Source organism: Salinibacter grassmerensis, assembly GCF_947077765.1.
Lineage (GTDB): Bacteria > Bacteroidota > Rhodothermia > Rhodothermales > Salinibacteraceae > Salinibacter > Salinibacter grassmerensis.
The window spans coordinates 1-57671 of sequence record NZ_CAMTTF010000009.1; the positions used below are offsets into that span (position 1 = coordinate 1).

The window sequence follows — 57671 nt, forward strand, 5'->3', positions numbered from 1 at the left end:
CCCCCGCCCCCTTCCGACGGCGACACGGACGAGGCCCGCACGTCCGCCGCCCCTGCCGGCTCCACCCAAGACGGAGGGCGGGGCGAACCGGACGAGTAGCGGGGAGGCCGGCCCGCCGCCCCTCTGCTTTTCGCAAAATATTGCTGGCAGGCCGCCGCCGCAGCCCGTTGCTTGAAAGGGTGCATCAGGTCGTTCACTTTTCCTCAACTCCCCCAACATCCTATGAAAGTTACAGTTATCGGTGCCGGCAATGTGGGTGCCACCGTAGCCGAGTGTGTGGCCCGACAGGACGTGGCGAAAGAGGTCGTCATGGTCGACATCAAGGACGGCGTGCCGCAGGGCAAGGCCCTGGACATGCGCGAGTCGAGCCCCATCCACGGCTTCGACACCCGCGTGACGGGCACGAACGACTACGGCCCCACGGAGGACTCGGACGTGTGCATCATTACGGCGGGTCTGCCCCGGAGTCCCGGCATGAGCCGCGACGACCTGCTGGCGAAGAACACGGAGATTGTGGGCGGGGTCACGGAGCAGTTCGTGGAGGGCAGCCCGGACAGCACCATCATCGTGGTGGCGAACCCGCTCGACGTGATGACCTACGTCGCCTACGAGGCAAGCGGCTTCCCCACGAACCGCGTGATGGGCATGGCCGGCGTGCTCGACACGGGCCGCTTCCGCTCGTTCATCGCCGAGGAACTCGACGTGTCGGTCCGCGACGTGCAGGCGCTCTTGATGGGCGGCCACGGCGACACGATGGTGCCACTGCCCCGCTACACCACGGTCGGCGGCATCCCGGTTCCTCAGCTGATCGACGACGACCGCATCGAGGAGATCGTGGAGCGCACGAAGGGCGCCGGCGGAGAGATTGTGGACCTGATGGGCACCTCTGCCTGGTACGCTCCGGGCGCCGCGGCGGCCGAGATGACGGAGGCCATCCTCAAGGACAACAAGCGCATCCTGCCCTGCGCGGCCTACTGCGACGGCGAGTACGGCCTGGAGGACCTCTTTATCGGCGTGCCGGTGAAGCTCGGGTCCGGAGGCGTAGAGGAGATCATTGAGGTCGACCTCGACGCCGACGAGAAGGCCAAGCTCAAGACGTCCGCCGGGCACGTGCACAGCAACCTGGACGACCTCCAGCGCCTCCGCGACGAGGGCAAGATTGGGTAGGTCGGCGCGGGACCTGCGACAGCGGTCGTGCCCGGTCTATCTCAGCACCTCCCCGAGCGGATCCGTCGGCTCGCGGTGCTCATCGGGATGAGCCTCGTCGTGCCGACGGGGCTCGAGATGCGCGGTGACGTGCACGTCCTCGTCCGGAAAGAGGGTGTCGACCCGGTCCTCGACCTCGTGGGACCGGGCGTGCGCCTCGTGGATCGGCATGTCGCCTGGAAACATGAGGTGGTACTCGATCCACACCTGGTCGCCGGATCGGCGGTGACGCACCTGGTGGAAACTGGCGATAAGCCCCTCCTCCACCGCCGTGCCCATCTCGTCGAGCAGGGCAGCGGTGGCCTCCCGGTCCGCCTCGTCCATCAGGCCGTAGACGGACCGGCGAAGCAGCCCGGTGGCCGTCCACACGATATTGGCCGCGACCAGCAGACCCACTGCCGGGTCGAGCCAACGGATGCCCGTGGTCCACACGAGCCCAACCCCGACGATGACACCCAGGCTCGTCCACATGTCGGTCAACACGTGCTGCCCGTTCGATACGAGGACGAGGCTGTTGGTGCGCCGCCCCACGCGGACGAGGTATTTTCCGAGCGCAAAGTTGACGGCGGTGAGCCCCCCGATGAGGTAGAGGCCCACGTCGAGCTGTCGGAGGTCGGCGCCCGTCACGAGGTCCTGCACGGCCATCCACCCGATGCCGACGGCGGCCGCGAGAATAAGGGTGCCCTCCACCGCCGACGCGAAGTAGGCCACCTTGCCGTGGCCGTAGGGATGCTTTACGTCCGGGGGCGTGGACGCGTACCACAGGCTAAAGCCCGCGAACCCGGTCGCGAAGAGGTGGATGACGGACTCCGCGGCGTCGGAGAGGATCGCGGTGCTGCCGGTAAGGGACGCCGCCGTCAGCTTTCCGACGAGCATCAGGAACGACACCAGCAGGCTCGCCGTCATGGCCCGCCGCTGTGCGCGCTCTGCCTCGGCTGGAGACTCATCGTGTGGGGACGGGGGATCGGACATGACAATGCCCGTACCCGAACGGGCGTTCTCAGGTTCACCATTTTCCTTCTTTTCGCACCGCGACGGTGCTCCGCGCTCGCCCGCAGCACCCGAACCTCCCGCCATGGCTCACCTCGACCACATCGGCATCGCCGTCGACGACGCCGCGGCCGTCGTCGAACGGTTCCGTGCCCTGCTCGGCATCGCGCCCTACAAGACGGAGGCGGTGCGCGGCCAGCAGGTCCGGACGCACTTTCTGGACGCCGGCTCCGCCAAGCTTGAACTGCTGGAGGCCCTCGCCGACGACTCTCCGGTTCGGCGCTTCCTCGACCGCCACGGAGAGGGGCTGCACCACGTGGCGTTCGAAGTTGACGACCTGCCGGCCACGATGAAGCGCCTCCGCGACGCCGGGTTCGAGCTGCTGAGCGAGACGCCCCAGGCCGGGGCGGACGACAAGCAGATCGCGTTCGTGCACCCGAAGCAGACCCACGGGGTACTCACCGAGTTTTGCGAATCTAGCGAGCCCGACTGGTCCCCCCGGACCGTGCCCCGCCACGACGGGCACCTGTCCGTCTTTGAGCGGGGGACACGGGACCGCCCCTCCCTCCTCGTCCTGCACGGCGCCGCGGGCACGACGCGGCACGACGCGGCCCCCTTGATTCGGCGACTGGAGTCGTCCTTCCACGTCGTCGGCGTCGACCTGAGCGGGCACGGCGCCTCGGCCCTGCCCGCCGACGCCGCAAACGCGCCCCTTTCGCTCGATCTGTTCGCGGAGGACGCACGGGCCGTCCTGGACGCGCTCGAGCTGCCCTCGGCACACGTCGTTGGCTTTTCGCTCGGGGGCGGCGCGGCGCTCCGCCTCGCCCACATGCATCCCGGCCGTGTCGGCCGCCTCGCTGTCCTGCAGACGAACGCCCACTGGACGGCCTCCCATGCTCGTCGCATGCAGGCCCGGCTCGACCTCGACGGCCTGGCGGCCCGGGCCCCAGGCCGCGCAGAGCGCCTCCGGGCCCGCCACGACGCCCCCGACCGCCTCGTACGGGCCCTCCGGAAATTCGTCACCACCCTGCCGGACGCGTCCGACACGCTTGTCCAAACCCTGCCGGATCTTGACGCCCCGACCCTCGTGGCCGGTCTGGACCAGGACCCTCTCTTCGGACGGGCCTCCGCCCGGTCCCTCCACGACGCTTTGCCGAACGCGCGCCTGGCCGTCCTTCCCGGCGACACCCACAGCCTGTCGCGCGCCCCCACGGACCTCCTTGCCCCCCTCCTCACGAATCATTTTTTGGGGGCGTAGGCCGCCCTCCTCGTCCCTCTTCTCCCAAAGTCGCACCCCGACCATGTCCCTTCCCTCCTACCGTTATCTCGGCGACACCGGCGTCAAGGTATCGCCCCTCTGCATGGGCACCATGTCCTTCGGCGGGGCGGCGGACCGCGAGACGTCCGCCGCGATGTTTCGGCGCTGCCGCGAGGCCGGGATCAACGTGTTCGACTGCGCCAACGTGTACGAGAACGGCCGCTCCGAGGAGATACTGGGAGAGCTGGTGGCCGACTGCCGGGACGAGGTGGTCCTTACCACCAAGGCCTACTTTCCGATGGGCGACGCCCCCAACGCCCGCGGCGCGAGTCGCCACCACCTCGTCCGGGCCGTCGAGCAGAGCCTGCGTCGCCTCGACACGGACCGCATCGACGTCTTCTTTATCCACCGCTTCGACGAGCAGACGCGGCTCGACGAAACCCTTCGCGCCCTGGAGACGCTCGTGCAACAGGGCAAGGTGCTCTACCTCGGTGCCTCCAACTTTGCCGCCTGGCAGGTGATGAAGGCCCTCGGCCGACAACGCGCCGAGGGATGGACGCCCTTCCACGTCCTCCAGCCGATGTACAACCTCGCGAAGCGACAGGCCGAGGTGGAGCTGTTGCCGATGGCCCGGAGCGAAGGCCTCGGCGTGCTGTCGTACAGCCCCCTCGGCGGCGGCCTGCTGACCGGGAAGTACGGGACCGACCGGCGGCCCGAGGACGGCCGGCTCGTGGAGAACCCTATGTACCAGACCCGCTACGGGGCCGACGTGCACTACGAGGTGGCCGAGCGCTTCACGAGCTTCGCGGAGACGCACGGCTACAATCCCGTTTCGCTGGCCGTCGCCTGGGTGGCGCACCACCCGGCCGTGACGGCCCCCATCATCGGCGCCCGCACGCTGGACCAGCTGGAGGGCTCGCTCGGAGCGCTCGACATCGACATGTCCGACGACCTGCGGCCCGAGATTAGCGCCCTGGCCCCGACGCCGCCGCCCGCCACCGACCGCGTGGAAGAGCGCTCGGAGCACACATACGGCGACCGTTAACTTAAACGTCTCCCCTACCATGCCTCATTACGTTCCCCAAGCTGACGAGTGGGCAGAAGCCTCGTCCCCGCCAAATCCGCCGTACCTTACGGTGGACCCCGAGACCGCGACCCTACGCTTCGTGGGCGGCCCAGAAGCGGCGGTTCCGGTTCCGGGCGCTCCCGTCGACCCCGCGGCCGGCACGGTTCATACTGTTGTGACGGTGGACCCGTCCCTTCGGACGAGCGCACCGCTGTGTGCCCTCTACGTGCGAGAGGATAATATCGACGTGGAGGACCGGCGATCCCCGGACGCGCCTCAGGCCCACGCGGACGCCCTGGATCAACTGCGGTCTGCGCTCGACGAGATCCTCATTCCCGTCTACATCGACGACGCGATCGAGGAACTGGACAACACCGTCGACGGACTTCTCGTGCTCCACACCGTCCAGCACGACGACGGCCGGGACGCCCCGCCCACCTACTTCCGAGCGGCACTCTTCCGGGATGGACATCTCGTGTTGGAAACGGAGCACGGTGCCCTTTGACCCCCAACGCATCCGTTTCTTCCGCTCCGCGCCGGACCGAACAACAAAGAAGCGCCGAACGGCCAAAGCCACTCGACACTTCCTAGGAAACGATCGGCCCGATCGACGTATCTCAGTGCTATCGGAGAACGCGGTCGATGGCGTGGACGATTCCATTCTCGGCTTCCAGGTTCGTCTGCTTGATGGTGGCGTCGCCGATCTGGACCTGCTCACCGTTGGTCTGAATAAGGAAGTGCTCGCCTCCCATCGAGGATATGGACGACTGATTCGCTACGTCCTTGGCCATGCGGCGGCCCTGGCAGACGTGGTTTTTGAGAAGGTTCTGAAGCTGGGACTTGTTCTCCGGCTTCATGAGGTCCTCGAGGGTGTTTTCGGGAAGGTTTTCAAACGCCGCGTTGGTCGGCGCAAATACTGTGAACGGGCCCTTGCCTTTGAGCGTATCTACAAGGTCGGCGGCCTGAAGGGCACTGACAAGAGTCGAGAAGTTCTTGTCGCTTGTTGCGATGTCAACGACGGACGGAGCCTTTCTTTGAACGGTAGACATAGTGTCGATCCTTGTATGATTGTGGGAAAGAAATCCGCCCGAAACATTTCGATTGTAATACCTTGCTTTATACATATCACCTGCGTTACCAAAATTTGTTCCTCCCGCCGTAAAAGTATTTTCGTTTTTTCTGATCTGGCACAACCATCTTTTCCTTATACTTCGACCAAGAGTCGAGACTAGCAAGAAGCAGCGCCTCACTGAATAAAAATCGCCGTCGGCAGACTCCCCTCCGTGCATTCCGAAACGACCGACAAGAGCTTGTAATTGCCCGCCGCGTAACGGAACGCGGCTGGATTCAACACCTTACCTGCTGCTGCAGGACAGTCTTTCTTGATTCACGCTCATTCTTTCGTCGAACGTTCGCGCCCATCATGGTCCGCTCCTTTCGCTCCCTGTGGCTAATCGGGGGACTGTTCCTCGTCACGCTCATCGGCGGATTTTACGTGTCGGTCTCGGGGTCCGACGCGACGAAGCCCTCGGCCACGCCCGCCCCAACAATCTCGCAGGCCGTGGCAGACACGGCCACCTTCGCCGGTGGGTGCTTCTGGTGCATGGAGCCGCCCTACGACAAGATCGACGGCGTCGCGTCGACGACCTCCGGCTTCGCTGGGGGCGACGAGGTGGACCCGTCCTACCGCGAGGTGGCCAGTGGCGCCACGCGCCACACGGAGGTCGTCCAGGTCGTCTACGACTCCACGACGGTCTCCTACGATCGCCTCCTGCGGGTGTACTGGCACAACGTGGATCCCTTCGACGGCACTGGGCAGTTTTGCGACCGCGGCTCGCAGTACCGGCCTGCCATCTTTGCCCACGACGCCCAGCAGCGACGGAGCGCCAAGCAATCGAAAGAAACGGTCGCGGCACAGTTCAGCCGAGAGATTGCCGTTCAGGTGCAGTCGCTCGACGCCTTTTACGCCGCGGAGCAGTACCACCAGAACTACTACAAGAAAAACCCCGCGGACTACAAGCGGTACCGGCAGGGCTGCGGCCGGGACGCGCGGCTGCGAGAGATCTGGGGCGACACGGCAATGTCGGATGCTCCTCTCGATGAAACAACGTGATCTCCCGGCGCCTTCTGCCTTGCTGGCGCCGTCCCAGTTGCAAACGCGTTGATTCCCTTCGGGGGACGACTATACCTTTGTTGACGAATGACTCGTCCCTCGTCAACAGGCACCGTGCAATGTCACGTCGACACCCTCCTGCACTCCATTTCATATTCCTCCGCCGGGTCCCGGCCGTACTCTTCTTCGGGGTTCTTCTGCTCGGCGCGCCCCTGCTCAGCGCTTCGCCCGCCGGGGCCCAGCCGACGTTCACCAATGCCGTCCTCCCCAGCGGCGTGCCTGCTGGGGCCAGTGGGTCAAACGTCGTGACGTCCACCCCCCAATTCTTCGACCCGGCCAGCGGGGATTACCGCCCGGACAAGCCCGCCAGAAGCCCGCTCGTGGACCTTGCTGGCGGAGATACTCCCCGCGATGGACGCCTCCTGAACGGCCAGACGCAAACCGAGAGCGGCTGGGACGCCGGGGCACTGGAGTCGAACGGCTCGGCCCTGCCGGTCGACCTGATCGGACTGGAGGCTACTTTGAGCGAGGGGCGTGGCGGCCAGCAAACCGTCCGCCTCACCTGGACCACCGCTTCGGAGACCCGGAACGCCGGCTTCCGCGTGCAGCGCCGCGTCGACGACGCAAGTGCTCTTGGGGCGCGGCAGGCCGCCAAGGGCCCTCAGGATGGAGGGAGTTCTCAAGACGCCGTGGGCGCGGAGTGGACAACCCTCGGCTACGTGGAAGGGGCCGGGACGACCTCTCGCCAACGGTCCTACCGGTTTGTCGACGAAGAGCCACCCTTCGCCGCCGGGCGGCTGCGCTACCGCCTCGTGCAGGAAGACATCAGGGGCGGGACGGAAGCGAGCGACCCGGTCGTGCTGGAGCGGCCGGCCCCGAGCCGCCTGACGATGCGCCCGCCCGCCCCGAACCCGGCCCGGAGCGAGACCACCGTCGAGCTTGCCTTTCCCGACGCCCAACCCGCCACGGAGGCGCGCCTGGCGGTCTTTGACGTCCTGGGGCGAGAGGTGGCGCGCCGCGTGCTCGAAGCGCGCAGCGGATACCGCCGGGCCGTTCGCTTCGGCGTCGCCGAGTGGCCGAGCGGGCTCTACTTTGTGCGCCTAACGGTGGGGCAGACGACCCGCACCGAGCGGCTGACCGTGGTGCGGTAGTCTCTCTTCAGGCGGTAGCCGCCGCGCAAGCGGGAGCTTTTTCCAGCGAGAGCCTCTGCACTGCTCTCCTGTCCGGCCCCACGTGGGCCCGCCTCCCTTCGCGCTTCGCCTTCGGTTCGCGCTTTGCCTCGATCTCAATCCGGCCTTTGCCCGACCCATGCGAGATACGTTCCTGCTTGCCGCCCTTCTTCTGCTCGGGGGGACGCTTTCTCCCGCCGCGGCCCACGTGGCCAGCGATACCATCTACGTCGACACCGATGCCAGTGGGGCGGAGGACGGAAGCTCGTGGACGGACGCCTACACGTCTTTGCAGGACGGCCTGAATGCGGCCCGTTCCAACAGCGAGGAGGATGACGTCTGGGTTGCAGGAGGGACGTACTACCCCGATGAGGGCGCTTCCGTCCAGCCCGATGACCGAGCCGAATCCTTCCGCGTGGAAAGCGGCATCGACCTACGTGGCCACTTCAGCGGGGATGAGGAGAGCTTGTCAGGCCGCACACTCGCCCGAGGCGGCCCCAAGACCATTCTCAGCGGGGAGATCCAGCAGGACGGCAGTGCCTCGAACAACGCCTACACCGTGCTCCGCCTCACAGGCGGGTCCGCCGGAGAGGTTCACATCGAAAATGGGTCGGCCACCGGCAGCGGCGCGCAGTCTCGGGGCGGCGGAGCGCACGTAAGTGGAGGCACGCTCCACCACGCCGTGCTGACCGGCAACCGGGCGGGGCGTGGTGCCGCCCTACTCGTCACCGGAAGTCCGAGCCTGGACGTCCTCCAGGTGACGGGCAACCACGCGACCGGGTCCGGGGCGCTGTACTTCAACGGCGACGCGAGCACGGTGGAGCACCTCACGGTCGCGGACAACACCGCCGACAGCGGCCCGACCGGCCTCTACTTCATCGATAGCGACGCCGCCTTGGAGGACGTGGCCGCCGGCTCAAATGCAAGCAGCGCCGTCGCGGAGCGCATTCCCATCACGTTCACCACGAAAACCGTCGGCGACACCCTCTACACAAACGGGTACGGCGAAACACTCACCTACCAAGTAAGCACCGACGACACCACGTTCACCGCCACCGGTGGCGAAAGCGCAAACGTCCCGATCAAAGACGGAGACAACCTCGAAATCAGTTCCTCAGACTCAGCGTACCTCAGCACTATCGCCGGTAACAATACAGACGGCGAGCCAAAACCATTCAACGTCAGCGGCTTCCCAGACGAACCGGACTACCAGAACACCACGATCAGCGTCCCCAAAGCAAGCGTCACCAACCAGTACCAAATCGTCGGCTTCCCAGACACTAGCCCAGACGGACGAGACGTCGGCAACATCTACGTACCATTCGTCAACGAAGCCACACGGTACACGGAACGACAAGCAGGCAACGAAACACTAGACCAAGTCCCGATATGGATATTCAACGAAAATGATAGTTTCGTCAACAAAGCACAGAATGCGGTCGACGCTGTGAGAGATGTACTTCCGTATTCCACTGAAGGACCATATGTTATATCAGGCACAAACGCATTGATCGACTCTGCCGAAGCAAGAAACGAATTCAACTACCACTACGTAGAAGGTGGATCCAATGGAAATAATCAGTTTTACGACTCAGGCTACATTGAGTCAGGTAGTAACCGCTTTAGCGGTGCTGCGGTTAAGAGAACACGCATTTCCGAAACATATAGTGGACTTGTTGACATGGAGCAGCAAAACGGGACTGAAATAAACGTGTACGTCTTCGACAGCGATGGATCATTTGACGAGAACGAAGCTGCCTTCCCGGTGAACATGGAATATAACTCGAAACCAGGATCCATTCTACAGCCCTAATAAGATTAACCGTAAATCTTGACGTTCCCGTCTTTATACCAGTAGTCAGTCACGCCATTCTTCGGCACGTAACAACACGCCTGGCTCCCCTCAGGCCTTGTAGTCTCATTCAAGTCCTCGTTTAACCTATTGACTTGACTGTTACAAGCGTTTGAAGAACCATCCGAGGTACTGTTCAACCAGGCAGACTCATTACTATTAATATCGTAGTAACAGGGTCCACTGGTACCACATTGATCAGTACTATCACAGAACCATCCATTAACTACGTCATAATTTGCAACTTCTCCCTTTGGACAGCAAACACCAGTGCCATTTTGCGGTGCGTTATCGTACCCGGTGTTTTGTGGGTCGTCGTACTCACCGAAGTTACAGTGGTAGCTGTTTTTCTTAGCACTCGGATAGTTTGTGTCGCATAGTTCTTGGTTGTTGAGGCATTCGATGGTGCGCTGCCGGTTCTGACACTCTGGGTTGGTGAAGCTGCTGACCTCTGTCGAGGTTAATTCGCGGCTGTAAATCCGGACTTCGTCTAGGCGTCCGTCGTAGTTTGACGCTGTACCGGTGCCGAGGGTGATACCAGAAGCACTGTCTGGGATAGTGCCGGATGGGGTCAGGGAGTCCGTTGCCGTCCCGTCAGCGTAGCCGGTAGCACTATTTGCAGACGAGTTATACGTTGCGGTGAGGTGTGTCCACGTCCCACTTGGCACGGGTCCGAGGTCAAGGGTGTTCGAACTCGATGTTTGGAATTCGAAGTAAGCCCGTCCACCACTCAAGTAGAGACGGTAAGCAGAGCCTTTCTGGAGGATTGTCCCGTCGCCGACCGCGTCAGGGTTGATGAACGCGCCCACCGTGATCCCGTCCTCTGGGTCGAGGGTTTGGTCGAACGACATGTCGTCCAGGATGGTGGCACTGTCTCCCGGGTCGAATTTGAGTGACTGGCCGAGCTTCCCTCGGATTTGATTCGATGTGTACGTCACGCCACTCGTCGTGGAAATATCGTTTTCATTTGTCGTGCTGTCATTCGTGCTGTTCTCGAACTGGTAGTAGGCTTCGAGGCCGACGTGCACGGTTTGCGGGCAGCTCGACGGCGGGTGGCAGACTTGCGGGCCGTCATTCTCTGAGAACGGGTCGGTCGTGCTGTTACCCGCGGCGCCGTTACACTCTGGGTCAGCGCAGTCCACTAATCCATCCCCGTCGTTGTCTTTCCCGTCGTAACAGAGTTCTTTAACGGAGCAGCACAGGGTGCCTTTGTAACTTGTCGGATCCGGTAACTTGTCCTGATCGCAGTCCGCGATATGAGCGTTTTGGTCACCGCTCATCGTGAACGCGCAGATATCACTGTCAGCACTACAATCTCCTGGTGTGCCCCCGGTCTCGTAGTCACAACTCACAACCTCCCGTCCGAGCTTCGCATCGTTCGGGAACGTGTTGTAATCCGGGTCTTGGACACGGCCGGATTGATCGATTTTTCAATTGCAATAACGGAATTTAGAACGATAGCATGACGTTGCGTCCGCCGGCCGTCGTTTGTGGGATCAGCACCGGAGCCCCCTTCCGTTCGCCTTGCCACAACGACTCGTCCTCTATGTCCGACGCCCCGGCCCCCACCGACGCGTCCTGCGCTGGGCCGGGGGCGTCCCCCTCGCGTCCATTCTCGGCGACGTGGTCCTGGCCGTGCCGGAGGACCTCGGAATCGGGAGCATCATCGTCCTTGTGTTGCCCTACTCGATCGCCCTCGGGATGGTGAGCATGATCGTTTTCTTGGTCTGAGTCCTGCTGGGCCTGCCGCTCGGGCCGGGCGGGGAGCTGAACTACGTGGGATAGCGGGCAGGTCCAACCCTCAGTCTCGTCGCTGGTCGAGAATTGTGAGAAGCTCCGGAGGGGTGTAGATCGGCAGAGCGGCAGCGCTAAAATCCGCCGTATTGCGGGTCACGATTCCGTCGGCCCCTGCCCTACGGGCGGCGCTGTGGAGGACCGCGTCCTCGTAGTCGGCAAACCCGGACTCGGCCGCCTGCATCAGAACCTGATGGTTCACCCCCGCGACGTCGAAGAGGCGGAGGAGCGCTTCCACCTTCTCGTGGGTAACGGCACTTCCGCGGTTGCTGTCGAGAAGATAATAGATCGTCGTGACGGTGGTCGCCCCGAGCATGCCCCCTAAATTCCCGTGGGCATTCGCGTCGAAAAGATGCGCGGCGGACTCGACGAACGGTTCTCGATTCAGAAAAACGTCGAGGACCACGTTGGTATCGAAAAGAATCCTCATGTCGACTCGTCCAGGTGTTTCTCTTCGAGGTGCCGTTTGTAGTCGTCCTCGTCGGCCTCTTCCAGGATCCCGATAAATTGACGGGTGGTGTCGGAAGGCGAGGTCTGGTTCTCGTCCCCATTCTTCTTCGTCACGGCGGCGAAATACGTCTCCACAAGCCGCGACACCGACGTGTCTCGGTCGGCCGCGTAGGCCTTGGCCCGCTCAATCACGTCCTCGTCGAGCCGCAGCGTGAGTTTCTTGGACATGGCAGGCGATAATCTTTGTTGGGTAGACGTACATTGTCATAAATTCTGTACGTCCCCCACAGCCCCAGGTTCGACCGAATCACGCCCCCTCCTCCATCGTTTTTACGGTGCGTAGCTTTAGTCTCGACCCTCCCGCCCATGAGCGATCTTCTTGACGACAAGCCGGAGGCCCTCGTCCAGAAGCTGGACGCCCTCCCCACCGACCCGGGCGTCTACAAATTTCTGGACGACGAGGAGTCGGTCCTGTACGTGGGCAAGGCCAAGAACCTGCGCAACCGGGTGCGCACCTACTTCCAGCAGAGCCGCCAGCGCGACGGGCGGATCGAGGTGATGGTGCAGAAGGCCGCCGACCTCGACATCATCGTGACGGACACGGAGGCGGAGGCCCTCATCCTGGAGAACAACCAGATCAAGGAGCTCCAGCCCCGCTACAACGTCAACCTGCGGGACGACAAGACCTACCCCTACATCTGCATCAAGGACGAGCGCTTCCCCCGCGTCTTCAAGACGCGCACCGTGAAGCAGGACGGGTCCGAGTACTTCGGCCCGTACGCGGACGTGTCCAAGATGAACGCGATGATGGACGCGATCCGGTCGGTCTTTCAGCTGCGCACCTGCTCGCTCGACCTTACCGAGGACAAGATTGAGGCCGGGAAGTACGACGTGTGCCTCCAGCATCACATCGACAACTGTAAGGCCCCGTGCGTGGGCAAGCAGTCCGAGGCGGACTACATGGAGACGATCGAGCAGGTCAAGAAGCTGCTCAACGGGCAGACCCAGGAGCTCATGGACCTGCTCAAGGACGAGATGCGGCGACAGTCCGACGCGCGCAATTTCGAGGAGGCCGCCCGCCTGCGCGATCAGGTCAAGGCCCTGAAGGACTACTCCCAGCAGCAGAAGGTCGTCAGCCAGGACTTTGCCGACCGCGACGTGTTTGCCCTCCACGTCGAGCGGGACGAGGACATCGGCTGCGGCGTGCTCTTTCAGGTGCGGGAGGGCAAGATGATCGGCAAGCGGCACAAGTTTCTGCGCTCGGTGGAGGAGCGGACGGACGCGGAGCTGATCCTGTCGCTGGTGGAGAACTACTACGCCGAGGCGAACTTCTACCCGGAGGAGGTCCTCCTCTCCCACGACCCGAATGACCACCCGGCACAGGACACCCACGCTCTCGAAGAGCTGCTCCGGCGGGAGCAGGAGCGCAAGGTGCCGATCAAGGTGCCGCAGCAGGGCGAGAAGGCCAGCCTCGTCCGCATGGCCACGTCCAACGCGAAGCTGCAGGTGGGCGAGTGGAAGACGCAGCAGATGAAGCGGGAGCGCAACCGCATTCCGGAGAGCATCAAGGCACTGGGCGAGGCCCTCAACATGGACGACCCACCGCGCCGCGTGGATGGCATTGACGTTTCTCACCACGGCGGCAAGGAGACGGTCGCCTCCTGCGTCGTCTTCACCGACGCCACGCCGCGCAAGAGCGACTACCGCACCTACAAGATTCGCTCGACCGAGGAGGGCACCCCCGACGACTACAAGGCGATGCGCGAGGTCGTGCGGCGCCGCTACCGGCGCATGGTGGAGGAGGACGGCCCCTGGCCCGACCTCGTCGTGATCGACGGCGGCAAGGGCCAACTCTCCAGTGCCGTCAAGATGCTGAAGGAGGTCGGGGCCTTCGACCGGTTTCCCGTCATCGGGCTCGCGAAGCGGCTGGAGGAGGTCTACCGCCCCGGCGACTCCGATCCGGTGTTCCTGGCAAAAGACAGCCCAGCCCTGCAGCTGCTCCAGAAGGTGCGGGACGAAGCCCACCGGTTTGCCGTCACCTACCAGCGCAAGCGGCGAAAGAAGAAGACGCTGCAGTCCGAACTGCTCGACATCCACGGCATCGGCCCGAAGACCGCGAAGACGCTCCTCGGGGAGTTCGGGTCCGCGGCGAAGGTGAAGGAGGCCGACGAGGCGGCCCTGGCCGAGGTCGTGGGCCCGGCGAAGGCCGAAACCATCACGGACTATTACGACGAGACCGAGGCCCCGACGGCCGCGGGGACGGGGTAGGCCCACCCCCATGGGGCTGAATTTTATTCACGGGTTTCCTTTGCAATAACGGCAACAATCGGGGCACAAACATCCCCGAGCCCGCCTGGCCCCCTTCCGACACTTGTTTTCTCTGCCACTTCCCTCACCGCCCACATGCCTCCCCCCGATCCCAGCACGCTGCTCAACCAGCTCGTCGACGAACACTGGGACACCGCGGCCCGGCACGCCTGGCGCCAGTACGACCAGCGGGGGCGGGGAGCGATCGTCTTTACCGTCCAGGCCGACGCCGCCCCCGAAGAGCGTACACCCCTCAAGTACCTCACCTTCAACGACACATCCGCGGCCGAGGACGGCGCCTTTTCGAAGCTCCACGAGCTGGTGCGGGCGTACGACCCCGAGGAGCAGGTCGTGGCCGCCGCCGTGTTGCCCGACGAGCGCACCGTCTTCGAGGTATACCAGCAGGAGCCGCACCCTCCCCAGGCCTGACCGGACGAAAGGAGACCCGCAGTCTCCACAACGGCGGGCAAGTGCGCTGTCCCCAGGCCCGTCTTCTCCAACCGGGGCGCGTCGGAGAATCCCAAAATTCAGGCGCCACGACTACCCATCGACAACGGAGGGGGACGACCCAACGACGAGCCGGAGCCGTTCTGCGAGCTCCGTGTCGGCGTCCTCCCAGCCGCCCTCCTCGTAGTGCTCCAGAAATTCGCCGATGAGTTCCATCTTGTCGTCGTACTCCTCTGTCAACTCCTCGAACCGGCGGGCCGCTGCTTCCGGGCGCGGGCCCCACGCAAAGAGCTCCGCCCCGTCGCCCGAGAACGCCACGAGCTTCGGGATACTGCGACTTCCGCCTGTGAGGTACTCGTCCATGATGTCCAGATTCTCGTCCCGCGGCAGGATGCGGAGCGACACCTGGTCGGACAGGGCCGCCGCCTCGGCAATCACCGGGAGCAGGAACGCCGAGTCGCCACACCACGGCTCGGTAAGCACCATCCAGAGCTGCGAATCCTCGACGGCCTCGACGGCCCCACGGAGCGCCTCCGACGGGGCGTAGTCCTCGTGGACCTGGGCCTGTCGGTCCCAATTGTATTCGAGGTAGTGGTGTAGGCGCCGCTCCTCTGGATCGGCGTCGTCGGGGAGCGATGTGTCCAGCTGTCCGGACCACGCTTCCCGGTATTCCTCATAGCGAAGTCCGTCGTGCAGACGACCCTCGTCGAAAAAATCAGGCATGAGTCGGGGGGCGAAAAATTCGGAATCGTAGCGAATCGGGTGGTGCTCTTCGGGACAGCACGGTCGCCCGGGAGGCCGGGGGTCGCTACAGCCAGCGACGCACCTTTGCCGCGAGATAACCGCCCACCGCAAGGCCGGCCACCGTGTAAATTGACTGACGGAGGGCCGAGGACTCATCCTCGGCCGGGAGGGTTTCCTGTACGGAGGCGGCCTGTTCTTCGATGGTCTCCTCCGCTTCTTCCGCAAGCTGTTCGCCGATCTCTCGGGCCTCGTCGGAGACCTCGGCCGTCGCTCGTCGCACCGTCTCTCCGGCCTCGGTGCCCACGCGCCGGGCTTGCTCGGACGCGCGGCGAGCCAGGTCTTCGGCCTGTTCGCGGATGTCGTCTCCCTGCTCCCGGGCCCGCTCGGCGAGGCGCTGGCCGGTTTCCTCGGCACGCCTGCGAACATCTTCGCCGGAGCGGGCGGCCCGTTCAGACAGGTCTTTCCCCACGCCGGTGGCTACGCGCCGGGCCTCGTCGGCCAGGCGACGCAGTCGGCCACGGGCCTGCGCCGACAGGCTGGGCGGCTGCGGCCGTGTGGCCCGGGCGGCCCCGTACCCGGCGGCCGCCCCTGCGAGCGAGGAGATCGTCAGTGCGAGGAACGGGTGCCGCTGCACCCAGCTTTCGGCCTGCTTCCTTGCCTGTTGGGCCTTCAGGCGGGTGACCTCGGCCCGCAGTTCGTCGAGGAGGTCGTTCATTTCTTGTGCCGTCTTGTCTACGGTCGACTCGTCCGATGGGGCGTCCGAGGACGCCTCTGAGGCATCGGTGCGGTCAATGTCGGAATTGTTTGGACTCATGGGCTGAAGGGGATTCGGTAGAAGGGAGTTGAATTTGAAAAGGAGCTGGGGCCAAGGCCTCGTGGCCGACCCAGCACAGCCCCCTGCCTCGGCGGTCGGAACGCCGCCGCGCCTCCGTCTGCCATCCGCTAGTCTCGGAGCATCACCCCGACGAACACGCCAGCACCGAACGCCCCGAGCATCGTGGCCTTCTGGTGCTGCCGCACCCACGAGCGGGCCATGTCCTTCGCGAGGGAGGACGACAGCCCGCCGGGCATCGTCATCTCGTCCCCCTGATCCCAGGATGGAGGATCAGTGTTCTCGAAGTCAGTGTCCTCGAAGGGAGTCCCTGAGGACGTCGAGGGATCGCTAGGCGCAGGATCAGTCGAAGGATCAGGCATAAACGTCTAATCTTTTGGGAGAAAGGGAATTGAGACAGAGCGGATTTAGAAGTTTTTGAGTAGCCGGGTGGGAACGAAGCCGCCAGCGGCGACTTTCGTCTAGGGCGCTCGTTTTGGGTCGAACCGCCATCGGTGCGTGTCGTAGGACAGAGCCATACCGAGGCCCGGCCTCAAATTTTCGTTCGGCGTCGTCATTCGGATTTGACTCGCACACCCCAAAAATGATTCCCCACTGGCGTCGATTTCTTCTCCTCTGCGTGCTCGCAGGGACGGGGCTCTCTCCGGCCTGGGGCCAGCAGGAGGCCCCTCGGCCGGCGGACGCGTTCGGGGGAGCGGTGGAGCTGTACCAGCAACAGCTCTATCCGGACGCGGCCACGGCGTTCGACTCGTTTCGGCAGGCCCACCCGTCGCACGCCGCCGCCCCTCAGGCCCTCTACCTGGAAGCCCGGGCCGCCCTGGCGCAGGGAGACGACGCAGGGACCCGCCGCCTGCTTAGCCGGCTTCAACGAGAATACCCGTCGCATCCGCGGGCCCAGACCGCCCGACTCGGGCTGGCGAAGTACTATCTGGATCAGGGACACCCCGACCGGGCCAAGTCCCAACTCCAAACCATCGCGACGGCCCCGAACCGCCCGGACGAAGGGGCGCGTGCCCTTTACCTCCTCGGCCGGACGGAACAGAACCAGGGCAATCTCAACGCCGCCCTGCCCTATTTCAAACAGGTTTACTCGCGATACCCCGACGCCGAGTTGGCCCCGGCGGCCCTGTACGCCCGGGGCGTCACCCAGGTGCGGCTGGAGCGGTACGACCAGGCCACGGCCTCGTTCGAGCGTCTCGGCGAGCAATTCCCGGGCTCTCCGTTTGCGGAGAACCTGGGCACCATCCTGGGCGAGGTGTACTACCGGGTCGGCCAGTACGAGAATGCCGCCACGGAGCTGCAGCGACGCCTTCCGGACCTCACCGGCCCCGCCCGCGCTCGCACCCTGTTCTTGCTCGGCGAGACGTACAGTGCCCTCGGCCGTCGGGAGGACGCCACGACGCAGTACCAGTTGATTCTTGAGGAGCTACCGGACAGTCCCTACACGACGCCCGCCCGCTACGGACTTGCTCGGCAGCACTACGATGCGGGGCGGTACGAGGCCGCCGCCGAAGCCTTCGCGTCGGTGCGCACAGGGGACCACCCACTCGCCGACCGGGCGACGTACTACGAGGCCGCGAGCCGGGCCCTCGCGGGCGCCCGGGCGGAGGCCCTAAAGCTATACCGCGCTTTCCTCGATCGGGCCGAGACGGACACGCTGTCAACCGCGGCCCAGTACGAGGTCGGCCTGCTCCACTACCGACAGGAGCGATACGACCGAGCAGCAACGGCCTTCCGCACCGTCACCCAACAGGCCTCGTCGGGGGGCCCGTTCGGCGAGGCGTTCTACTGGCTTGGCAATGCCTACCTGGCGACCGACAACCTGGACCGGGCTCTGGATGCGTATACCGAGGCGATTGATCGGGGGGCCGCCTCCGAATCGGTAAAGGCCAAGGTGCGGTTTCAGAAGGCGTGGTCCCTCTACCAAAGCGGACGCTACGGCGAGGCGGGCACGGAATTCCAGGCCCTCGCCAACGCATACCCCGAAACGGTCCGGGGCCAGGAAGCGCTCTTCTGGGGGGGCGACACGTTCTACCAGCGGGAGCAGTTCGGGGAGGCCCGACGACAATTCCGGCAGTACCTCGATACGAACCCGGATGCTCCGCAGCGGGCGGGCGCCCAGTACGCCCTCGCCTGGACGCACTTCAAGCAACGTCGCTTCGAGCCCGCAGCCCGGTCGTTTCGCCGGTTCCTGGACTCGTACGATGGGGGCTCCGCATCCGACGTCCCGTACCGGCAGGATGCTCGCCTTCGACTCGCGGACTGCTACTTTGCCCTCAAGCGGTACGACGACGCCCGCGCAGCGTACGACCGCGTCGATGGGGAAGGCACCGAGTATGCTCTCTATCAGGGCGGGCGGGCCCTGTACTACGCGGGCCAACCGGCCGACGCCCTCGACCGCCTCCGCCGGTTCGTCGACGATTTCCCGGATAGCCCGCTCCGCCCCGATGCGCTGTACCGCCTCGGGGACATTCACTTCCAGGAGCAGCGCTACGAGGAGGCCCGCGAGGCCTTCCGCCAGCTGCTTGAGGACCACCCTGAGACGGCCCGTGCCGCCGAGGCCCAGTACGCCATCGGGGATACCCACTACAACGCGGGCGAGATGGAGGACGCCGTGGGGGCCTACCGCACCGTCCTGGAAACCTATCCCGAAAGTCCCTCCGCCAGCGAGGCGGCCTCCAGCCTCTTCTTCGCCCTCAACGCCGCGGGCCAACAGGATCGCGGCGACGAACTCATCGCGGCGATTGTGGACCGCGTGCCGGACGCCAATATGGAAGACCGGCTGCGCTACCACCGGGCCCGGGCCGCGTACCAGCGGGGCGACTCGAAGCGGGCCCTCCGCCTCTTCCGCACGTTTGTGCGCACCGCCGCCACCCAGGCCCGCGTGCCGGACGCGTACTACTATCTCGGGCTCCTGTACGCCGACACCGACCAGTACGACGAGGCCAAAAACTACCTCCAGCAGCTCACAGACCAGTACCCCGACAGCGAATACATCTCGGAGGGCAGTCTCCGTCTTGGGGAGATTTACCTCGACGAAGGGGCGAACGAGCAGGCCGTGGACGCCTACCGCACTGCCGCCGAGCAAGACCAAACCCGAGACGAACTGCGTGCCCAGGCCCGGTACGGCCAGAGTCAGGCCCTGCTGCAGCTTGGCCGCACCAGCGCGGCCGACACCCTCCTGTCTCAGATTCTAGAGGCCGAGCCCCAAGGCCCCCTCCGAAACGCCGCGCGGCTCGGCCTCGGGCGGGTCCGGAACGAGCAGGGACGCACCGACGAGGCGCTTGACCTATACCGGCGTGCCATTCGCGCATCGGACGGCGAGACCGGGGCCGAGGCGCTGTACCGCCTCGGGCGACAGCTTCGACGGGGAGGAGATCCCCGGACGGCCATCCGTGAACTGGAGCGTATGCCCTCCCTCTTCGCTGGACACCCCGAATGGGAAGCCCGGGCGTTGCTTGAACAGGCCCGAGCGTACCGCGATCAGGGCGAGACCGGTCAGGCCGTTCAGCTGTACGACGAAGTGCAGCAGACCTACGGCGGCACCCCGTTCGCCGAGACGGCCCAGGACGAACAGCAGGCCATCGAATCCTAGCGGGCCGTCGCCTTCCATTCCTCACTCTCGCTGTAGTCTCCTCTTGGCTCTCCCGTATGCGCACCTCTCGTCCCGGGCCCGTGCCTGTGCTTTCTCGTCTCTCCGGTCTCTGCCTCGTCGGGATGGTTCTCCTACTGATCGTCCCGCCCACGCACGCTCAGCAGACCGACACGACGCAGCTCCCGGAGATCGCCCCGCGAGAGATCGAAATTCGGGGCGAGCGCCAGATCGCCCTTCCCTCCCTGGAGCGACAGCCCCTGACCGGCTTCACCTCCCCGTCCACGATTCCGCCCGTGCCGCCGGACCATCGCCCGTACACCGGCGCCTACGATCAACCCCTGGACGGCCTCCCCGAGAGCCTGCCGGTCCCCGAATCGGTCTCGGCGTCAATGGCCCCCACCGCCGAGCCGGCCCAGGGCTACCTGGAGGGCGGAAGCGGCCGGTACGTGAGTCGGTTCTTCAAGGGGCGGGTCGGGGTGCCCTTGTCGCCGCGCAGCCGACTTTCCGTACAGGGCGCGTACACGGGCACCGAGGCGGACCCGAACGATGACGTCGCCGATGCCCGCGTGCGCCTCCAGCACACGCAGGACCCCGTTCGGATTGACGCGACGGCGCACGGCAGCGTGCAGCGGTACGCCCTCCACGGCGCCTCCTCCACCATCCAATCCGTCGCCGAGGTCCCCGACCGGGAAAGCTATTCGGCCGGCGGTGCCGTGCAGGTCCGCCGTACGAATCCAGATGCCCCGGCCCGGGCGGAGGTGCGCTACGACCAGACCGAGTACACCTCTCATCTCGATCCCACGGCCACGGAGCAAACCTACAGCCAACAGCAACTGGGCCTCAGTGGAGAGGCAACGGCTCCATTTCCGTACCGGCCCCACGTGAGGGCCCAGTACCGACGGTCGTGGCTGGGCGAGGACCCGCAGACCCAGACCGCCTACGACGCGGAGGTCAGCGGCACGGTCTCGTATTCGCCGATCGAACCCGTGTCCGTCGAGGCCGGAGCCGCCGTGCTCGCCTTCGATACGCCCGCTCAGCCGGTTCAGTCAAACGCAGGGTCCGCGGGGGCAACGTTCGTCGCGCCGGTCGTGGACGCCGAGTGGCGGGTCGCCGGGGGCACTCGCCTCTTCCTTCGCAACCAGCCCCGGCTCGGCGACACGGCCCTGGATCCGCTCTACGCCACCAACCCGTACGCCCAGCACGCCCCCTCCCTCCGCCCCCCTCTTGAAACGACCAACGCGGAGGGCGGGCTCACCCTCACGCGCGGTGCGGTGCGTGTGGTGGCCGCCGCGGGGTACCGCTACGCGCCAACCTACCGGTACTTCGACCTCGACCGCGGCGGTCAGGGCGCTGGCCAGGGCGTCTACCAGGGGCTCTACCAAGTTCGGTACGATGCCGCCCGCATCTGGGAGGGCCGCGGCGAGGTGGCGCTACAGGGCCTCGACGGCGTGCAGGCCTCGCTGGGGCTGTCGGTACGAGACGGGACGCTTCCGGACGTGAACGGCCCCATCCCAAACTTTGCTGCCGTCACGGCGGACGCCCTCCTCACGGTCTCGTTTGCGGGGGGCGACGGCTTTTTGAAAGCCCACGGGGAATTTCACGGGCCGCGCGACGCCGGCCTCTCCCCGACCGTTCGCCTCGACCCGTACGTCTCCGTCGACCTTGAAGGCTCGTATGCCGTGGGGTCGGACCTCGAGCTCGTGGCCCGCGCCGAGCAGCTCTCGCCGGACGCGCCAACCATGTGGGCAAACTACCCGCAGCCCGTCGCCGAGCTCTCGGTGGGCCTCCGGCTCCGATGGTGATTCCGTCCGGACACGTCGGGGGATGACGCGATCGAGCCTCCAAATTTTATGTTGCGCCCTGCGAACGTATTTTTAGGGTGTCTTTTGGACCACTCCCATTCATTTTCCCACGCTTATCATGGAGTCCCCAACGGCCGAAGACGTCATTGAGGCGTTCACCGATGTCGTCCAGGATCAACTGGACACCGGAAACGCCGTAGAGGTGCCGGGCCTCGGCGCGTTTTCCGTTGAGCACCGCCCGAGCGGGGTACAGGAGGAGGACGGCGTCCGTCGCCTCGCTCCGCCCCGCAACGAGGTCGTCTTCACCCCCGAAGAGGGCGCGTGACTCCTTCATCACCTGCAGAGCCTCATGCCCAAATCCATCATTCCCCTCCTCGCGGAGCGGCTCGACATTCCGGAAGACCAGGCCCGCCCCCTGCTGAACACCATGGTGGAGGAGCTTCGCCAGCGCGCCGAGTCCGATGGCGTCCAGCTGTCCGGGCTCGGCACGTTTCGGGAAGACGGTGGCGCCCTTACCTTCCACCCCAGTCCCGCCCTGCAACGACGCGTCAATCGGCCGTACGAGGGCCTCTCCGCCGAGTCCCTCTCGCCCGCCCCCGACGCTGAGCCCGAGGCGCCCCCCGCCCAAGACCCTTCTGAAGAGGCGGAGTCCGGGGCATCGGAGGCCGATCAGGAGAGGCCTCCCGCGCAGGACCGCCCGCCGGCACAGCCCGACGCCGACACCCGGTCCCCAGACTCCTTTACCATCATCAGTGTCGTGCTCTCAGTTCTTCTCCTTGCCGGCACCGGATGGTTCGTGGTGAACCAGACAAGCCTGCTGGGCCCCACCCAAACCTCGCCGCCCCCCACGGCCACCGAGACGCCGTCCGACCAGACCGGAGCCCCCTCCACTGCGGACTCCGCCCCCGACTCACAGTCCGAGGATCCGCCGGCCCGCGAGGACGAGACCCCGGACGTACGGGACTGGACCATTGTGGTCGCCTCCAGTTCCTCCCGCGGCGGCGCACAGCAGACCGCCGACCAGTATGCCTCCCAGTTCGATTCCGTCGCCGTCGTCTCCGGAACGGTAGACAATACGACGTGGTACCGCGTGACGATTGGGCGGTATGCCTCCGAATCGACCGCCGAGCGCGTTCTCAGCGAGCGGGGCGATGTCCTTCCCCCCGATGCCTGGACGCACCGCCTCGAATAGCACTTCCCCAACCGACCCCGCCTCGCCCCTGTGCCCTCTGCTCTGCTGACCGCCGCAACCGCCCTCCCCCAACAGGTGGCCCCCACGGCCCTCGACACCACCCAAACCGCGTCGGGGCAGGCCGCCTCCCTCCTCGACATTCTGGTGCTGGGGGGATGGGTGATGGTTCCGCTGGTGCTGCTCTCCGTGCTCACCATCTACCTGCTGGTGGAGCGGCTCATCACAATCCGACAGGCCAACTCCGACCCCGAGGCCATCACCGATCGGGTGCGCGAGTTTGTGCGCAGCGGCAATGTCGAGGACGCCATTCAGTACTGCGAGGACAAGAACGTGCCCATCACCCGCATCCTGCAGCAGGGCCTCGAGCGCCTGGGGCGGCCGATCTCTGAGATTCAGGACGCCGTGCAGGCCGCGGGCAAGCACGAAACCTTCGACCTGGAGAAGCGGACGAATCTGCTCGCCAGCATCGCCGGCATTGCCCCCATGCTCGGCTTCTTCGGGACGGTGGTCGGCATGATCCGGGCGTTCCAGCAGATTCAGAACCTGCAGGGCAACGTCAACCCCTCTGTGCTCGCGGGGGGGATTTGGGAAGCCCTCATCACGACCGCGGCGGGCCTGCTCGTCGGCATCCTGGCGCTCTTCTCGTACAACTACCTCATGGGGCGCATCCGGCGCCTCTCGAACGACATGGAGCGCTCCGCCACGGACTTCATCGACCTCCTGCAGGAGCCGGTCTCGCCGGAGCGGTCCGAGGAGCTGCCGTCGTAACCCCGCCCCTACGCCGCCTCCCTCGTTGACCAATCGCCCGTGCCGCTATGCCGCTCGACTTCTCCCCGTCCCGCGAGCCCATGACGACCTTCAGCCTGGCGGGCATGACGGACGTCGTTCTGCTGCTCCTCATTTTCTTCCTGCTCACCTCAAGCTTCATCCCGCAGATGGGGATTCAGGTGAACCTGCCCCAGGTGGACAGCGCGTCGCCCGTGTCGGAGCAGTCGATTACCGTGTCCCTCACGAAAGACGGCAATTACTACGTGGCCGGCTCGCCGGTGCCGCAAGCGCGCCTCGTGAGCGAGCTCCGCTCTCGCCGCACCAATCAGCAGTTCCTCATCATGCGGGCCGACCAGGAGGCCCGCATCGGCCAATTTGCCACGGTCGCCTCGGCCGCCCAGGCCCTCAACATGCGCGTACTCGTGGCGACGGAACGGGCCGGGCGGTCGCGGTAGCATCGCCCTCACTCCGGGGTCGCCGTCCTCCCAAATTCTTGTTTTGGGAACGTGATCGCGTCGTCGTCGAGGGGACTGAAGGCGATGTGGGTCGGGGCCGGGACATCAGCCGAATGGCCCGTGTAGCTGAGCCGCCCGGTGTCCGTATCGATGCCAAAAATTGAAACGGCGTCTGCCCGGCGGTTGGCGACGAGGAGATGCGTTCCCCCCGGGCTGATGGTGAAGGTGCGGGGCCACTGGATGTGCTCTCGCTGTTGCCCGATCCGCTCAATCCGGCCGGTCTCCTCCTCAATACGATAGACGACGAGGTCGTTGGCGTCCCCTCGGTTTGAGGCGTAGAGAAAATCGCCGGACGGGTGAACCTCAAGGTCGGCACTCGCGGCGACCCCGTCGAAAGCGTCGGGCGTCGTCGGCACGGTCTGTTTTGCGCGCATCCGTCCGCGCTCGGCGTTGTAGTCGTAGACCGTGATGGTCCCACTCAGCTCGCCGATGAGGTACACCGTCTCTCCATCCGGATGGAACGCAAGGTGTCGCGGCCCGGTCCCCGGCGGGGTCGACACAACGCGAACCGCTGCCGTATCGAGCCGGCCCTGCTCGGCGTCGAACGGGTAGATGCGCACCTCGTCGGTTCCGAGATTGGCCGCCAGGGCGTGCTGGTTCTGCGGGTCCATCCGGAAGTAGTGAGCGTGGGATCGCTTTTGCCGCTCGGGGTCCGCCCCGGCCCCCTCGTGCTGCACGACTTGTGTCGCCGGCCCGAGCCCCCCGCCGTCCCGCACCGGAAAGACCGCCACGTTGCCCCCCACGTAGTTTGCGGTCAGCGCCCACTGGCCCGTCGCGTCCACACTGATGTAACACGGGGCCCCGCCCTCCGCGGGCGCGGCATTGAGGGGCCGCAACTGGCCGGACGGGCGGCTCACGCCAAACGCGTGGACCCGGGCGGAGTCGGTTGTCTCGCGGACGCTGTAGAGGGACGTTCCGTCCGGCCCGAACGCCAGGAACGTCGGATTGAGAAGGGGCGTGGCCTCCTGCAGTTGTCGTAGCTCGCCGGACGTGGAGTCGAACGCGAACGGATAGATGCCCTCAGACGGATTTCCAGATCCCGTCCCCACGTAGACAAGGGCCGCTTCGGAGCTGTCGCCCTCAGACTGACAGCCCCCCACGACGAGGAAAAACAGAGCCCCGGTAAGCAGTAGGATGGCAACTCCGGGTCGGCACTGTGTCCAGGTAGACAAACGATCCATGCGCAGAGAAAATGGGGCCAGAGAGTGGAACGGACATAGGATAGGCACTCTCGCCCAGCATTTCAGCGGCCGGTCTGAGAGCGGGCTGGGCAGGAGACTTCTTCACTCGATCTACCGGACCTCCTTCCGGAGCCCTCATCCGTTCCACCAGTCGCGGTCCAGGGAGCGATACTGGATCGCCTCCGAGACGTGTTCGGGGCAGATGCGAGGCGACCGCTCCAGGTCGGCCACCGTGCGCGCCACCTTCAGAATCCGGGTGTATCCGCGGGCACTGAGGCCGAGCCGGTCGGAAGCAGTGCGGAGCAGATTGGTCCCCGCCTCGTCCAGCTCACAGTGCTCCTGGACCCGCTGCGCGTCCATCTGTGCGTTGCTGTACACCCCCGGCGCCTCGCCGAAGCGCCCCGACTGCTGCGCGCGGGCCTGCACCACCCGCTCCCGAACCGCACTTGAAGACTCTCCGGTGCGTTCGGCACTCATCTCGTCGAAGTCAACCGGGGCGACCTCCACGTGCAGGTCGATCCGGTCCATCAGAGGCCCGCTAATTTTGCCGAGGTAGCGCTGCACCTGGGCGGGCGTGCAGACACACTCCTGGTTCGGATCGTTGAGGTGCCCGCACGGGCACGGGTTCATCGAGGCAATGAGCATAAAGCGGGCCGGGTAGGTGACGGTCGTCTCCGCCCGGCTGATCGTGATGCGCCCCTCCTCCATCGGCTGACGGAGCACCTCCAGGACCCGCCGCTGAAACTCGGGCAGCTCGTCGAGGAAGAGGACACCATTGTGGGCCAGAGAGATCTCGCCGGGGTTCGGGTGGGCCCCGCCCCCGCACAGCCCCGCGTCGGAGATGGTGTGGTGCGGGGCCCGAAACGGACGCGTGGCTAGAATGCCATGGTCGGACGTCAACTCGCCGCTGACGGAGTGAATCTTGGTGGTTTCGAGCGCCTCGTCCGTGCTGAGGGGCGGCAGGATGGTGGGCATGCGGCGGGCGAGCATGGTCTTGCCCGAGCCGGGCGGGCCTACCATGAGTGCGTTGTGTCCCCCGGCGGCCGCCACTTCTAGGGCTCGCTTCACGTTCTCTTGCCCTCGCACATCGCTCAGATCACGCCGGTACTGACGCGCCTGATCGAAGATGGTGTCCAGGTCGTTCGTGTAGGGCGTCGGCGCCGCAGGGCCCTCCGGGTCCTGCAGGATCTCGAACGCATCGCCCACCGTCTCCACCGGGTAGACCTTGAGGTCGTCCACCACGGCGGCCTCCGCGGCATTCTCGGCGGGCACGAGCACGCCCTCGTACCCTTCCGCCCGCGCCTTCATCGCCATGGGCAGCACGCCGTTGACGGGCCGCACGGTGCCGTCCAGGGCCAGCTCGCCCGTGAGCCAGTAGCGGTCCAGCACATCCCCGGCGACCGTGGTGCCGCTGGCGGCCACCCAGCCCACCGCCATCGGCAGGTCGAACGCCGCGCTTTCCTTTGGCACGTCCGCCGGCGCGAGGTTGATGGTGATGCGCCCCCACTCAACAGGAATGTCGTTGTTTTCGAGGGCAGCCCGCACCCGGTCGAAGCTCTCCCGCACCGCCGCCCGCGGCAGCCCCACGACCGAGAGGCCCCGCATGCCGGAGGCGACGTTCGTTTCGAGTTCAACCGGCAGGGCCTCAACGCCGTGCGTGGTGCTGCTCCAAACCTGGCTCAACATGAGACGCCGGGGGCATCGGTTCGGGGACGGAGGGCAGGATCCACAGACACATCTGCTCCGCGGGGCATAACGTTCGGCCCACTGCTCGCGCCTTTGCAGTTCGACTCCACCGTCAAGTGGGGCCCTCGGGATCCGGTTCCCTCCGGGTCGATGTCCCCTCGGCCTCATTCGTGACCTCTCCCCTACCACGCCTCCAAATCCATCTCGCCCCGGAGACGCGAATCGTATCTCATAACTTCGCGATGGGCGCCTGGACGCCCAATTCTACTGTACAGGTCGGGCCCGGTCAGGTGCATATAGGACCCTTCTGGAGACACCGCCCGATTCGCTCCGGACCGAATGGGACTTGTCCGGAGAAAACCGAATTACGGTTAGACATGAGCGCCCGTCTGGGCTCTTCCTCAAATAATGACTGAGGCGGGCGCCCGGCTCTCCTCAAGACTACATGGCAGCGGCGGGTCGATGGCATCTCTCTACCGAGATGCGCGCCGCTAGGATGCCGCGGGGCGACCTGGGGTCGACGCTTCCGCGGGCGGTACAGGAGAGGGGTCGCTTCTCTGCCGATAGACCGGAGGCGCTACGGCACGAGGCGCATCGCCGCGCCCCGTGCCGGCGTCCTCGGAGGGAGAGAAAGACAGTCGCAAGAGAACGCCCCCGGAGAGAATTGGATTTTCGAAGCGGGCCCGTCCACGGGCCCATGGGCTCGGACCTAGGTCACGATCATGGTGCCCTGCATGGTAGCCCAGTGTCCCGGATACGTGCACACGTAGCCGTACTCTCCCGTCTCCGACGGGGTCGTGAACGTTACCGATACCGTCTCGCCCGGCTTCGAGATGTCCGTGGCCGCCAGTACTGCCGAGTGGTCGGGCACGTACTCGTTCGACGCTCCGGCCTGCACACCCGCCTGACCAACTTCCTTAAAGGTGCCCTGCGCCGGGGGCTCGTTCATCACGAGCACGTTGTGCTGCATGGACGGGCTCGAAGCGGTATTCTCAAACACCAGTTCAATCTCCGTGTCCGCCGGCACCTCGAACTCCGTCTCCTTGTACTTCATCTGGTTGCCCTGCGGGTGGATCGTCACCGTCTGCGCGCCGCCCCCGCTCGACTGCCCGGACGCCTGGCTCGCGGATCCGGAAGAGGAGCTTCCTTCTTCTCCACTACCGCCTCCACAAGCCGACACCAACGACCCGGCGCCCAGCCCCGCAATGCCGACCACGCTCAGGCGCTGTAAAAAGTCGCGTCGCGAAACATCCTGTTCGTTCGCCATAGTGATGCAAAAAGCTTAGTCTAGAATTTAGTCGAAGGTTGACAAGTCTCTACGGGTTGAAAGCCCGTCGCAGTCACGGGGTCCTACCCGTGATTAAGACACCGCGAAAAGTAGTTTACTCGACCACGAAGACCGATTAAGACCAGACAGGCTTTTGGCCTTTTTCTTCGCGACAGTAATGCAAATTGGTAGATCAAACCACTATACATGCGAGGGTACGGAGGTGAGAAACAAGGATTCAACGTCTCCACGGTCTTTGTTCAACACTTCTCACTTTTTGCGGAAGCGCACGGCCCCCCAGCCAGATTAACATTGCGTGGGGACATCATCCCCATCCGAACGCCCCCCCCTGTAGCCCCGAGTCTCGCCCCTATTCCTGTGAGGTTGATGACTTCAGTCGCACGCTTACCGGTTGTCTGGTCGCTTCCCCTCTTCGTGATCAGCACTCTGGTCGGCCTCACCGCCTACGCCCACCACCAGCCGAAGTACGTGGGGCGCTTTTCGGGCGCCGAGGCCGACTCCAATGGGCATCCGTCCGGGTGGCGAGCCGTCCGCTTCGGGGACGCAGAGACGGACACCCAATACCGGCTCGTTGAGCGACCGATCGAGGACGAATCCACCACCGTCGTTCGTGCCGTCAGCGACGGCGGGGCCGGGGGGCTGGGCCGCACGGTGCGCCTCGACCCGCAACAGCATCCGGTGTTGTCCTGGCGATGGAAGGTCACCAACGTGCTCGATAAGGGCGACGCCCGAACAAAAGACGGGGATGACTATCCGGCCCGGCTCTACGTTACCTTCGACTACGACCCGAGCAACTTTGGGCTGGTCGATCGCGCCAAGTACGAAACCCTGCAGGCCCTCGGGTACGACCAGATTCCGACCCGGGCACTGAACTACGTCTGGGCAAGCCGGGTCGACCAGGACACCATTCTCCCAAATGCGTTCACGGACTGGGTGCAGATGATTCCTGTGGAGAGCGGCTCGACGAAGGTAGGGACGTGGCTTCGCGAGCGGCGGAACGTCCGTGCGGACTACCGCCGGGCGTTCGGGGAGCCCCCACCGCCCATCGACGGCGTCGCCATCATGACCGACACCGATAACACCGGCGAGGAGGCCACTGCCTACTACGGAGACATCGTTGCCCGGCGCCCCCCCTCGATCCAGGAGTCGGACCTCGACTGGTCGGACCTGACCAACTGAGGCCGCACACCTGGACCGATTGACCCGCCAGCTCTTGAAGGGAGGCTTCCGGATTGGACGGGCCGGGACGGAGTACGCCCCCTGTCCAGCGGCCGCTCAGTCGAGCGAAAGGAAACGGGCATTGACGGCGACAATCACGGTGCTCAGGCTCATCAGGACGGCACCGACGGCCGGGCTCAGCAGAATGCCCGCAGTGGCGAGGACGCCCGCCGCCAGCGGAATGGCAATCACGTTGTAGCCGGTGGCCCACCACAGATTCTGCACCATTTTGCGGTACGTAGCCCGTGCCAGACGGACGATGCCCACCGCGTCTCGCGGGTCACTCTCCACGAGCACAATGTCGGCGGTCTCGACCGCCACGTCCGTGCCCGCCCCGATCGCGATGCCCACGTCGGCGGTGGCGAGGGCCGGGGCGTCGTTCACCCCGTCGCCCGTCATGGCCACGAGGCGTCCCTCCGCCTGTAGCTCTTCGATCACGTCGCTCTTCTCGTCGGGCAGCACCTCCGCGATCACGCGGTCGACCCCCACCTCTTGGGCCACCCAGTCCGCAACACGCTTGCTGTCACCTGTGAGCATGACCGCGTCGATCCCGAGGGCGTGGAGGGACCGGATCGCCTCCCGCGACTCCTCACGGAGCACGTCGGCCAGGGCCAGTGCGCCCAGCGCGGTGCCGTCCCGCACGACGTACACGACCGTCTTCCCCTGACGCTGGAGCGACTCGGCATCGTGGGCAGGCAGCCCCCCCTCGTCCCGGGCCGCCTCCGGGCTCAGCACCCGTACCTCAGTGCCGTCCACCGTGGCGCGGACGCCGCGTCCCGTCAGGGCCTCGAAGTGACTCGCCTCCGGCCTGTCCAGGGCCCGATCCTCGGCGGCGCGGAGGATGCCGGCCGCGATGGGGTGCTCGCTGTCCTGCTCTGCGGCGGCCGCGGTGCGAAGCACGTCCTCCTCCCCCTCCGCGGCAAACACGAGCACGTCCGTCACGCCGAAGCGGCCCTCCGTGAGTGTGCCCGTCTTGTCGAAGACGACCGTGTCGAGATTCCGCGCCAGCTCGAACGCGCCCCGATCGCGGATGAGGAGGCCACGCTGGGCCCCAAGCCCGGTGCTGACGGAGACCACGAGCGGAATCGCTAGGCCGAGGGCGTGGGGGCACGTAATCACCATCACCGTCACCGCCCGCTCCAGGCTGAAGACGAAAGTCTCGCCGAGCCCGACGTACCACGTTCCAAACGTAAGTGCCCCCGCGGTGAGCGCAATCAGCGTAAGCCAGTAGGCCGCCCGGTCGGCCAGGTTTTGGGTACGACTCTGGGACGCCTGCGCCTCCCGGACGAGGCCAATCACCTGGTTGAGATAGCTCGACTCGCCGGTCTTCTCCACCGACACCACGAGCGCGCCTGTGCCATTGACGGCGCCGGCGATTACCTCGTCTCCTTCGGCCTTCTCAACGGGGACACTCTCGCCGGTGAGCATGCTTTCGTTGACACTCGACGACCCGCTCACCACGGTGCCGTCGGCCGGGATGTTCTCACCGGGCTTGACGCGCACTCGGTCGTCCGGCGTCAGGTCCCGGATGGGCACCTCTTCGGTGTCGCCCTCGTCGGTCACGCGGTGGGCCGTGCTCGGCATCAGGCGGGCCAGCTTTTCGAGCGCACGGCTCGCCCCCATGACCGATCGCATCTCGACCCAGTGCCCCACCAGCATGAGGTCGATGAGCGTGGCGGTCTCCCAGAAAAACATCTGGCCGGGCACCCCCAAGGCCACGGCGGCGCTGTAGGCGTATGCCACGGTCACCGCAAAGGCCACGAGTGTCATCATTCCGGGCGTCCGTTCTCGCAGCTCGTCGACGAGCCCGGTCAGGAAGGGCCACCCTCCGTAGCCGTATACGAATGTGGAGAGGGCCAGTAGCGCCATCGTGTCCCCCGGGAAGCCCAGGGTGTTCTCCCAACCCAGCCACCGCTGAATCATGGGACTGAGCGCGAGAATGGGGAGCGTCGCCACCAGACTTACGAAGAACCGGCGGCGGAAGTCCGCGACCATCGCCGCGTGGTGGTCGGGCCCGTCCTCCTGCCCGTCCGGGGCACGCTGCCCGTTGGGGTTGGTCGGGGACGCGGCACTGTCGGCTTCGGCGGAGCGAGTGCGATCCTGGGCCATGGCGGGGTCGGAGAAAAAAGTACGTCAACGAAGACAACGGCGGTTCCTTAGGGGCGGGCGACGGTTCCCCCCTCGAAGGAACAGAGCCACAGCGGATCGATCAGGGACGTCGAGGGCAACCTGCTCCCGAATCGTCTTCACGGCCGGAACGACGTGGCTCGTCTCGTGCGCCGGGTCGGCATGCCGGAGCGTCCTGCCCGCTCACTCGCTCCACACCCCGACGTGGGCGGGACGCCTCCCGTCACGAAAGGCATCGTGCCCCGGAGATAGAATGATGACAATGGGCGATGGCCTCAGGCGGATTGTCTGCGTGCCTCTCCATGACGGCTCGCTCAAGCCCGCCAGTCGTAGACGTCTCCTCTCCGAAGATGCTACTCGTCGTCCGGGGTCGTGACCCGCAGGGTGCCCTCCATGCCCATCTCGTAGTGCTTCTGCCCGCCCGTCGTCTCGAAGCACGCAATGGTGTAGGTGCCCGCCTTGGAGGCCGGTAGGGTGAACGTCATGGACCCACTCCCGCCCGGCGGCAGCTCGAATTCATTCTCGTGGCGATCGCCCTCTTCCTCCTCGTGGTCTCCTCCCTCATCGTGGCTCCCCTCCTCATCGGCGTGGCCGCCGGGCCGCTTGTTCTTCTCGATCGAGACGCCCTCAAAAAGGTTTTGCTCAAACCCCTCCTTGTCGCTGGCCACCGAGGCCCCCACCACGAAATAGTGCTCCACGGTGCCGTCGTTGGCAAACTGCAGCGTGACCGGTTCTCCCGCCGGGACAGTGAGCGTGGACGGATCGTAGGCGTGATCCGTCATCGTGACCTCAATTGTATCGGCGGAGGGAGAGGCACCTCGAAACGAGCGGTCGGTCGGGGCGGCCTCGCCACCACGGGCAATGAGCCCGAGGGCGAAGACAGCGATGAGCCAGGCGGCCGAGGATTCCCAACGGAAGAGCCAGAAGAACGTCATGAGGAGGATGGATGCGGATAATGAACGGATGGACGCGTGGCGATGGGGTATGGAATGCCGATGGGCTGGATCCACCGCCAACCTAGGCCGTCGTCACGGCCTGCTCGCCTCCAAGCGGCACATTCAAGCGCCGCAGCCGCAGCGCATTGCCCACGACGAAGAGGTCGGAGAACACCATCGCAAGGGCGGCCAGGGCGGGCGACAACAGCAGGCCGAACGCCGGGTAGAGCGCCCCCGCCGCAACGGGGATCAGGAGCACGTTGTACGCGAAGGCCCAGAACAGATTCTGCTTGATGTTGCGGAGGGTGGCCTGCGATAGGTGCACCGCGTTGGGGACACCGCGCAGGTCTCCGGCCATCAAGACGATGTCGCCGCTCTCGATGGCCACATCGGTGCCGGTGCCGATGGCAATGCCCACGTCGGCCTGGGCCAGGGCGGGGGCGTCGTTGATGCCGTCGCCCACAAACGCGACCGTCCGTCCTTCAGCCTGAACGTCATCCACCGCCTCGGCCTTTTCGTCGGGCAGCACCTCGGCCTGCACGTGGTCGATGCCAAGTTGGTCGGCAATCGCCCGGGCAGTACGCTCGTCGTCGCCCGTAATCATGGCCACCTCAATGCCCAACGTGTGCAGGGCGTCGAGCGCCGCGGGCGTCGACTCCTTGATGGGGTCGGCCACCGCCATCACGGCGGCCAGCGTGTCGTCGACCGCCACGTAGAGGGGCGTCTTGGCGGCGGCGGCCAGGCGATCGGCCGTCTCTTCGGCCCCGGCGGGAATCGCAACATCGTGCCGCTCCATGAGGCGGGCGGCCCCCACCGCGACACCACGCCCCGCCACCGTCGCCGTCACGCCATGCCCGGGGATCGCTTCAAAGTCCGTGGCATCCGGCAGAGCCAGGCCCTTCTCCTCGGCCTGGGCCCCCAGCGCCGCCCCAATCGGGTGCTCGGACTGGGCTTCTACGGCGGCCGCCCAGCGGAGCACGTCCGCCTCCTCGAACCCGCTTCGCGGACGCACGTCCGTCACCTCGGGCCGGCCCTTCGTGAGCGTGCCGGTTTTATCAAACGCCACGAGGTCCGCCGCGTGGAGCGCCTGCAGCGCGTCGCCCTCCCGGACGTACACGCCCAGCTCCGCGGCGCGACCCGTCCCTACCATCACCGAAATCGGCGTGGCGATGCCCATCGCGCAGGGACACGCAATGATGAGAACGGATACGGCGGAGACGAGGGCGTACGTGAGCACCGGGTCCGGCCCCCACACGAGCCAGACGCCAAAGGTAAGCGCGGCCGTCACCAGGACGAACGGGACGAAGACCCGGACCACGCGGTCGGCGAGTGACTGAATGGGCGGGGCCGACCCCTGCGCCTGCTCCACCATGTCCACGATCTGAGAGAGCACCGTTTCCTCCCCCACCCGCGTGGCGCGAAAGGTAAAGCTGCCCGTCTCGTTGATCGTGCCCCCCACCACCTCGTCGCCCTCTGCCTTGCGCACCGGCTCCGGCTCGCCGGTCACCATCGACTCGTCGACGTGGGACTGTCCGTCGAGCACCTCGCCGTCGACCGGTACCTTCTCGCCGGGCCGCACCCGAACCACATCGCCCGGCACCACGTCGCGTACATCGATCTCTTCTTCTTGACCGTCGCGGCGGACGCGAGCCGTGGTGGCCTGCAGGTCGAGCAGCGTGCGGATCGCGTCGCTGGCGCGGCCCTTGGCGAGCGCCTCCATATAGTTGCCCGCCAGGATGAGGGTGATAATCGTCGCGGCGGCCTCGTAGTAGACGTGCACGGTTCCCTCCGGCAACACGGTCGGAAGAAAGGTCGCCACCACCGAGTAGCCGTACGCCGCCGAGGTCCCCATCATCACGAGCGTGTTCATGTCGGGGGCGCCGCTCTTGAGCGCAGGCCAGCCGTGTGCGTAGAAGTAGCGCCCCGGCCCAAACTGCACCACCGACGTCAGTGCAAACAGCACATAGTATAGCGCCTGTGTGGACACCTGGTCGGTAACCCAGGCCTCCATCGCCGGGACGTGCATGACGCCCATCTCCAGCACGAACACAGGAAGAGCGAAGGCCAGTGCCCAGAGGAACCGGCGCTTCATCGACCGCTGCTCGTCCTCTCGGGCCTGATCCTCCACGTCAGTACGGTCGTCCCCCTCCTCCGTACCGACCACCTCGTAGCCGGCGTCACGAATCGCCTGTGTGAGGTCTGTGGTCTCGGTTACCCCCGGGACGTAGTGGACCGTGGCGCGGTCGGTAGCGAGGTTCACAGTCGCCTCCAGCACCCCCTCCACCGCATCGAGGGCCTCTTCGACGCGGGAAACGCACGACGCGCAGGTCATCCCCCGCACCGCAAGGGCCGTTTCGGCGGTGCGCACCGCGTAGCCGCTGTCGGCGACGGCCTGAGCCAAGTTCCCGATCGGCACCTGTCGCCCCTCGCGGAGAGCCACTTGGGCCCGCTCGGTGGCGAAGTTGACGCGGGCCCCCGCCACGCCGTCAACGTCTGCGAGCGCATCTTCCACGCTCTTCGCACAGGAGGCGCACGACATGCCCTCCACGGGCAGCGTCCGGCGCTCCTCCTGCTTCTCGGAGAAACCGTCTCCGGGTTCGGAAGGGACCGGGTCGACCACACAGGCGTCGCCTTCCGACGAGGAGGAGTCGTGGGAGGAGGGGTCCGGAAGCGATGTCTCGGTCTCGGGGGAAGGTCGGCTCATAAGAATTTGCCCAGGGTCCCGTTTGAGAGCGTACACGATGCTTTTGCATAGGGTACCCCCCTATACCACAGACGGACCAGCACGTTTCAATTTGTACCGAGTCTCGTGCGGTCACGTCCTCTCGTTGTGCCAAGAACCCGTACAGTCCGGAACCCCGTCGCAGGAGCGCCAATAGGGCATCCCGTCGTTGCTCTTGGGCCCTCTCCACGGCCTTCGGTCGACGACCCCCGATCGATTTCTTCCTTCCCCATCTGTCCCTCTCCATGATTGAAGTCACGATTCTCAACGCCCAAGAGCTCGCTCGCCGCCAGATGGGTGCCCGTGCCGCTCAGGCTTCCGGGGCCGGGGTCGACATCGAATCAGCCGTCCGGAACCAGATGGCCGATCACCTGGAGGAAGGATTTCAGAACCGCGGGATTGAGGCCTACGTCGATACGAAAGGGGCCCGAAAACTGGAAATCACCGTCGAGGACGCCACGGAGGCCGCGTGGCAGCAGGGGTACCTTGCCTGGTTGGTGGCCAAGTTCGTCCCGAGTACTGTCGAGCAGAACCTTGCCCCGGAGGTCCGCGACCGCCTCAACGACCAGGGCATCGAGGCGGAGGTCGAGGTGGAGTAGCCCGCCGGTTCCGGAATGTGCTTTGAGCTCCCCTCGACAGACCATGTGATCACGTCCTGGTGACCGTTCCTCCCGTCCCGGACCTCTCATCGCGCCTGGAGACCGAGGAATGGATGGACGACTTTTCGATCACCGACGCTCGTCTCACGCGAGCCCTCCGCGACCTCCGACGGGTGAACCGGGTGCTCGGAGGGTACCGGGCGACGGACTGTGTTCTTGACCCCATGCTGAGGCGCCACGATCGCCTTCGCCTGCTGGATGTGGGGTGCGGGAGCGGAGACCATCTGGCGCATCTGGTCCGGCGAGGCGAGCGTCTCGGGTGCATCCTGGACCTCGTCGGCATTGACGCCAACCCCGTCACGGTAGGCCATGCCCGGGCCTACCTCGACCACCAACTTCCCCCGCGCCTCCGGGACCGGGTTCGTGTCGAGATCGGGGATGCCCAGGCCCTTTCCCACGACGACGGGGCCGTCGACGTCGCCCACGCGGCCCTGTTCCTGCACCACTTTCACGGTCCCTCGGCGGTCCAGGTGCTCTCGGAGATGCAGCGGGTGGCCCGGCACGGCCTTCTCCTAAACGACCTCCACCGGCACCTCCTCGCCTATGTGGGGATCTGGGGCCTTAGCCGCGCCCTGGGCCTCGCCCCAATGGTACAGCACGACGGCCCCGTCTCGGTACGGCGCGGGTTTCGTCGGGCGGAGCTCCGCACCCTTGCCCGGAGCGCCCGGCTGCCCACCCCAACCGTCCAATGGCATTGGGCCTTCCGGTGGACCTTGTCGACGCTTGATTTCGGCTCGTGACGGCCCCTCGCCGGAGACATTTCCATTCTGTGACGGACCATCCCGCAGCCGTCGGGAGCCAACCCGCTCGTCACCAGTTGCGCAATCCCAATACTGCTTACCTTCAGCAATCTCCCATGCGTTACGACGCACTCGTAATTGGCGGCGGCTTGTCAGGGTGCAGCACTGCACTCCAGCTTGCCCGCGAGGGCCACGATGTACTCCTGGCCGAGCAGTCCACCTACCCGCGCCAGAAGTTGTGTGGAGAGTTTTTGTCGCCGGAAGCGCAGTCCTCGTTCCGACGCCTCGACGTGCTTGGTGACGTGCACGCCGCCGGGGCAAAAACCATCGATCGGACGTGTCTGACAGCCTCCAGCGGCGCCAAAACATCTCACGCACTTCCCGATGCGGCCCTTGGCTTTAGCCGCTATCGGCTCGACCAGTTGCTTTTCCAAAGGGCATGCACGGCGGGGGTCGAGGGCCGCCCTGGCACCCGGGTGACGGACGTTCGTGGGAATCTCCGGGATGGGTTTGTGGCGACCGTCGGTGGAGACCCCGTCGAGGCCCGTCTCGTCCTGGGAGCGCACGGCCGCAGAAGCCGACTGGACCGATCATTGGAGCGGCCCTTCTTGTCGGAAACCACGCCGTACGTGGCCTTCAAAGCCCACTACGCCGGCCCCGCCGCGGCGGACCTGGAGAACACGATTGAGCTTCACAGCTCTCCAGGGGCGTACTGCGGGCTTTCCCCGGTCGAGGAGAACCGCATCAATGTCTGCTGGATCGGGCGCACCGACGCCCTCAAAGACGCCGGCGGATCGCCCGAGGGCATGCTCAACACCACCCTGCGCCAAAACCCGGCCCTGGACGAGCTGCTTTCCGGGCTTACGCGTGTGAGCGATCGCTTCGAGGCGGTGAGTCAGGTCCCGCTCATGCCGAAGTCCCGGTTCGCGGATGGCGTGTGCATGATTGGGGACGCCGCGGGCATGATTGCTCCGCTCTGCGGCGACGGGATGGCGATGGCACTCCGGACCGCCGACCTGGTAAGTCCGCTGGCGTCTGACTTTCTCGACGGACGGCATCCGGCCCGAACGTTCCGGACGAACTACGAAACCGCGTGGACCGATACGTTTGGCCAGCGCATGCGGCTGGGCCGGTGGATCCACGAGGCAGCGTTCCGCCCCGGGGCTGCCTGGACCCTGGTGCAGAGCTGTCGGCTGCTCCCGCCCCTTGCACAGTGGATCATCCGCAGCACTCGGGGGCGGCAGGGGGCGCTCGCCGGCGCGGCGGCGCCGAAGTGAGCCGTTGCTCCAGTCGGTATGGGCGACCTGCCTCGCCCCCTCCACCTCTCTACCGAGCCGCCGCTCGACGGAGTCGATCGTTGAGCGCTCGCCCTAGTCCCGTGGGCGACACGGTCTGTGCGTAGATGACCTCAACCTCGTTCTCGTCGCAGACCCGAAAGATGTGGAAGAGGTCGTGGGCGTAGGTACGCACATCCTCTTCGATGTAGACCGCTCCCAGGGCGTCCGTGTGTGCAGGCGCGTCGAGCCCAACGTACGCGTGGCGATCTCCGGAGGCAGCCTCCGAGGGATCCTCCACGAGCTGCACCTGGGCGGACGGCGCATAGTGCCGGTGCCGCGTTCCTGGGCTCCGCGGGGCAGCATCCGCGTCTGAGGATGCCACCTGCACCTCTCCGAGGGTCCGGCGGAGCGACTCGACCGACACTGCCCCGGGGCGAAGCACCGTGGCGGGGTCCGTGGTACAGTCTACGACCGTCGACTCGACCCCTGCGTCCGTGCGTCCCCCCTGCAGGATGCAGTCGATGCGTCCCCCCAGGTCGTGCTCTACAGCCTCCCAACTCGTGGGGCTGGGGCGGCCCGACCGGTTGGCCGAAGGGGCCGGCACGGGCGTGTCGCACGCCTCCAGAAAAGACTGCGCCAGGGGCAGGCGCGGGACGCGAATCCCCACCGTCTCGAGGTCCGCCGTTACGACCGAGGGGAGGTTGTCGTGCTTGGGCAAAATGAGGGTCAGGGGGCCCGGCACGAACGTGTCTAGGAGATGCTGCGCCACAGGGGGGATACGGGCCGCCACCTGCCCAATCTGCTCTTGCCGTCGGAGGTGAACGATGAGCGGGTTGTCCGCCGGACGCCCCTTGGCCTCAAAGATGCGACGCACGGCGTCTGGCCGAAATGCGTCCGCCCCGAGTCCGTAGACCGTTTCGGTGGGGAAGGCGACCAGGTTACCACGGCGCAGGTGGTGGGCCGCCTCTGTGGGAGAAGTCGTGCGTGTGGTCGCCACGAGAACAAAGCAACAACGAGTTCGAGACGACTGCTTGGGGTGCACCGCCGATGGGGTTGACTTTCCTCCCCATCCTCTCTTAGCATCGAAAGGACGCGTCATTCCGACCCGGCTCTCAGCGTTATGCCCTCCGACACGCCTTCGCACAGTGAGCGAACATCCACGCCAAAGCTGAACTTGGGCCCAGCGCCGAGCCGTTCGGAAATGGCAAACACCCTTGTTGAGGCCGCCCGTCGGGTTCTGCGGCGCCGGTTTCGGGTGGTCCTGCTCATCCGGGACGCCTACGCACACCTGGAGGCCAACGCCGACGCCCTCGCGGCCGTATGGAGTGACCTGCGGGCTGCACTCCGCCTTCTCGTGGCCTGGACGCGCCGGTCGTACCGCGAGGTGTCCACGGCGTCCCTCGTGCTTCTGGTGGCCGCCCTCCTGTACTTCATCACCCCCATTGACGTCATTCCCGACACCCTCGGGGCCTTGGGGTTCGTCGACGACCTCGCGGTCGTTCGGACGGCCGTAGAGACCGTTCGGGGCGAGTTGGATCAGTTCCGCGACTGGGAAGCGCAACAATCTCTTCCGGCCTCATCGTAGCCCCCGACCGCACCCCTCCATCCGAGCTCAGGCCACTATGTTCACCTACATCCTTCTCGCTCTAATTGCCGGGCTTCTCACCGGCATACTGATCGCCTGGTACCGTCGGGAGAATTAGTCCGGTCTAGGGGACAATCTGCTCTCCATTCTCGTCCTCGACGATCAGTGCGTCTACCGGACACAGGGCTGCCGACTCTTCTAGGCGTCCCTGTTCAATATCGGGCGTTTCGTCCTGGAAGTCGACAATGTTGTCTTCTCGGATCACGTAGATCTCGGGCGCGATGTTCACACAGTTGCCCGATCCAATGCAGAGGGTGCGATCGATGCGGACCGTCTGGCCATTGATTTCTCGTTCGCGGGTGTCAGCCATGCTTCTGAGGGTGGGTACAAGGAGACTAGAACTGAATGGATTTTCCGTCTCAGTGCCACGGGCGGCGTCCCCGCGCGTTCCCCTTTCACCACGCGCTCCAGCGGTGGGCCTTGCGGAGAGATTCGTCCGATCCTGGGGCTACGAGGCGGCGTCGACGCCCCCCGAGTCCGACGAAGCGGGACTGGCCTCTGCGTCGCCGTCGAGGCCCAGCGTCTCGTCGAGGATGTTGCCCGCAATCTGAATGAAGTCCTGCTCGGTAATGATGCCGACGAGCCGGTTTTCTCGTACCACGGGCAGGGCCCCAATCTCATGCTCGCGCATGAGCTCCACGGCCTCCAGGGTGGGGCGGTCCGGGGACACCGAGATGGGATCCTCGACCATGATGTTTCCCACCGGCACGCCGCCCTTCGGCTGCTCGGTCCGTTCGGCCATGTGACGGAGGAGGGTGCGGTGGCTCACGAGCCCTACCAGCCGGTGCTCTTCGTCCTCCACGAGTACGTGGCGGATCTTTTGCCAGTCCATGAGCCGCGCCACAAACTCGATCGACTCTTTCTCGTGCACGGTGAAGGGATCGGTGCTCATGTAAGCCTCCACGCTCGTCTCCTGCATGCCCGTAGGGGTATACCCTTCTTCCAGGGTCGCCAGGGACCATTCGTGGACCGGATGCCCCTCCTTTTGACGCTCCACCATGCCACGCGTGAGCGCCCCGAGGCGCTCGGCCCGCGACCCGACCCCCTCCATGCGCTCGAGGGAGTCGAGTTGCCACTGCGCTCCGGTCTGCTGGGTCTCGACACGGTTCTGGATCACCCCGAGGTACCGATCGATGTCCGACGATGCGATGTCGGAGGTCCGAAGGCCCTCCTCGGCCAGCGGGATGAGGGTGTCGAGAATCAGCTCGTGGGCCGGGCGGTTGGTGCCGTCCAGCCAGGTAAACTGGGAGGCCAGACCGCTCCGGGCCGCCGCGTTGAAGTTGTAGCGGGCCTCGTAGAAGTCGATGTGCTCGGACACGTCGTGGTACTCGTGGGCCAGTCCCGCCACGAGCCCGTACCAGAAGACCGCGTTCGCGATCTCATCGATGACGGTCGGCCCGGATGGCAACACCCGGTTCTCGATCCGGAGGTGAGGCTTTCCGTCGGTGATGCCGTAGCAGGCACGATTCCAGCGATACACAGTGCCATTGTGGAGCTGCAGAGCCCTGAGATCAGGCACGCCGCCCGCCTCCAACGTCTCCAGCGAGTCTTCGCCCAACTCCGTCGTCAGGAGCACCCGGAAGCGAGAGATGTCTTCCTTAAAGATCTCCATCACCGACTCGTCCACCCAGTCCGTGCCGAAGTGCACGCGCGGACTCATCTCTCGTAGGTACAGGTTGGTCGACCGTGTGTCGACGGCCTGCTGGAAGAGGGCAATCCGGGTTTCGCGCCAGAGCCGCTTGCCGAAGAGCAGTGGCGAGTTGGTGGCCGCGGCGAGGCACGGGGCCGCCACCACCTGGGCAATGTTGTAGTAGCGCGGGAATTCCTCCGGCGACACCTGGAAGTGCGTCTGAAAGCTCGTATTGCACCCCTCCAGCATGATGGAGTCGTGCTTCACAAACAGCTCGTCGATGCCTCGAATCTGATACTGCCCCGCCCCGCCCCGCAACCGGGAGATGGCATCGTTGAGGGCGTAGTAGCGCGGCCGAGGGGTCATGTAGTCCATCGCGAAGTCCGAGAGGTGGGCCGTGGGCAAGATGCCCGTCATGGCAATCTCGCTGCCGACCTGCTGGGTAAGGTCGCGCACCTTTTCGACCAGCTCAGACGTCGACGTCTCCATCTCTCGGAAACAGTCCGTCCCAAACTGAAGCGGGTCCATGTTGAATTCCACATTGAACCGCGTCAGCTCCGTAACGATGCGCTCGTCGGTGTTCCGTTCAAGGACCTCCTCAATGACGGGCGCCGGGTCCCCCCGTTCGTCCACCATGAAAAGCTCCTGCTCGGCCCCGATGCGGCGCATCCCGCTCTCGAACATGTCCTCCTGGAGCATGAGCTCCATCGCCCGAACATCGCGCATCAAGTGATTCGTAAATTCGCGGAGCTTAGAAGGCTCGGCGTCCCGGCGTACGTTGTGTTCACCCATGGGTGAGTGTGAGGTCTTACTTGTCTACAAAACGACGCACCCCCACCGGACTCGTCTACCGAAGGAGGGACCAAACTGGGCTCAGGGCATTCGGACACTGGCTGCAAGGTAGAAACGGTTCCCAGTCATTATCAAATCAAAATGAACCACGCCAACGCCGCGTCCGTCAGAATTGGGTGCCGTGTAGCCCTCCGGTCCATGTCACTGTTTTGATCGCCCCACACTCGTGGACGCACGCTCGCTCTCCCGATTGATCCGGTCTCTGAGTGCGATACTGCTGTGTGTACTTCTGGTGGGCGGGCCGTCTGACACCGCCGCGTCTCCGGGCATGAGCGGGCCGTCCGCCGATACCACAGACCCTCGGGCGCAGCGGCTACTCATTCGGGGCACAACCGAGGCGCAGCTGGGCGACCACGAGGAAGCCATCTCGCACTTTGAGGCAGCGCTGGAGCGGGTGCCAAGATCCCCGGTACTTCTCCAGGCCCTCGCCGACGCGTACGAGGCGCAGGGCGACCGCTCCACCGCCCTCTTCTATGCGCGACAGGCGCAGACGCAGGGGGCGTCTCGCCCCTCGTTCGGCCGTCGCCTCGCCGAGGTGCAGCGGGCCGCCGGGGACCCGGCCGCGGCCCTCCGCACCTACCAGCAGCTTCTCAATCAATTCCCCGACTTCAACGACGCGTACCGGGCCCGGGCATCGATTCAAGCGGAGATGGGACGGACAAAAGATGCAATCCAGTCCTACGAAACGTACCTCAGCCGCACCAACTCACCACCGATCGACGTGTACCGTCGGCTGCTCTCTCTCTACCGCGAAACGGACAACGCGGATGGGATCGAAACCACTCTCCGAGCCCTGGTGGACCGACGGCCCAATGTCTACGCATACCAGCGTCGCCTCGGCGAGTACTACGCAGACGAAGGGCGTCCGCAGAAGGCGCTTGCCCTGCTGGCTCCGCTGGGGCGTCAACTCCCCGACGACGACGCCCTTCGGCGGCAGGTGCAACAGCTCGCCCGCCAAACGGGACAAACGATCGCCCTTTCCGCTCGGCGGGCGCAGTCGGACTCGACCCGTTCTCAGAAAACAGCTCCGGATGCCCCGCTGCGCCGGGCCCGATCGATGTACGACGAGGCAAGGGCCTCGTCTCCCCCCGACACCGCACTGCTGCGCACCGCGGCGGGGCTGTTGCAGGAGGTCCTAGACCGATCCCCCGGTGCCGAGGCTGCCCTGTCCCTCCGGGCCCAACTCTACCGGGCGTGGGGCCGCCCCGAGAAGGCAGGCCGGGCGATGGAACGCCTCTTGGATCTGGATCCCCGGACCCCCAGCCGATGGGTGCGGACTGCAAAGACCTATCAGCGGGCGCACCTCCACGCTCACGCCGCCGAAGTGGCCGAAGAAGGATTCTTGCTCTTTCCGGGACACGTGGCCCTTGCCCGAACCGCGGCGTTCTCGCGTCTACGCGCAGGCGATTTCGCCGAGGCCCGTAGCCACTTTCAAGACGCTCTCTCCCTCCTCGGCGACTCCACCGGCGGCGGCGAGGAAGCCGTCCTGCACGCCGGCCTCAGCCTCGCCAATAGCCGTCTTGGGCGGCCCCAGGAGGCGGACGACGCCCTCAGAAAAGCTCGCATCCTCGCTCCCGACTCCCCGAGAGTGCTTCGCCTGTGCGCCCGGAGCCTGGCTCATCGGGACGAACGCCTGGATCAGGCCCTGAGCCTCGCCGAGCAGGCGGTGGAGTACGCCCCGAATTCACCATCGGCGCACCACGTGCTGGGACAGGTGCATGTTCGGCGCAGCGAACCGGAGGCCGCGCGGCGTCACCTGCGCATCGCCCTCGACACCGGGACCCCCACCGCTACGCTGCTGGAGCGGCTCGGCGACGTGGAAAAGGCACTGGGCAACGACGCGGCGGCCCAGACGTACTGGCAACGTGCGGCGGACCGTACCCCTGATCGCTCATCTCTGCGCGAGAAGCTCACGGTTCCGGCAAATTCGTAGCCGTCCGTCGTTCTCTCCGGGACGGCACCCCCTGCTCCACGCTCATCGACTCCTGCGCACCAGATTCCGCCTCAATCTTGACGTCCGCGCCCCCTTCAGGCTCTCGTGCTCTCCTGCTTGCACTGACCTGTGCCCTTCTTCTCACCGGCTGCGGCAGCTCATCGCCGAACACGGCCCCGAGTCTCCCCGACGCCTTTCCCGACCATTCGGTCGATCAGATTCGGACCCAGATTACACGGGGGACCGACACGATCCAGGGCTACACCGCGAAAGCTCGGGTCAGGGTCCGAACCCCCGCCCAGACCCAGTCCTTCAACGCTGTCGTGCGTCACCGGCGGGCCGACTCCCTGTTCATGCGCCTCAGCCTATTTGGGATCGAAGGGGGACGCCTCCTATTAACGCCCGACAGCGTGTTTTTCTACGACACGCGCAACACTGTGCTGCGCGTGGGGCCGGTAGAGGCCGTTCAGAAGCTCTTCCCCGCTCCGGTATCGTCGGATCAGTTCTTCGACAACATGCTCGGGGTACTCGCCCCGGCCGCCCGCCCCAAGTGGTCGCTGCAGTCCGACAGCACCCTGTACTACCTGTCGGACACCACTGATCGTGAGCGCTACACGGTCGATCCCGCCCACTGGCGCGTCGTCCGGTACGAAGAGCGGTCCCCCACCGGAACCGTCCGTCAGAAACGACTGTTTTCGCAATTCCGACGGATCGAGGACGTGCTGCTGCCTGCCCGCCTGGTCTTTCAACAGCCGTCCGACGACCTCCGGGCCGTGGTGACCTACAAGGAGATGACCCTCAACCCGTCGGGGTTGTCCTTCTCCCTCAACGTGCCCGAGCAGGTCCCCCGTCGGAGATTTCAGTAGCGGGATGACGGCCCGGTTTCTGTCCCGTCATCACTCGTCGACCGATCGTCCATTCCCGAATGCGTTCTCCCTGGCTTCCACGACAGAGCGTCCAGTGGGCGTTGCGGGCCGGTCTCGTCGTGCTTCTCGGCCTTGCGGTGCCGGTTGGGCTCCCGGCGGCGCACGGCCAGGACGCCTCGTCTCGGCGTGAGACCACGCGACAGCGCCTCAATCAGCTGGAGCAGCAGATCCAGCGGGAGCAGCAGCGCCTCCAGAAAACAGAGAAGGAGGCGGAGTCTACCCAGGAGCAACTCGAATCGCTGCAACGAGAGATCGCCCTTCGCGAAAAGTTGGTGTCGACGTATCAGGCCCGTCTCGACGAACTGGGTCAGGAGCGCTCGCGCCTCCGCGACACGCTGTCGACCCTGCAGACGCGTCTCGAAACGCTCCGGGACGACTACCGGGAGCAACTCGTCCACGCGTACAAGTATGGGCGCCTCCACGACCTGGCCCTGCTGCTCGCCTCGCAGTCCATCAACCAGATGCTCATCCGCGCGCGGTATTTGCGCCGGTTCGCTACCGACCGTCGCCAGCAGCGAAGTGCCATCCAGACGGCCGCCGGCGAGGTTCGCTCCTCACGGGAACAGCTTGCCGAAAAGCGGGCCGAGACCCGGGATCTTCTCGCCGAGGCGCGCACCGAGCGCGAGAACCTACGGGCCCTCGAACGGGAACGGCGACGGGTGATTGACGAGCTGCGGGCCCGGCGCTCCGAGCTCGAACAGCAGATCGAGCAGAAGCAGCAGCAGGCCCAGCAACTCGAACGGCGCATCCAGAAGCTCGTGGCCCGGGCCAGGCGCGAAGAGGACAACTCGGGCATGGAGGCGGAGGTCGCCGCCAATCTCTCCGCCTCTTTTCAGGCGAACCGCGGGGCCCTGCCCTGGCCCGTCGAGGGGGCCGTGACGACCGACTTTGGCGATCAGGTGGATCCCGTCCACGAAACGACGACATACCACCCCGGCATCCTCATTGCTGCCTCCCCCGGCAGTCCGGTTCGGGCCATCTTCGACGGCACCGTCACCGGGATCGACTTCGTGCCCGGGTACGGCACGTACGTCGTCATCCGGCACGGCGAGTACCTCTCGGTCTACAGCAACTTTTCCACCCTGTCCATCGCCGAGGGCAACCAGATCGAGGCGGGACAGGTGATTGGCCAGTCCGGCACCGAGAGCGAGCCCCGAGGCGCCAGCCTTTTCTTCGGACTTGTAAACCGATCGTCAAGCGAGTTTGTGGATCCGTCCGGCTGGCTATCGGTCCGCTAACCCCATGGCCTTCTCCATCATCGGATTCACGAAAACCTTCTGGCCCATCGGAAGCGGTCATTTGGGATTGCTGAAGGGCGGGGCGTATCTTGCTAAGCACCTTATTCGCCCGTACATACTACTAATTTTTTCTCGCCCCTATGGCTACGGACTACGATTGCGTTATTGTCGGCAGCGGCCCCGGCGGCTACGAAACGGCCATCCGTGCCACGCAGCTCGGCATGGAGACGGCCATCGTTGAGAAAGACAAGCTGGGTGGCGTCTGCCTGAACGTCGGCTGCATCCCGACCAAGGCCCTCCTCAAAAGCGCCGAGGTCATGTCCGAGACCAGCCACCTCGAGGACTTTGGGCTGGAGCTGGACGGGTCGATCTCCCCCAACTTCTCGAGCGTCATCGAGCGCAGCCGTGGGGCGGCCAACCAGATGAATCAGGGCGTGCAGTTCCTGATGAAGAAGAACGACATCGACGTGCTGCGAGGCCACGGCCGCCTGACTGCGCCGGACACGGTCGAGATTGAACCATCGGTCGACATGGACGGCAACGAGGTCGGCGAGGAGCGCACCGTTACGGCCGAGCACGTCATCCTGGCCACCGGTGCACGGCCGAATGAGCTTCCCTTTCTCCCGATCGACGGCGAGAAGGTCTTGAGCTCTACGGAAGCGATGCTCCAGACCGAGCAGCCCGACTCCCTGGTCATCGTGGGCGCCGGGGCCATCGGGGTCGAGTTTGGGTACTTCTACCAGCACATGGGCACCGACGTCACCATCATCGAGGTTCAGGACCGCATGGTGCCCGCCGAGGACAAGGATGTGTCGAAGGAGCTGGAGAAGGCTTACAGGAAGATGGGCGTTGACGTCATGACCGGGGCCAACGTCAAGGGCGTAGACAAGGACGCTGAGCCGCTCCGCGTGGAGGTCGAAACCGGCGGCAGCACGGAGCACATCGAGTGTGACCAGGTCCTCTCCGCCGTCGGCGTCGTGGGCAACGTGGAGAACATCGGCCTTGAGGACGTCGGGGTCGAGACGGAGGGCGGCGACATCGTGGTCGACGAATACTACCGGACCAACGTCGACGGCGTGTACGCCATCGGCGACGTGACGGGCGCCCCCTGGCTTGCCCATAAGGCCAGTCACGAGGGTACGCTCTGCATCGAGAAGATCGCGGGCCACGACGTGCGGCCGATGGACATGAACGACATTCCGGCCTGCACCTACTGCCAGCCGCAGATCGCGTCGGTGGGGCACACCGAGGAAGAGGCGAAGGAGGCGGGCTACGACGTGAAGGTGGGCAAATTCCCGTTCAAGGCCAACGGGAAGGCCGCCGCGCTGGGCCACCAGCAGGGCTTCGTCAAGACCATTTACGATGAGAAGTACGGCGAATTCCTGGGCTGCCACATCATCGGGGAGGACGCCACGGAACTGATCTCGGAAGTCGTGACCGCCCGCAAGCTGGAGACGACAGGCTTCGAGATCATGGAGTCGATGCACCCGCACCCGACCCTGTCGGAGACGGTAATGGAGGCGACCCGGGAGGCCTACGGCCAGCCGATCAACATTTAGCTCTTACGGCAAGCGTCCCGGCTCCCCAGGCCCCGTTCTCTTCGGAGAGCGGGGCCTTTTTCGTTGCGGCCCGTGAAACTTTTTAATTCCGCTCTAATGTGTGGACCGCCGTTTGATTGTTGAGTGTCTCGGTCATCACACGTCCCATGCCATGAACGAAATGAGTCGGAATCGCCTGATCGGCGGAGTCTTGCTCCTGTTCTCACTGCCGTTCTTTTGGGTGGAGGTCGGCAGGGGACTCTGCAAGATCGTAAGCTTCGGGGCTGGGGCCCTGCTCGGGTTCTCGGCCGTCCTTGTCGTGACCGGACGGTTCCTCTGGAACTCGAGAACCGAGTGGACCAGCACATCTCGACAGCGTTCGCGTGGGGTTTATGGACACTAACGCCTCTTTAGGATCCATCCCTTCGGATCCACCTGCACATCCGCCCCCGCCGGAATTGGGACCTGCGCCTCTCCCCCGGTCATTGCCACCCGCCGGGTCGAATCCTGGACACGGACTGGCACCGGCACCTCGAACGACACGTCCCCCGTGTTCGTCCACTTTAGGGTGAGGGTCCCGTCCGAACGCTCCGTCTGAAGAACCGGCAGGGACGCCTGGTACAGATAGACCTCGAAGAACGCGTTCAGGGATCGGTCTGTCACGGCCTCCGCCGTCTCGATGAAGTCCCGCGTGGTAACCTGGCGAAACGATGCCTCGCCAGCCCCCCCGGTACCCTCCGGATACGCAAACCGTCGCAGGAGGGTACGCACCGCATCCTCTCCCACCATGTACCGGAGCGTGTGGAGCAGCATCGCGCCCCGAAAATACACGTCGCGGTGATAGATTGACTCGGCGGTCGTGGCCTCGGTTTGTGCAATCACCGTCCTTCCAGCCACCCGTTCCCGGAAGTAGTCCGTCACGTCGTGGTAGGCACGGTCCCCTTCGAGATGCTCTGCGTAGAGGGCTTCAAGATAGGTGGCTGGTCCCTCATGAAGCCAGAAGTCCTTCCAGTCCCGGACGGTCACGAGGTTGCCGTACCACTCGTGCGCGAGTTCATGGAAGTGAAGCGCGTCGAACGGGGCCTCGTACCCGAGGCCGCCGTCGCCAAAGTCGTGCCCGTAGGCGATGAGCGACTGGTGCTCCATCCCCAGAAAGGGCGCCTGCGCAACGCCGTATTTATCGGCCCGAGGAGGGTACGGGCCCAGCGTTTCCTCCAGAAACTGCACCTGATTGAGAAAGTCCGGGAGAGCACGGGCACCCCGGGCCGAATCCGACGGGAGAACGTAGGCCGACACCGGCACGGCATCGCCGCTGGTGCTGGCGTAAGTGGTGTCGAGACGCACGTACGGCGCCGCGTTCAGGGCGACATTGTACGTGTTGATTGGCGTGGACACGTGCCATCGGTAGGTCTCCGTCGAGTCTGAGGCCTGCTCCACCGAGCAGAGGTGTCCATTGGAGGCAGCGGTGAGCGAGTCGGGCACCGTAAACGCGATGTCCATCGAGTCCGGCTCATCGGAGGGATGGTCCTTCACCGGCCACCACAAATCGGCCCCCTCCGTCTGGCATGAGGTCGCAATCCATGGCGCACCTGTGGAGGTTTCCTCCCACGTCAGGCCGCCGTCCCACGGCGGGTTCGGGGCGACGCGGGGACGTCCCTCGTATGCCACCCGTGCGTGGAGGGTATCGCCGGGGGCATACAACCGGCTCAGGTCGATCCAGAGTTCGTTCCGGCCGTCTTTCCGCTCCACAGAACGACGGGTGTCCCGCTCCCGGATCTCCCAGGCCTGCCGCACGGACAAGCGGCGATCAAGATTGAGGACCAGGACCTCTAGCGGCTCTTCGACGACGGCCCGCACATCAACCGTCCCCTCGATCCGCTTGCGGCCCGGGTCCACCGTGACGTCCAAGTCGTAGTGAAACACGTCGTAGGCCGCCTGCTCGGGAAGCAGCGGGCCGCCGGAGTCCTGCGCCGAGGTGGGAGAGCATCCCCCAAGCCCCGCAAAGAGTAGGAGCAGCGTGAGGAACCGGGCGGTACGGCGATAGGCCATTGGAGACATAAACAGAGATGAGAAAGCTCGCCCACCGTCGCTGATCCAGCCGCCGCTCATCGACCGGCCAAGAAGATCTCCGTGTACGCCCACACGCTGCCCAGGGCGAACCCGCAGGCACTCCCCACAAGCCCAACGAGGAGAAAATCGAGCAGAAAGAGCCCAGTCCCGTGCATCGTGAGCGGGTCGTACAAGAACACCGACGCGGTGAGGACCGCGCAGACCGGAATGGTAATTTTGTTCTTCTGGCGAATGAGGCGATACTCGCCGGAGAGCCCCTGAACCCGATCGACGATATCTTTACTCACCCGCACCTTCTCCGCATTACGCCAACGCTCGGCGTATGACCGTCGCCGACCCCGCCCGCCTCCCCCGTCGTCGTCCGACGCGTCTTCGTTGCGGGCGCCCCGCGACCAACGCTTGTCCTCCGAATCGCTCAGGGTCTCGAAGGCCTCCCGAACCCGCAAAAACTCGCGCTGGGCCGCCTCCTTTTCCCCTTCGTCGGCCTGGTCGGGGTGGCACTCCAGCGCGCGCTGGCGGAACGCGTGCTTAATTTCCTCCTGGGACGCTCCCGGATTGATCCCTAAAATGTCGTGGTACGTGCTCATAGCGCCACGCAACCGGCTGCAACGGACAGGGCTCATGTACCCTTCGCATTTATCGAACCCGTCCGCGGATCGTCTGTTGCGGCGCGATCAGTCCACCAGCTTCTCCTTCATCTCCGCCAGCTTCATGAGCGCTTCCACTGGGGTCATCCGGTTCGGGTCAACCTCGCCGAGCATCTCCTTGATCTCTTCCGCGGCCGGGTCCGGCTGCCCGAAGAGGTGCATCTGATTGGCCTGACTGTCCTCCAGGTCCGACACCGCCTCGGCCTCGCCCTTCTTGGCGCGCACACCGTCCCCCGACGGCGGGTCCTCCGAAGTCGACCCGTCCGCCTCGTCGGCCCCCACCTCCAGATGCTGGCTCTCCAGGTTCTGAAGGACCTCCCGAGCCCGGGCAATCACCGCATCTGGCAGGCCGGCCATCTTCGCCACCTCGATGCCATAGGAGTGATCCGCGCCCCCCGGAATAAGCTTGCGGAGGAAGACGATCTCGCCCTCGTGCTCGCTCACCTGAATGCGGTAGTTGTGCACCCGCTCCAGGCGGTCGGCCATGGCGTTGAGTTCGTGGTAGTGCGTGGCGAAGAGGGTTCGCGCCGCCACCTCGGGCCGCTCGTGCAGGTATTCTACGATCGCCCACGCAATCGACAGACCGTCGAACGTAGACGTGCCGCGCCCGACCTCGTCGAACAGGATGAGAGACCGGGCCGTGGCGTTGTTGAGGATATTGGCCGCCTCGTTCATCTCGACGAGGAACGTGCTCTCCCCCGCCGCGAGGTTGTCCGACGCCCCGACGCGGGTAAAGATGCGGTCCACCACCCCAATCTCCGCCGCATCAGCGGGGACGAACGAGCCCACCTGCGCGAGCAGCACGATGAGCCCGACCTGCCGCAGGGCGACACTCTTCCCGGCCATGTTGGGCCCGGTGATGATGAGAACCTGCTCGTCGTCGGGGTCGAGGTACATGTCGTTCGGGATGAACGGGTCGCCCGGCGGGAGCGTCTGCTCCACCACCGGATGGCGCCCCTCCTCGATGTCGATCGCCAGCCCGTCGTCCACCGACGGCCGCGTGTACCCGTGCTGCTCGGCCACCTCGGCCAGGCCCGCAAAGCAGTCAAGGTGCGCCAGCAGCTCGGCATTCTCCTGCAAGATGCCCGTCTGCTGGGCGATTTGGTCTCGGAGCTCGTTGAACAGCTCCTGCTCCAATGTCTCGATTTTTTCCTCCGCCGTCAGGATCTTCTCCTCCATCTCTTTCAGCTCCGGCGTCACGTACCGCTCGGAGTCCACGAGCGTCTGCTTGCGAATGTAGTCCTCGGGCACCTTGTCGGCGTGGGTGTTGGTGACCTCGATGTAGTATCCGAAGACCTTGTTGAACCCGACCTTGAGGGACGGGATGTCGGTCCGCTCGCTCTCGTCTTTTTCGAGGTTGGCCACCCAGTCCTTGCCCTCCTGCGCGATGGTGCGCAGCTCATCGAGCTCTTCAGAGTAGCCGTCGCGGATGAGCCCCCCCTCACTGATTTTCGCAGGGGGGTCGTCCACGAGGGCACTCTGGATCTGATCGACCATCTCGGGGCAGGGGCTCAGGTCCGCCTCGATGGCGCCGAGGGCGTCCGAGTCGGCGTCGCCGAGCAGCCCGAGCACATTCGGGAGGCGGCGGAGCGTGCGCTTGATCGCAATGAGGTCGCCGGGCGCGGCGCGGCTCGTGGCCACCTTCCCCGCCAGCCGCTCTAGGTCGCCCATCTGGTTCAGCTCCTCGCGGAGGGCATCCCGCAGGTCCCGGTCGTCAACGAAGGCCTCTACGGCGTCGAGGCGGTGCCGGATGCGGCCCACGTCGCGGAGGGGCCGCACCAACCAGGCGCGGAGGCGGCGCCCGCCCATCGGGGTTTCCGTCTCGTCGAGGATGCTCACGAGGGTCCCCTCGTGCCCGTCGTCTTGGATGGACTGGACGAGCTCCAGGTTGCGCTTCGTCTCCGGGTCGAGCGCGATGTGCTCGTCCTTCGAGTAGCGCTTGATCTTGCGGACGTGCGGCAACGTGCCCTTCTGCGTCTCGCCCAGATAGTAGAGCGCCGCGCCCGACGCCACCACGCCCAGGTCCATGTCGTCCACCCCGAACCCCTTCAGCGAGTGGGTCTCGAAGTGCTCCAGGAGCGTCTGGTACGCGAAATCGTACTTGAAGACCCAGTCCTCCTGCTTGGTGACGGTGAACGGCACTTCTCGGAGGTGTTGCTGCAGGCGCTCCTTCTTGCGCTTGTCCACGATCACCTCCGACGGGGCCACCGTCTGGATGAGGTCCTGCAGCTGGTCGAGGCCGGCCTCGGTGACGCTGAACTCACCCGTGGTGGCGTCGATGAAGGAAAACCCGATGCGGTCCTTGTCCCGACCGGTGCCGAAGTGGAGGGCAGCCAGGAAATTGGACTGCTTCGGGTTGAGCAGCTGGTCGTGGAACGAGACGCCCGGCGTCACCACCTCCACCACGTCCCGGTCCACGACCTTTCCGCTCGAGTCATCGGCGTCCTCCACCTGTTCGCAGATGGCCACGCGAAGACCGGACCGGATGAGCTTGGGCAGGTGGCTGTCGAGGGCGTGGTGCGGGAAGCCCGCCATCGGGACGTCGTCCGCGTCGCCGTTGTTGCGCTCGGTGAGGGTGATCCCGAGAAGCCGACTCACCGTCTTCGCGTCGTCGTCGAACGACTCGTAGAAGTCGCCCATGCGGAACAGCAGGATCGCCTTCGGGTGGCGCTCCTTGATCTTGTAGTACTGCCGCATGAGGGGCGTGCGCCCACGCTGCTGGGTGCTGGACTGAGCCATGAAGGTCCGGGATCAACACAATGAGTTCGAGAGGAGGGCCTCCGCCCCGCGACGAGGGGCAGCGCCTGCAGAACCACAAGGACAGCCGTTTAGGGAGAAGGCCAGTCGCCCCCCACTCGTCGCGCCTTGATGGTTTGCATCGACACAACGTAGCCGTCCACGCCCCAAATCACAACGGGCCAGCCGGGGGCGCGCCGATCCTTCGCAGCTTTTCAGACGCGGGTCGCACGCCGGCGTCTGAGCGCTCGCAGGCGCTCGCGCAACATGTGCTTGCGGGCCCCGATGGCCGATTCCGGATCGGCGTCGCCGGACGCCGTCACGGCATCGTACGCCTCCGATGCGCGGAGGCGCTCGATCGAGGCTTCAAGCTCCGAAACCGCCCGCCGCAGGGCCGCCCTCGCGTCGGGCAGTGACGACTCAGGCGGAGCGGCAGGCGCTCGGGGGAAGCCCCATGTCTCCAGGGAGTCGGCGATAGCGTGCACCGCCGTCGGATCCTCAGCGTCGAACGCCGACTCGAGCGCCCGGAACGTGGCGGCCGCCTCGTCGCGGTAGGCGTCGGCAACCGCGTCCGGGTGGCACAGCTTCGTGGCCCGGCGGTAGGTGGCTTTCAGGTCCGGCGCCGAACGGGCCGTCTCCGTGGGGCCCTGCCTCCGTTGCTCCTGAAAGGCGTCGTAGGCCTCCTGGGCATCATGGTAGGCGTTGCGGAGACGGGCGCTCCGCATGCGGGCCTGGGCTGCCTCTTTGAGCCGCTCCATCTGCAGGCGAAGGACCTCCTCCTGAAGCGGTGCCACCTCCTCTTCGAACCGCGACTGCGCCGCACGGACCGTCTGTTCCAGTTCCGCCTTCTCCTGCAGGCGGCGCGCCAGCGACCGTCGCAAGGATTGGAGATCAGAACGTGTCATGTCTACCGTTGAGGGGTCATGCCGCAGCTTTTGTCTTCGGTGGTTTAATGATACACTACGAGTGGGAGATCCACCGTTCGCGTCTACGACGGACGCTTCGGAATCTCAGCTACCGCAGTTCGACCTGCCTTTTCACTTCCCCTTCCGCCCATGTACGACGTTCTCTTGATTCCGGTCGACCTCTCCAGCACCAACGAATCCGTCCTCGACACGGCCCGGGAGCTCGCCACCCCGGACCACACCCGCGTGCTGCTCCACCACGCCATCGAAACGCTTCAGGACGAAGAGCCCGGCGAGATGGACGACTTCTACGCGGACCTTCAGCAGGAGGCCGAGAAAAAACTAGGGGCGTGGACGGACAACCTGGCCGAGGATGGATTCGACGTCGACTCCATGATCACCTACGGGGAGCGCGGCCCCGAAATCACGCGGGTCGCCGGGGAGCACGACGCGGATCTCCTCGTGATGCGCTCCCACCGGGTCGACCGGGATGACCCGGACAGCCCGGTTGGAACGGTCAGTCACCAGGTTGCCGTCTTTGCTCCGTGCTCCGTTTACCTGGTACGTTCTTGACCCTCCACCACGGGATCGGGTACGCTGGTTCAAACCGGGGCTGCGGGCGGTCCCGCTCGGCGTCAAGCCGATCTTTTGCACAGCCGGCAGGTCCGACGGGCCTCATGTAGGCCCCAATTTCTGTGCCCTCAATGTTCGCTTTCGCCACCCAACCCGGCATTAAAATCGACTCTCAGAGCGCTACGCTCATGCGTCCCCCGAACCCAACGGTTACCCCATCGACGCCCGTCACACGTCGCCCGGTGAGGAGTGCCTCCACAGTCACCGCCTCGTACGTTAGCCCGTACCGAAGCTCAGCGGTGACCCCCACATTCGTCCGGTTCGTATTGTCGGTTAGCAAGAGCAGTGGGGTCGTCCGGGATCGATCGAGATAGATGTTGTCGCCCTCTAGCCCCGCGTCCGTAGTCAATCGTTCGAGAGAGGTGCCCCGATCAACGGCACCAAGGCGCCGGACCTGCTCTCCGCGCTGCACCTGAAGCGTCGGCCCGACCGACACCCGAAACGACTGATGAAGGGCGCCATCCGACCGGAACGGCCGCCACGCCAGCGCTGGAGTAAAGCTAAATCGGCGTTGATCCGCCCACTCCGTACGACTGCCGTATGCCCGCCGGATGTCCCGCTGCATCACCGCGTCCCGCCGGACCCCGACCTGCAGTTCCCACACCTGCGTCAATGCCCAACTGGCGTGCCCCGCGATGCCCGTGGCGACCGGCGCCCGCTCCATGAACACCGCCTGCACCGACAGGCCCGCGTTCGAGAGACGGACGGGGGAGGAGTCGACCTGGGCCCGAGCCGGGAGAGCGAACAGGAGAACGCAAAGAATGGCGGCAGTTGTAGGATGTCGCACTGACAGGACTCCCATTTGGGATGAAAAAATACCGCGGGCAAAGGAGACTTTGGCCAACACATTACGTCCGGTAAACGGTAGTGTCTTGCTTAGCCAGATATTTGACAACACGCAAAGTTCGTCCACGCGGCGTCTCCCTCCGGTTGGAACGTTCTGTTGACCGGGAGCTTTGAGACGACCGCTGGCATCGGGGCACACCGCGCTGTTCATCGCCTCTCCGAACCACCTCGGGCTACATGGTCTACGGCATCACTGGCAACCCAACCAAGGACGCGCTCTGGGCCCCGTTGGCGAAGCTCGTCACCCGCCTGACGGACGACGACCTTCCGTTTCGGATCCACGAGCCCATCGCTACCGGCCTCGTAGAGCATGGCCTTGTCGACGAGGACGTGTGTCACGACCACGCCGTGGACGACGTGGCGGAGGCTGGCGACATCGTGCTGTCGTTCGGCGGAGACGGGACCCTCCTGCGCACCGCCCACCGCACGGGGCCCAACGGCACACCGCTTCTCGGCGTCAACATCGGGCGCCTCGGCTTTCTTGCCGACATCGAGATCGGGCAAATTCACGACGCGATCGATGCCCTGGAGGCCGGAGACTACCGGACCGAGGAACGACTCGTCCTTCAGGCCGACCTGGAATCCGGCTCGGGGCTCGACACGGAGTGGGCGCTCAATGAGTTCGTGCTGGACCGGAGCGGGGCCGCCGGGCTCATCGAAATTGAGGTGGCCGTCGACGGCACCCCGCTGAACACCTACTGGGCCGACGGCCTCATCATCAGCACCCCCACCGGCTCCACCGCGTACTCGCTCTCGACCGGCGGCCCCATCATCACTCCGGGGGTGGATGCCGTCATCCTGACCCCCATCGCCCCTCACACCCTTACGGTCCGCCCGATTGTTCTCCCGGCCGACGCCACGATTACCTGTCAGGTCCGCGAAAACGACCAGCCGTACGTCTTCGCCGCGGACGGGCAGAGCACCATGTTCGACGAGCACAATCTGGAGTTCAGTGTGGAGCGGGCCGACCACACCGTCAACCTCGTCAAACTTCCCGGCCAACACTTTTTCCACACGTTGCGGTCGAAACTGATGTGGGGCGCGCGCCGTTCAGAGGAGCCAATTGAGAACGGGCAGTCCATCTCTGCCTCGCGCGACCAGCCCCCGTTGAAGGGGGGATGAAACACCCGGGACGGTCGTTGACAAGCGCGGACGGATCCAGTACATTCGTGTGTGTTTTGAGGTCAGGTAGCTCAGGTGGTAGAGCAACGGCCTGAAAAGCCGTGTGTCGGCGGTTCGAATCCGCCCCTGACCACCCTCCCCCGCTTTTCGCCGCCCAGCGGCGCAGAGCGGGGATTTTTAATTTGGCGCGGGCGGCCGAGGCGTGGTGTTCGACCGATCCCCCCATCGCCCGCCATGCGTCGGCTCCTCGCCGACGCCCCCCGCTGAGGTCCAGACCAAAACGACCGTCCGGGCGCCCCCAGCGCCCTGATCGGCCGTGCCAACGATCCGCGGCGGGCAGGAGGATTTCACATCGCCTGCTGCCACGAGTCCCTGGAGCCGTTTATGAAACGAGGGCCGGAGCCCCGCCGTCCAAACGTGGCCATCGTCGGTCGCAATCAACGGGCCGAAATCGAGAGCAATACACTTCCGCGTCCGGATCACCCGGCCGGAGGACGACGACGGCCTCTGGCTGATGGAACCGAGCCGGCCCTGGACCCGCATCACGAGCAGGACTCCGCAACCCAGGGCACCCGCTCTCTGTGGGATGGGCGCCCAATCTGTTGATTCTCCCTCTCTCGTCCCCGAGGGCAAACAGCCTCCTCGCTTCCCCTTTCATCCGCCTCCTTCTTCGCAATGAGTTCTGACTACCGAACCGAAAGCGACTCCCTTGGGGACGTGCGCGTCCCTGCCGAGGCCCTTTACGGCGCCCAGACCCAGCGGGCCAAGGAGAACTTTCCGGTCAGCGACCTTCGGTTCTCCCGCCGCTTCATCGAGGCCCTCGGCCACGTCAAGCGGGCCGCCGCCCGGGCCAACCACGACCTCAATCGTCTGGAGACCGAGGCCGCCGAGGCAATCGTCGACGCCGCCGAGGAGGTCATCGATGGCCGCCACGACGAGGACTTTGTGCTCGACGTCTTTCAGACCGGCAGCGGCACTTCCACGAACATGAACGCCAACGAGGTGATTGCCAACCGG

At 65.3% G+C, this 57671-nt stretch carries 50 protein-coding genes and 1 tRNA gene (1 of these 51 running past the window's edge); 29 read left to right on the plus strand and 22 right to left on the minus strand.

Annotation, left to right across the window (positions count from 1 at the left end):
* The first annotated feature begins 222 nt into the window (after positions 1–222).
* Positions 223–1167: a malate dehydrogenase gene (gene mdh / locus OJB03_RS14260; RefSeq protein WP_263788625.1), complete on the plus strand. Its 945-nt coding sequence runs from the start codon at positions 223–225 to the stop codon at positions 1165–1167.
* A 36-nt stretch (positions 1168–1203) separates the two neighbouring features.
* On the opposite strand, the gene OJB03_RS14265 is transcribed toward mdh, so the two are convergent.
* Entirely contained in the window at positions 1204–2178 is a 975-nt protein-coding gene (locus tag OJB03_RS14265; RefSeq protein WP_263788626.1) for a cation diffusion facilitator family transporter, read from the minus strand.
* 103 nt (positions 2179–2281) lie between these two features.
* On the opposite strand from OJB03_RS14265, the gene mce reads away from it, so the two are divergent.
* Genes mce through OJB03_RS14280 form a run of 3 tightly spaced genes read left to right on the plus strand, consistent with a single transcriptional unit; the run spans position 2282 to position 5025 of the window.
* Positions 2282–3454 (plus strand): methylmalonyl-CoA epimerase, encoded by a 1173-nt coding sequence (gene mce / locus OJB03_RS15630; RefSeq protein ID WP_263788628.1) that lies wholly within the window; start codon positions 2282–2284, stop codon positions 3452–3454.
* Between the two features lie 43 nt (positions 3455–3497).
* Complete coding sequence (locus OJB03_RS14275; RefSeq protein WP_263788631.1) at positions 3498–4499, plus strand: aldo/keto reductase; 1002 nt, start codon at positions 3498–3500, stop codon at positions 4497–4499.
* A 19-nt stretch (positions 4500–4518) separates the two neighbouring features.
* Entirely contained in the window at positions 4519–5025 is a 507-nt protein-coding gene (locus tag OJB03_RS14280) for a hypothetical protein (protein WP_263788632.1), read from the plus strand.
* Positions 5026–5143: 118 nt separating this feature from the next.
* On the opposite strand, the gene OJB03_RS14285 is transcribed toward OJB03_RS14280, so the two are convergent.
* Positions 5144–5569: a fasciclin domain-containing protein gene (locus OJB03_RS14285; protein WP_263788633.1), complete on the minus strand. Its 426-nt coding sequence runs from the start codon at positions 5567–5569 to the stop codon at positions 5144–5146.
* Positions 5570–5943: 374 nt separating this feature from the next.
* Here OJB03_RS14285 and msrA point away from each other — a divergent pair, with 374 nt between their 5' ends.
* The 3 genes from msrA to OJB03_RS14300 all read left to right on the plus strand — a co-directional run bounded on the left by msrA (position 5944) and on the right by OJB03_RS14300 (position 9615).
* Positions 5944–6633, plus strand: coding sequence for a peptide-methionine (S)-S-oxide reductase MsrA (gene msrA / locus OJB03_RS14290; protein WP_263788634.1), 690 nt, complete (start codon positions 5944–5946; stop codon positions 6631–6633).
* A 119-nt stretch (positions 6634–6752) separates the two neighbouring features.
* On the plus strand, positions 6753–7784 hold the full coding sequence (locus OJB03_RS14295) for a T9SS type A sorting domain-containing protein (protein ID WP_263788635.1): 1032 nt from the start codon (positions 6753–6755) through the stop codon (positions 7782–7784).
* A gap of 157 nt (positions 7785–7941) precedes the next feature.
* Positions 7942–9615: a hypothetical protein gene (locus tag OJB03_RS14300; RefSeq protein WP_263788636.1), complete on the plus strand. Its 1674-nt coding sequence runs from the start codon at positions 7942–7944 to the stop codon at positions 9613–9615.
* A gap of 5 nt (positions 9616–9620) precedes the next feature.
* Here the strand turns inward: OJB03_RS14300 and OJB03_RS14305 are convergent, their stop codons facing one another.
* The gene (locus OJB03_RS14305; protein WP_263788637.1) at positions 9621–10682 is read right to left on the minus strand and encodes a LamG domain-containing protein; all 1062 of its coding nucleotides are present in this window, start codon (positions 10680–10682) and stop codon (positions 9621–9623) included.
* 496 nt (positions 10683–11178) lie between these two features.
* Here OJB03_RS14305 and OJB03_RS14310 point away from each other — a divergent pair, with 496 nt between their 5' ends.
* Positions 11179–11385 (plus strand): hypothetical protein, encoded by a 207-nt coding sequence (locus OJB03_RS14310; protein WP_263788638.1) that lies wholly within the window; start codon positions 11179–11181, stop codon positions 11383–11385.
* 70 nt (positions 11386–11455) lie between these two features.
* Here the strand turns inward: OJB03_RS14310 and OJB03_RS14315 are convergent, their stop codons facing one another.
* Positions 11456–11878 carry a PIN domain-containing protein gene (locus OJB03_RS14315; RefSeq protein ID WP_263788639.1) on the minus strand — a complete coding sequence of 141 codons (423 nt, stop codon included), beginning with the start codon at positions 11876–11878 and terminating at the stop codon, positions 11456–11458.
* The gene (locus tag OJB03_RS14320; RefSeq protein ID WP_263788640.1) at positions 11875–12126 is read right to left on the minus strand and encodes a DUF6364 family protein; all 252 of its coding nucleotides are present in this window, start codon (positions 12124–12126) and stop codon (positions 11875–11877) included. Before OJB03_RS14320 ends, OJB03_RS14315 begins: the two co-directional genes overlap by 4 nt.
* 138 nt (positions 12127–12264) lie before the next feature.
* On the opposite strand from OJB03_RS14320, the gene uvrC reads away from it, so the two are divergent.
* Positions 12265–14166, plus strand: a complete 1902-nt coding sequence (gene uvrC, locus OJB03_RS14325; protein WP_263788641.1) for an excinuclease ABC subunit UvrC — start codon at positions 12265–12267, stop codon at positions 14164–14166.
* 135 nt (positions 14167–14301) lie between these two features.
* Positions 14302–14634: a hypothetical protein gene (locus tag OJB03_RS14330; RefSeq protein ID WP_263788642.1), complete on the plus strand. Its 333-nt coding sequence runs from the start codon at positions 14302–14304 to the stop codon at positions 14632–14634.
* 111 nt (positions 14635–14745) lie between these two features.
* Here OJB03_RS14330 and OJB03_RS14335 read toward each other — a convergent pair whose 3' ends face one another.
* From OJB03_RS14335 to OJB03_RS14345, 3 genes are all read right to left on the minus strand, one after another.
* Positions 14746–15375, minus strand: coding sequence for a thioredoxin family protein (locus OJB03_RS14335; protein ID WP_263788643.1), 630 nt, complete (start codon positions 15373–15375; stop codon positions 14746–14748).
* An 85-nt stretch (positions 15376–15460) separates the two neighbouring features.
* Positions 15461–16210 (minus strand): hypothetical protein, encoded by a 750-nt coding sequence (locus tag OJB03_RS14340; RefSeq protein WP_263788644.1) that lies wholly within the window; start codon positions 16208–16210, stop codon positions 15461–15463.
* Between the two features lie 128 nt (positions 16211–16338).
* Positions 16339–16590: a hypothetical protein gene (locus tag OJB03_RS14345; protein ID WP_263788645.1), complete on the minus strand. Its 252-nt coding sequence runs from the start codon at positions 16588–16590 to the stop codon at positions 16339–16341.
* Positions 16591–16811: 221 nt separating this feature from the next.
* Here OJB03_RS14345 and OJB03_RS14350 point away from each other — a divergent pair, with 221 nt between their 5' ends.
* From OJB03_RS14350 to OJB03_RS14375, 6 genes are all read left to right on the plus strand, one after another.
* Positions 16812–19823 carry a tetratricopeptide repeat protein gene (locus tag OJB03_RS14350; protein WP_263788646.1) on the plus strand — a complete coding sequence of 1004 codons (3012 nt, stop codon included), beginning with the start codon at positions 16812–16814 and terminating at the stop codon, positions 19821–19823.
* A gap of 86 nt (positions 19824–19909) precedes the next feature.
* A complete protein-coding gene (locus OJB03_RS14355) occupies positions 19910–21625 on the plus strand; it encodes a TonB-dependent receptor (protein ID WP_263788647.1) in 1716 nt (571 codons plus the stop codon).
* Between the two features lie 118 nt (positions 21626–21743).
* A complete protein-coding gene (locus tag OJB03_RS14360) occupies positions 21744–21950 on the plus strand; it encodes an HU family DNA-binding protein (protein WP_263788648.1) in 207 nt (68 codons plus the stop codon).
* 24 nt (positions 21951–21974) lie between these two features.
* Complete coding sequence (locus OJB03_RS14365) at positions 21975–22817, plus strand: SPOR domain-containing protein (protein WP_263788649.1); 843 nt, start codon at positions 21975–21977, stop codon at positions 22815–22817.
* Positions 22818–22847: 30 nt separating this feature from the next.
* On the plus strand, positions 22848–23585 hold the full coding sequence (locus OJB03_RS14370) for a MotA/TolQ/ExbB proton channel family protein (RefSeq protein WP_263788650.1): 738 nt from the start codon (positions 22848–22850) through the stop codon (positions 23583–23585).
* Positions 23586–23632: 47 nt separating this feature from the next.
* Entirely contained in the window at positions 23633–24040 is a 408-nt protein-coding gene (locus tag OJB03_RS14375) for an ExbD/TolR family protein (protein WP_263788652.1), read from the plus strand.
* Between the two features lie 8 nt (positions 24041–24048).
* Here the strand turns inward: OJB03_RS14375 and OJB03_RS14380 are convergent, their stop codons facing one another.
* The 3 genes from OJB03_RS14380 to OJB03_RS14390 form a co-directional block, all read right to left on the minus strand.
* Complete coding sequence (locus tag OJB03_RS14380) at positions 24049–25281, minus strand: lactonase family protein (RefSeq protein ID WP_263788655.1); 1233 nt, start codon at positions 25279–25281, stop codon at positions 24049–24051.
* A 135-nt stretch (positions 25282–25416) separates the two neighbouring features.
* Positions 25417–26967: a YifB family Mg chelatase-like AAA ATPase gene (locus OJB03_RS14385; RefSeq protein ID WP_263788656.1), complete on the minus strand. Its 1551-nt coding sequence runs from the start codon at positions 26965–26967 to the stop codon at positions 25417–25419.
* Positions 26968–27676: 709 nt separating this feature from the next.
* Entirely contained in the window at positions 27677–28234 is a 558-nt protein-coding gene (locus tag OJB03_RS14390; protein ID WP_263788659.1) for a plastocyanin/azurin family copper-binding protein, read from the minus strand.
* A gap of 387 nt (positions 28235–28621) precedes the next feature.
* On the opposite strand from OJB03_RS14390, the gene OJB03_RS14395 reads away from it, so the two are divergent.
* Positions 28622–29434, plus strand: a complete 813-nt coding sequence (locus tag OJB03_RS14395) for a DUF3047 domain-containing protein (RefSeq protein WP_263788662.1) — start codon at positions 28622–28624, stop codon at positions 29432–29434.
* 96 nt (positions 29435–29530) lie between these two features.
* On the opposite strand, the gene OJB03_RS14400 is transcribed toward OJB03_RS14395, so the two are convergent.
* From OJB03_RS14400 to OJB03_RS14410, 3 genes are all read right to left on the minus strand, one after another.
* A complete protein-coding gene (locus tag OJB03_RS14400) occupies positions 29531–31468 on the minus strand; it encodes a copper-translocating P-type ATPase (RefSeq protein ID WP_272507379.1) in 1938 nt (645 codons plus the stop codon).
* 485 nt (positions 31469–31953) lie between these two features.
* Complete coding sequence (locus OJB03_RS14405) at positions 31954–32535, minus strand: cupredoxin domain-containing protein (RefSeq protein ID WP_263788667.1); 582 nt, start codon at positions 32533–32535, stop codon at positions 31954–31956.
* 82 nt (positions 32536–32617) lie between these two features.
* Entirely contained in the window at positions 32618–35239 is a 2622-nt protein-coding gene (locus OJB03_RS14410) for a heavy metal translocating P-type ATPase (protein WP_263788669.1), read from the minus strand.
* A gap of 263 nt (positions 35240–35502) precedes the next feature.
* Here OJB03_RS14410 and OJB03_RS14415 point away from each other — a divergent pair, with 263 nt between their 5' ends.
* From OJB03_RS14415 to OJB03_RS14425, 3 genes are all read left to right on the plus strand, one after another.
* Positions 35503–35856 carry a hypothetical protein gene (locus OJB03_RS14415; protein WP_263788671.1) on the plus strand — a complete coding sequence of 118 codons (354 nt, stop codon included), beginning with the start codon at positions 35503–35505 and terminating at the stop codon, positions 35854–35856.
* A 59-nt stretch (positions 35857–35915) separates the two neighbouring features.
* Positions 35916–36656, plus strand: a complete 741-nt coding sequence (locus OJB03_RS14420; RefSeq protein ID WP_263788673.1) for a methyltransferase domain-containing protein — start codon at positions 35916–35918, stop codon at positions 36654–36656.
* A gap of 116 nt (positions 36657–36772) precedes the next feature.
* A complete protein-coding gene (locus OJB03_RS14425; protein ID WP_263788675.1) occupies positions 36773–37933 on the plus strand; it encodes an NAD(P)/FAD-dependent oxidoreductase in 1161 nt (386 codons plus the stop codon).
* Positions 37934–37982: 49 nt separating this feature from the next.
* On the opposite strand, the gene OJB03_RS14430 is transcribed toward OJB03_RS14425, so the two are convergent.
* Positions 37983–38930, minus strand: coding sequence for an L-threonylcarbamoyladenylate synthase (locus OJB03_RS14430; RefSeq protein ID WP_263788677.1), 948 nt, complete (start codon positions 38928–38930; stop codon positions 37983–37985).
* A gap of 204 nt (positions 38931–39134) precedes the next feature.
* On the opposite strand from OJB03_RS14430, the gene OJB03_RS14435 reads away from it, so the two are divergent.
* Entirely contained in the window at positions 39135–39518 is a 384-nt protein-coding gene (locus OJB03_RS14435) for a YkvA family protein (RefSeq protein ID WP_263788680.1), read from the plus strand.
* 124 nt (positions 39519–39642) lie between these two features.
* Here the strand turns inward: OJB03_RS14435 and OJB03_RS14440 are convergent, their stop codons facing one another.
* Positions 39643–39888 (minus strand): ferredoxin, encoded by a 246-nt coding sequence (locus OJB03_RS14440; protein WP_263788683.1) that lies wholly within the window; start codon positions 39886–39888, stop codon positions 39643–39645.
* Between the two features lie 138 nt (positions 39889–40026).
* On the minus strand, positions 40027–42000 hold the full coding sequence (locus OJB03_RS14445) for a CBS domain-containing protein (protein ID WP_263788685.1): 1974 nt from the start codon (positions 41998–42000) through the stop codon (positions 40027–40029).
* A gap of 328 nt (positions 42001–42328) precedes the next feature.
* Here OJB03_RS14445 and OJB03_RS14450 point away from each other — a divergent pair, with 328 nt between their 5' ends.
* From OJB03_RS14450 to lpdA, 4 genes are all read left to right on the plus strand, one after another.
* The gene (locus tag OJB03_RS14450) at positions 42329–43993 is read left to right on the plus strand and encodes a tetratricopeptide repeat protein (protein ID WP_263788687.1); all 1665 of its coding nucleotides are present in this window, start codon (positions 42329–42331) and stop codon (positions 43991–43993) included.
* Positions 43994–44070: 77 nt separating this feature from the next.
* On the plus strand, positions 44071–44859 hold the full coding sequence (lolB1, locus tag OJB03_RS14455) for a lipoprotein insertase outer membrane protein LolB1 (RefSeq protein ID WP_263788690.1): 789 nt from the start codon (positions 44071–44073) through the stop codon (positions 44857–44859).
* Between the two features lie 59 nt (positions 44860–44918).
* On the plus strand, positions 44919–46157 hold the full coding sequence (locus OJB03_RS14460; protein ID WP_263788692.1) for a murein hydrolase activator EnvC family protein: 1239 nt from the start codon (positions 44919–44921) through the stop codon (positions 46155–46157).
* Between the two features lie 140 nt (positions 46158–46297).
* The gene (lpdA, locus tag OJB03_RS14465; RefSeq protein ID WP_263788693.1) at positions 46298–47716 is read left to right on the plus strand and encodes a dihydrolipoyl dehydrogenase; all 1419 of its coding nucleotides are present in this window, start codon (positions 46298–46300) and stop codon (positions 47714–47716) included.
* A gap of 378 nt (positions 47717–48094) precedes the next feature.
* Here lpdA and OJB03_RS14470 read toward each other — a convergent pair whose 3' ends face one another.
* The 4 genes from OJB03_RS14470 to OJB03_RS14485 form a co-directional block, all read right to left on the minus strand.
* Positions 48095–49744, minus strand: coding sequence for a M1 family metallopeptidase (locus OJB03_RS14470; RefSeq protein WP_263788695.1), 1650 nt, complete (start codon positions 49742–49744; stop codon positions 48095–48097).
* Between the two features lie 56 nt (positions 49745–49800).
* Complete coding sequence (locus OJB03_RS14475; protein WP_263788697.1) at positions 49801–50352, minus strand: J domain-containing protein; 552 nt, start codon at positions 50350–50352, stop codon at positions 49801–49803.
* Between the two features lie 87 nt (positions 50353–50439).
* Positions 50440–53151: a DNA mismatch repair protein MutS gene (gene mutS / locus OJB03_RS14480; RefSeq protein WP_263788700.1), complete on the minus strand. Its 2712-nt coding sequence runs from the start codon at positions 53149–53151 to the stop codon at positions 50440–50442.
* Between the two features lie 212 nt (positions 53152–53363).
* Positions 53364–54053 (minus strand): hypothetical protein, encoded by a 690-nt coding sequence (locus tag OJB03_RS14485; protein ID WP_263788702.1) that lies wholly within the window; start codon positions 54051–54053, stop codon positions 53364–53366.
* A 150-nt stretch (positions 54054–54203) separates the two neighbouring features.
* Between OJB03_RS14485 and OJB03_RS14490 the strand changes: the two genes are divergently transcribed.
* Positions 54204–54626 (plus strand): universal stress protein, encoded by a 423-nt coding sequence (locus OJB03_RS14490; protein ID WP_263788704.1) that lies wholly within the window; start codon positions 54204–54206, stop codon positions 54624–54626.
* Between the two features lie 172 nt (positions 54627–54798).
* Here OJB03_RS14490 and OJB03_RS14495 read toward each other — a convergent pair whose 3' ends face one another.
* Positions 54799–55473: a hypothetical protein gene (locus tag OJB03_RS14495; RefSeq protein ID WP_263788706.1), complete on the minus strand. Its 675-nt coding sequence runs from the start codon at positions 55471–55473 to the stop codon at positions 54799–54801.
* Positions 55474–55709: 236 nt separating this feature from the next.
* Between OJB03_RS14495 and OJB03_RS14500 the strand changes: the two genes are divergently transcribed.
* From OJB03_RS14500 to OJB03_RS14510, 3 genes are all read left to right on the plus strand, one after another.
* The gene (locus OJB03_RS14500; protein ID WP_263788709.1) at positions 55710–56654 is read left to right on the plus strand and encodes an NAD(+)/NADH kinase; all 945 of its coding nucleotides are present in this window, start codon (positions 55710–55712) and stop codon (positions 56652–56654) included.
* 60 nt (positions 56655–56714) lie between these two features.
* A tRNA-Phe gene (locus OJB03_RS14505) sits at positions 56715–56787 on the plus strand.
* A 542-nt stretch (positions 56788–57329) separates the two neighbouring features.
* A protein-coding gene (locus OJB03_RS14510; RefSeq protein ID WP_263788711.1) for a class II fumarate hydratase crosses the window boundary here: on the plus strand, positions 57330–57671 show its 5' end (the start). 1068 nt of this gene lie beyond the right edge of the window; only the first 342 of its 1410 coding nucleotides appear in the window; it begins with the start codon at positions 57330–57332; its stop codon lies beyond the right edge, outside the window.

Bases quoted from the DNA above. Each gene is read 5' to 3' on its own strand.
- mdh (WP_263788625.1), top strand. From the start codon at position 223: ATGAAAGTTACAGTTATCGGTGCCGGCAATGTGGGTGCCACCGTAGCC.
- OJB03_RS14265 (WP_263788626.1), bottom strand. From the start codon at position 2,178: ATGTCCGATCCCCCGTCCCCACACGATGAGTCTCCAGCCGAGGCAGAG.
- mce (WP_263788628.1), top strand. From the start codon at position 2,282: ATGGCTCACCTCGACCACATCGGCATCGCCGTCGACGACGCCGCGGCC.
- OJB03_RS14275 (WP_263788631.1), top strand. From the start codon at position 3,498: ATGTCCCTTCCCTCCTACCGTTATCTCGGCGACACCGGCGTCAAGGTA.
- OJB03_RS14280 (WP_263788632.1), top strand. From the start codon at position 4,519: ATGCCTCATTACGTTCCCCAAGCTGACGAGTGGGCAGAAGCCTCGTCC.
- OJB03_RS14285 (WP_263788633.1), bottom strand. From the start codon at position 5,569: ATGTCTACCGTTCAAAGAAAGGCTCCGTCCGTCGTTGACATCGCAACA.
- msrA (WP_263788634.1), top strand. From the start codon at position 5,944: ATGGTCCGCTCCTTTCGCTCCCTGTGGCTAATCGGGGGACTGTTCCTC.
- OJB03_RS14295 (WP_263788635.1), top strand. From the start codon at position 6,753: ATGTCACGTCGACACCCTCCTGCACTCCATTTCATATTCCTCCGCCGG.
- OJB03_RS14300 (WP_263788636.1), top strand. From the start codon at position 7,942: ATGCGAGATACGTTCCTGCTTGCCGCCCTTCTTCTGCTCGGGGGGACG.
- OJB03_RS14315 (WP_263788639.1), bottom strand. From the start codon at position 11,878: ATGAGGATTCTTTTCGATACCAACGTGGTCCTCGACGTTTTTCTGAAT.
- OJB03_RS14320 (WP_263788640.1), bottom strand. From the start codon at position 12,126: ATGTCCAAGAAACTCACGCTGCGGCTCGACGAGGACGTGATTGAGCGG.
- uvrC (WP_263788641.1), top strand. From the start codon at position 12,265: ATGAGCGATCTTCTTGACGACAAGCCGGAGGCCCTCGTCCAGAAGCTG.
- OJB03_RS14330 (WP_263788642.1), top strand. From the start codon at position 14,302: ATGCCTCCCCCCGATCCCAGCACGCTGCTCAACCAGCTCGTCGACGAA.
- OJB03_RS14335 (WP_263788643.1), bottom strand. From the start codon at position 15,375: ATGCCTGATTTTTTCGACGAGGGTCGTCTGCACGACGGACTTCGCTAT.
- OJB03_RS14340 (WP_263788644.1), bottom strand. From the start codon at position 16,210: ATGAGTCCAAACAATTCCGACATTGACCGCACCGATGCCTCAGAGGCG.
- OJB03_RS14345 (WP_263788645.1), bottom strand. From the start codon at position 16,590: ATGCCTGATCCTTCGACTGATCCTGCGCCTAGCGATCCCTCGACGTCC.
- OJB03_RS14350 (WP_263788646.1), top strand. From the start codon at position 16,812: ATGATTCCCCACTGGCGTCGATTTCTTCTCCTCTGCGTGCTCGCAGGG.
- OJB03_RS14360 (WP_263788648.1), top strand. From the start codon at position 21,744: ATGGAGTCCCCAACGGCCGAAGACGTCATTGAGGCGTTCACCGATGTC.
- OJB03_RS14365 (WP_263788649.1), top strand. From the start codon at position 21,975: ATGCCCAAATCCATCATTCCCCTCCTCGCGGAGCGGCTCGACATTCCG.
- OJB03_RS14375 (WP_263788652.1), top strand. From the start codon at position 23,633: ATGCCGCTCGACTTCTCCCCGTCCCGCGAGCCCATGACGACCTTCAGC.
- OJB03_RS14380 (WP_263788655.1), bottom strand. From the start codon at position 25,281: ATGGATCGTTTGTCTACCTGGACACAGTGCCGACCCGGAGTTGCCATC.
- OJB03_RS14385 (WP_263788656.1), bottom strand. From the start codon at position 26,967: ATGTTGAGCCAGGTTTGGAGCAGCACCACGCACGGCGTTGAGGCCCTG.
- OJB03_RS14390 (WP_263788659.1), bottom strand. From the start codon at position 28,234: ATGGCGAACGAACAGGATGTTTCGCGACGCGACTTTTTACAGCGCCTG.
- OJB03_RS14395 (WP_263788662.1), top strand. From the start codon at position 28,622: ATGACTTCAGTCGCACGCTTACCGGTTGTCTGGTCGCTTCCCCTCTTC.
- OJB03_RS14400 (WP_272507379.1), bottom strand. From the start codon at position 31,468: ATGGTCGCGGACTTCCGCCGCCGGTTCTTCGTAAGTCTGGTGGCGACG.
- OJB03_RS14405 (WP_263788667.1), bottom strand. From the start codon at position 32,535: ATGACGTTCTTCTGGCTCTTCCGTTGGGAATCCTCGGCCGCCTGGCTC.
- OJB03_RS14410 (WP_263788669.1), bottom strand. From the start codon at position 35,239: ATGAGCCGACCTTCCCCCGAGACCGAGACATCGCTTCCGGACCCCTCC.
- OJB03_RS14415 (WP_263788671.1), top strand. From the start codon at position 35,503: ATGATTGAAGTCACGATTCTCAACGCCCAAGAGCTCGCTCGCCGCCAG.
- OJB03_RS14425 (WP_263788675.1), top strand. From the start codon at position 36,773: ATGCGTTACGACGCACTCGTAATTGGCGGCGGCTTGTCAGGGTGCAGC.
- OJB03_RS14435 (WP_263788680.1), top strand. From the start codon at position 39,135: ATGGCAAACACCCTTGTTGAGGCCGCCCGTCGGGTTCTGCGGCGCCGG.
- OJB03_RS14440 (WP_263788683.1), bottom strand. From the start codon at position 39,888: ATGGCTGACACCCGCGAACGAGAAATCAATGGCCAGACGGTCCGCATC.
- OJB03_RS14445 (WP_263788685.1), bottom strand. From the start codon at position 42,000: ATGGGTGAACACAACGTACGCCGGGACGCCGAGCCTTCTAAGCTCCGC.
- OJB03_RS14450 (WP_263788687.1), top strand. From the start codon at position 42,329: ATGAGCGGGCCGTCCGCCGATACCACAGACCCTCGGGCGCAGCGGCTA.
- OJB03_RS14460 (WP_263788692.1), top strand. From the start codon at position 44,919: ATGCGTTCTCCCTGGCTTCCACGACAGAGCGTCCAGTGGGCGTTGCGG.
- lpdA (WP_263788693.1), top strand. From the start codon at position 46,298: ATGGCTACGGACTACGATTGCGTTATTGTCGGCAGCGGCCCCGGCGGC.
- OJB03_RS14470 (WP_263788695.1), bottom strand. From the start codon at position 49,744: ATGGCCTATCGCCGTACCGCCCGGTTCCTCACGCTGCTCCTACTCTTT.
- OJB03_RS14475 (WP_263788697.1), bottom strand. From the start codon at position 50,352: ATGAGCACGTACCACGACATTTTAGGGATCAATCCGGGAGCGTCCCAG.
- mutS (WP_263788700.1), bottom strand. From the start codon at position 53,151: ATGGCTCAGTCCAGCACCCAGCAGCGTGGGCGCACGCCCCTCATGCGG.
- OJB03_RS14485 (WP_263788702.1), bottom strand. From the start codon at position 54,053: ATGACACGTTCTGATCTCCAATCCTTGCGACGGTCGCTGGCGCGCCGC.
- OJB03_RS14490 (WP_263788704.1), top strand. From the start codon at position 54,204: ATGTACGACGTTCTCTTGATTCCGGTCGACCTCTCCAGCACCAACGAA.
- OJB03_RS14500 (WP_263788709.1), top strand. From the start codon at position 55,710: ATGGTCTACGGCATCACTGGCAACCCAACCAAGGACGCGCTCTGGGCC.